This is a genomic window from Candidatus Margulisiibacteriota bacterium (assembly GCA_003242895.1).
Taxonomy (GTDB): domain Bacteria; phylum Margulisbacteria; class Riflemargulisbacteria; order GWF2-39-127; family GWF2-39-127; genus GWF2-39-127.
The window spans coordinates 1-57671 of sequence record QKMY01000053.1 but is presented as its reverse complement, the minus strand read 5'-3'; the positions used below and the strand labels follow the sequence as shown (position 1 = coordinate 57671).

57 protein-coding genes (1 of these 57 running past the window's edge) are annotated in these 57671 nt (G+C 40.3%); 2 read left to right on the top strand and 55 right to left on the bottom strand.

All coding sequences use genetic code 11. The features are described 5' to 3' along the window. The 28 genes from DKM50_08710 to nifH all read right to left on the bottom strand — a co-directional run. Positions 1–858: the 5' portion of a [FeFe] hydrogenase H-cluster radical SAM maturase HydE gene (locus tag DKM50_08710; GenBank protein ID PZM79530.1), read on the bottom strand. It extends 186 nt beyond the left edge of the window; only the first 858 of its 1044 coding nucleotides appear in the window; its start codon is at positions 856–858; its stop codon lies beyond the left edge, outside the window. Positions 859–875: 17 nt separating this feature from the next. Further along, complete coding sequence (hydF, locus tag DKM50_08705) at positions 876–2123, bottom strand: [FeFe] hydrogenase H-cluster maturation GTPase HydF (protein ID PZM79529.1); 1248 nt, start codon at positions 2121–2123, stop codon at positions 876–878. 41 nt (positions 2124–2164) lie between these two features. After that, a complete protein-coding gene (locus tag DKM50_08700; protein PZM79528.1) occupies positions 2165–3544 on the bottom strand; it encodes a [FeFe] hydrogenase H-cluster radical SAM maturase HydG in 1380 nt (459 codons plus the stop codon). 30 nt (positions 3545–3574) lie between these two features. Beyond that, positions 3575–5845: a ferredoxin gene (locus DKM50_08695; GenBank protein PZM79527.1), complete on the bottom strand. Its 2271-nt coding sequence runs from the start codon at positions 5843–5845 to the stop codon at positions 3575–3577. Positions 5846–5927: 82 nt separating this feature from the next. Further along, positions 5928–7721 carry an NADH-quinone oxidoreductase subunit F gene (locus DKM50_08690; GenBank protein PZM79526.1) on the bottom strand — a complete coding sequence of 598 codons (1794 nt, stop codon included), beginning with the start codon at positions 7719–7721 and terminating at the stop codon, positions 5928–5930. Next, entirely contained in the window at positions 7718–8071 is a 354-nt protein-coding gene (locus tag DKM50_08685) for a (2Fe-2S) ferredoxin domain-containing protein (GenBank protein ID PZM79525.1), read from the bottom strand. The genes DKM50_08690 and DKM50_08685 overlap by 4 nt, the downstream gene beginning before the upstream one ends. A 53-nt stretch (positions 8072–8124) precedes the next feature. Beyond that, complete coding sequence (locus DKM50_08680) at positions 8125–8742, bottom strand: redox-sensing transcriptional repressor Rex (protein ID PZM79524.1); 618 nt, start codon at positions 8740–8742, stop codon at positions 8125–8127. Between the two features lie 62 nt (positions 8743–8804). Beyond that, positions 8805–9260 carry a hypothetical protein gene (locus tag DKM50_08675; protein PZM79523.1) on the bottom strand — a complete coding sequence of 152 codons (456 nt, stop codon included), beginning with the start codon at positions 9258–9260 and terminating at the stop codon, positions 8805–8807. A gap of 15 nt (positions 9261–9275) precedes the next feature. Continuing rightward, entirely contained in the window at positions 9276–9857 is a 582-nt protein-coding gene (locus DKM50_08670) for a hypothetical protein (protein ID PZM79522.1), read from the bottom strand. 47 nt (positions 9858–9904) lie between these two features. After that, complete coding sequence (locus DKM50_08665; GenBank protein PZM79521.1) at positions 9905–11593, bottom strand: hypothetical protein; 1689 nt, start codon at positions 11591–11593, stop codon at positions 9905–9907. Beyond that, on the bottom strand, positions 11568–12713 hold the full coding sequence (locus tag DKM50_08660) for a hypothetical protein (protein ID PZM79520.1): 1146 nt from the start codon (positions 12711–12713) through the stop codon (positions 11568–11570). The genes DKM50_08665 and DKM50_08660 overlap by 26 nt, the downstream gene beginning before the upstream one ends. Further along, entirely contained in the window at positions 12706–13938 is a 1233-nt protein-coding gene (locus DKM50_08655) for a two-component system response regulator (GenBank protein PZM79519.1), read from the bottom strand. The genes DKM50_08660 and DKM50_08655 overlap by 8 nt, the downstream gene beginning before the upstream one ends. Further along, positions 13938–15080, bottom strand: coding sequence for a hypothetical protein (locus tag DKM50_08650; protein PZM79518.1), 1143 nt, complete (start codon positions 15078–15080; stop codon positions 13938–13940). The genes DKM50_08655 and DKM50_08650 overlap by 1 nt, the downstream gene beginning before the upstream one ends. Before the next feature lie 198 nt (positions 15081–15278). Continuing rightward, entirely contained in the window at positions 15279–16796 is a 1518-nt protein-coding gene (locus tag DKM50_08645; protein ID PZM79517.1) for a sigma-54-dependent Fis family transcriptional regulator, read from the bottom strand. A gap of 62 nt (positions 16797–16858) precedes the next feature. Further along, positions 16859–17323 (bottom strand): GNAT family N-acetyltransferase, encoded by a 465-nt coding sequence (locus DKM50_08640; GenBank protein PZM79516.1) that lies wholly within the window; start codon positions 17321–17323, stop codon positions 16859–16861. Positions 17324–17356: 33 nt separating this feature from the next. After that, on the bottom strand, positions 17357–18097 hold the full coding sequence (locus DKM50_08635) for an ABC transporter ATP-binding protein (GenBank protein PZM79515.1): 741 nt from the start codon (positions 18095–18097) through the stop codon (positions 17357–17359). A gap of 50 nt (positions 18098–18147) precedes the next feature. After that, positions 18148–18804 (bottom strand): molybdate ABC transporter permease subunit, encoded by a 657-nt coding sequence (gene modB, locus DKM50_08630; GenBank protein PZM79514.1) that lies wholly within the window; start codon positions 18802–18804, stop codon positions 18148–18150. Next, a complete protein-coding gene (gene modA, locus DKM50_08625) occupies positions 18797–19516 on the bottom strand; it encodes a molybdate ABC transporter substrate-binding protein (GenBank protein PZM79513.1) in 720 nt (239 codons plus the stop codon). Before modA ends, modB begins: the two co-directional genes overlap by 8 nt. A 36-nt stretch (positions 19517–19552) precedes the next feature. Beyond that, positions 19553–20674 (bottom strand): hypothetical protein, encoded by a 1122-nt coding sequence (locus tag DKM50_08620; GenBank protein PZM79512.1) that lies wholly within the window; start codon positions 20672–20674, stop codon positions 19553–19555. A 117-nt stretch (positions 20675–20791) separates the two neighbouring features. Then, positions 20792–21094: a (2Fe-2S) ferredoxin domain-containing protein gene (locus DKM50_08615; GenBank protein ID PZM79511.1), complete on the bottom strand. Its 303-nt coding sequence runs from the start codon at positions 21092–21094 to the stop codon at positions 20792–20794. A gap of 69 nt (positions 21095–21163) precedes the next feature. Beyond that, positions 21164–22423, bottom strand: coding sequence for a nitrogen fixation protein NifB (locus DKM50_08610; protein PZM79510.1), 1260 nt, complete (start codon positions 22421–22423; stop codon positions 21164–21166). Between the two features lie 13 nt (positions 22424–22436). Further along, positions 22437–23732 carry a nitrogenase gene (locus DKM50_08605; GenBank protein PZM79509.1) on the bottom strand — a complete coding sequence of 432 codons (1296 nt, stop codon included), beginning with the start codon at positions 23730–23732 and terminating at the stop codon, positions 22437–22439. Continuing rightward, positions 23733–25091 carry a nitrogenase iron-molybdenum cofactor biosynthesis protein NifE gene (gene nifE / locus DKM50_08600; GenBank protein ID PZM79578.1) on the bottom strand — a complete coding sequence of 453 codons (1359 nt, stop codon included), beginning with the start codon at positions 25089–25091 and terminating at the stop codon, positions 23733–23735. A gap of 20 nt (positions 25092–25111) precedes the next feature. Continuing rightward, entirely contained in the window at positions 25112–26488 is a 1377-nt protein-coding gene (gene nifK / locus DKM50_08595; protein ID PZM79508.1) for a nitrogenase molybdenum-iron protein subunit beta, read from the bottom strand. 60 nt (positions 26489–26548) lie between these two features. Continuing rightward, complete coding sequence (gene nifD / locus DKM50_08590; protein PZM79577.1) at positions 26549–28165, bottom strand: nitrogenase molybdenum-iron protein alpha chain; 1617 nt, start codon at positions 28163–28165, stop codon at positions 26549–26551. Between the two features lie 16 nt (positions 28166–28181). Then, entirely contained in the window at positions 28182–28562 is a 381-nt protein-coding gene (locus DKM50_08585) for a P-II family nitrogen regulator (GenBank protein ID PZM79507.1), read from the bottom strand. 134 nt (positions 28563–28696) lie between these two features. Beyond that, entirely contained in the window at positions 28697–29023 is a 327-nt protein-coding gene (locus DKM50_08580; protein ID PZM79506.1) for a P-II family nitrogen regulator, read from the bottom strand. Between the two features lie 88 nt (positions 29024–29111). Then, positions 29112–29936 (bottom strand): nitrogenase iron protein, encoded by an 825-nt coding sequence (nifH, locus tag DKM50_08575; GenBank protein ID PZM79505.1) that lies wholly within the window; start codon positions 29934–29936, stop codon positions 29112–29114. 126 nt (positions 29937–30062) lie between these two features. Between nifH and DKM50_08570 the strand changes: the two genes are divergently transcribed. Further along, complete coding sequence (locus DKM50_08570) at positions 30063–30470, top strand: hypothetical protein (GenBank protein ID PZM79504.1); 408 nt, start codon at positions 30063–30065, stop codon at positions 30468–30470. Here DKM50_08570 and DKM50_08565 read toward each other — a convergent pair. The 26 genes from DKM50_08565 to DKM50_08440 all read right to left on the bottom strand — a co-directional run bounded on the left by DKM50_08565 (position 30424) and on the right by DKM50_08440 (position 55438). Next, a complete protein-coding gene (locus DKM50_08565) occupies positions 30424–31290 on the bottom strand; it encodes a hypothetical protein (protein ID PZM79503.1) in 867 nt (288 codons plus the stop codon). The genes DKM50_08570 and DKM50_08565 overlap by 47 nt on opposite strands. Before the next feature lie 133 nt (positions 31291–31423). Next, on the bottom strand, positions 31424–32731 hold the full coding sequence (locus DKM50_08560) for a hypothetical protein (GenBank protein PZM79502.1): 1308 nt from the start codon (positions 32729–32731) through the stop codon (positions 31424–31426). A gap of 3 nt (positions 32732–32734) precedes the next feature. Continuing rightward, the gene (locus DKM50_08555; protein ID PZM79501.1) at positions 32735–33544 is read right to left on the bottom strand and encodes a hypothetical protein; all 810 of its coding nucleotides are present in this window, start codon (positions 33542–33544) and stop codon (positions 32735–32737) included. Positions 33545–33670: 126 nt separating this feature from the next. After that, the gene (locus DKM50_08550; GenBank protein ID PZM79500.1) at positions 33671–33883 is read right to left on the bottom strand and encodes a hypothetical protein; all 213 of its coding nucleotides are present in this window, start codon (positions 33881–33883) and stop codon (positions 33671–33673) included. Positions 33884–33991: 108 nt separating this feature from the next. Next, positions 33992–35857 (bottom strand): hypothetical protein, encoded by a 1866-nt coding sequence (locus DKM50_08545; protein PZM79499.1) that lies wholly within the window; start codon positions 35855–35857, stop codon positions 33992–33994. Between the two features lie 45 nt (positions 35858–35902). Continuing rightward, positions 35903–37189 (bottom strand): hypothetical protein, encoded by a 1287-nt coding sequence (locus tag DKM50_08540; protein ID PZM79498.1) that lies wholly within the window; start codon positions 37187–37189, stop codon positions 35903–35905. Positions 37190–37544: 355 nt separating this feature from the next. Continuing rightward, complete coding sequence (locus DKM50_08535; protein PZM79497.1) at positions 37545–38366, bottom strand: glycosyltransferase family 2 protein; 822 nt, start codon at positions 38364–38366, stop codon at positions 37545–37547. Next, the gene (locus tag DKM50_08530; GenBank protein PZM79496.1) at positions 38363–38917 is read right to left on the bottom strand and encodes a putative colanic acid biosynthesis acetyltransferase; all 555 of its coding nucleotides are present in this window, start codon (positions 38915–38917) and stop codon (positions 38363–38365) included. The genes DKM50_08535 and DKM50_08530 overlap by 4 nt, the downstream gene beginning before the upstream one ends. A gap of 11 nt (positions 38918–38928) precedes the next feature. Continuing rightward, positions 38929–40071, bottom strand: a complete 1143-nt coding sequence (locus DKM50_08525; protein ID PZM79495.1) for a transferase — start codon at positions 40069–40071, stop codon at positions 38929–38931. 103 nt (positions 40072–40174) lie between these two features. Further along, entirely contained in the window at positions 40175–40966 is a 792-nt protein-coding gene (locus DKM50_08520; GenBank protein PZM79494.1) for a glycosyltransferase, read from the bottom strand. Next, a complete protein-coding gene (locus tag DKM50_08515) occupies positions 40963–42282 on the bottom strand; it encodes a hypothetical protein (GenBank protein PZM79493.1) in 1320 nt (439 codons plus the stop codon). The genes DKM50_08520 and DKM50_08515 overlap by 4 nt, the downstream gene beginning before the upstream one ends. Beyond that, on the bottom strand, positions 42279–43736 hold the full coding sequence (locus DKM50_08510) for a hypothetical protein (protein ID PZM79492.1): 1458 nt from the start codon (positions 43734–43736) through the stop codon (positions 42279–42281). The genes DKM50_08515 and DKM50_08510 overlap by 4 nt, the downstream gene beginning before the upstream one ends. Then, positions 43733–45022 carry a hypothetical protein gene (locus tag DKM50_08505; protein PZM79491.1) on the bottom strand — a complete coding sequence of 430 codons (1290 nt, stop codon included), beginning with the start codon at positions 45020–45022 and terminating at the stop codon, positions 43733–43735. The genes DKM50_08510 and DKM50_08505 overlap by 4 nt, the downstream gene beginning before the upstream one ends. Positions 45023–45360: 338 nt before the next feature. Further along, positions 45361–45825: a hypothetical protein gene (locus DKM50_08500; GenBank protein PZM79490.1), complete on the bottom strand. Its 465-nt coding sequence runs from the start codon at positions 45823–45825 to the stop codon at positions 45361–45363. After that, the gene (locus DKM50_08495; GenBank protein ID PZM79489.1) at positions 45812–46084 is read right to left on the bottom strand and encodes a hypothetical protein; all 273 of its coding nucleotides are present in this window, start codon (positions 46082–46084) and stop codon (positions 45812–45814) included. The genes DKM50_08500 and DKM50_08495 overlap by 14 nt, the downstream gene beginning before the upstream one ends. Positions 46085–46149: 65 nt before the next feature. Next, entirely contained in the window at positions 46150–46599 is a 450-nt protein-coding gene (locus DKM50_08490) for a hypothetical protein (protein ID PZM79488.1), read from the bottom strand. 170 nt (positions 46600–46769) lie between these two features. Next, complete coding sequence (locus tag DKM50_08485; GenBank protein ID PZM79487.1) at positions 46770–47477, bottom strand: hypothetical protein; 708 nt, start codon at positions 47475–47477, stop codon at positions 46770–46772. A gap of 50 nt (positions 47478–47527) precedes the next feature. After that, positions 47528–48100 (bottom strand): hypothetical protein, encoded by a 573-nt coding sequence (locus DKM50_08480; protein ID PZM79486.1) that lies wholly within the window; start codon positions 48098–48100, stop codon positions 47528–47530. Positions 48101–48120: 20 nt separating this feature from the next. Next, positions 48121–48567 carry a hypothetical protein gene (locus DKM50_08475; protein ID PZM79485.1) on the bottom strand — a complete coding sequence of 149 codons (447 nt, stop codon included), beginning with the start codon at positions 48565–48567 and terminating at the stop codon, positions 48121–48123. A 109-nt stretch (positions 48568–48676) separates the two neighbouring features. After that, complete coding sequence (locus DKM50_08470; protein PZM79484.1) at positions 48677–49150, bottom strand: hypothetical protein; 474 nt, start codon at positions 49148–49150, stop codon at positions 48677–48679. Beyond that, positions 49137–49343 (bottom strand): hypothetical protein, encoded by a 207-nt coding sequence (locus tag DKM50_08465; protein ID PZM79483.1) that lies wholly within the window; start codon positions 49341–49343, stop codon positions 49137–49139. Before DKM50_08465 ends, DKM50_08470 begins: the two co-directional genes overlap by 14 nt. Before the next feature lie 131 nt (positions 49344–49474). Further along, positions 49475–49921, bottom strand: a complete 447-nt coding sequence (locus DKM50_08460) for a hypothetical protein (protein ID PZM79482.1) — start codon at positions 49919–49921, stop codon at positions 49475–49477. A 152-nt stretch (positions 49922–50073) separates the two neighbouring features. Next, on the bottom strand, positions 50074–50643 hold the full coding sequence (locus DKM50_08455) for a hypothetical protein (protein ID PZM79481.1): 570 nt from the start codon (positions 50641–50643) through the stop codon (positions 50074–50076). Continuing rightward, positions 50633–54142, bottom strand: a complete 3510-nt coding sequence (locus DKM50_08450) for a hypothetical protein (protein PZM79480.1) — start codon at positions 54140–54142, stop codon at positions 50633–50635. Before DKM50_08450 ends, DKM50_08455 begins: the two co-directional genes overlap by 11 nt. A gap of 211 nt (positions 54143–54353) precedes the next feature. Then, on the bottom strand, positions 54354–54767 hold the full coding sequence (locus DKM50_08445) for a hemerythrin (protein ID PZM79479.1): 414 nt from the start codon (positions 54765–54767) through the stop codon (positions 54354–54356). 215 nt (positions 54768–54982) lie between these two features. Next, positions 54983–55438, bottom strand: coding sequence for a YbhB/YbcL family Raf kinase inhibitor-like protein (locus DKM50_08440; protein ID PZM79478.1), 456 nt, complete (start codon positions 55436–55438; stop codon positions 54983–54985). Positions 55439–56031: 593 nt separating this feature from the next. Between DKM50_08440 and DKM50_08435 the strand changes: the two genes are divergently transcribed. Further along, positions 56032–56499, top strand: a complete 468-nt coding sequence (locus DKM50_08435) for a hypothetical protein (GenBank protein ID PZM79477.1) — start codon at positions 56032–56034, stop codon at positions 56497–56499. A gap of 171 nt (positions 56500–56670) precedes the next feature. Here the strand turns inward: DKM50_08435 and DKM50_08430 are convergent, their stop codons facing one another. Then, positions 56671–57453, bottom strand: a complete 783-nt coding sequence (locus DKM50_08430) for a hypothetical protein (GenBank protein ID PZM79476.1) — start codon at positions 57451–57453, stop codon at positions 56671–56673. Between the last annotated feature and the right edge of the window lie 218 nt (positions 57454–57671).

Below are 57671 nucleotides of genomic sequence, written 5' to 3'. Positions count from 1 at the left end.
AAGCACTAGGTCCCGGCCATGAGGATGGATTGCATCATAAGCAGTTGTCGCTGGAATATGTGCAGCTTTATTCAACAGCCGAAAGATCGCAATTACTTTAAAAAAAACTTCTTTATCAAAAGGATTAAGTTCATTCGCAAAGGGAGTATTATGATGCGGAATAAACGGACCAACCCCTATCATATCAAGGTCAAGCCCGGAACAAAAAAGGATATCCCGCGCAAGCTGTTCAATAGTCTGCCCCGGCAATCCGATGAGAACACCTGAACCGGTCTGAACTCCAAGCTTTTTAAGAGTTTTGATACATGATAACCGCTGGTCAAAATCGTCATCAGGATGGCACATTTCGAACAATGCCTTATCAGAAGTCTCAATCCTGATCAAGTATCGGTCCATTCCCATCTCTTTCCAGTATCGATAGATCTCTTCATCCCTTTCGCCTAACGACAAAGTAACGGCTAAACCGGTTTCTCTCTTAATAGCAGCAATGATTTCTCCGACTATTTCTCCGGTAAAATAATAATCTTCTCCTGACTGCAGTACTACGGTTGTCTGTCCGGCCTGCTCGATCATTTTGCAGGCCTCTATTATTTCTTGTACGGCAATCCTATACCGGTTCACTTCTAAATTATCATGACGGATACCGCAATAGTAACAATTTTTGCTACAGTAATTGGAAAATTCGATGATACCTCTCAGATAAATAGTGTCACCATGAAACTGTTTTCTTATAAAATCAGACTTCGAGTAGAGTGAATGGAGGTCCTCCCCCTGAGTATTGAGTAAGGCTACAATTTCATCGGCGTTCAGGATATTGTCGCTATTAACTTTTTCATATATCACTTCAAGCATCGACATAGCTACATCACCTTTAATTAATGCGACAAAACTGTTGGATTGTGCTTCGTTATTCGGCTCATAGGATAATCGAGCAGCCAGGACGTCCTATCCAAAATCCCATTCATCTTTGCAAAAAACACACCATAATTGGTAACAGGAATACCAGCAGACCGGGCCAATTCTATCCTGAACATGACATTCTTAGTGTTAATCATACATGACCCGCACATAATTATAAGCTTATAAGCTGACAAATCTTCTGGGAAATCAGCACCGCTATATGTAGTATAGTGGAGTGCTCCGCCAGCTTTCGCGTCGAGTAACTTCGGGATCTTATACCTGCCGATATCCTGAGGTTGCGGATGGTGCGTACATGCTTCAGCTATTAATACTTTGTCTCCAGGCACCAAGGCATCAATGGCATTAGCACCCTCGACATACTCGCCGAAGTCCCCTTTATATCGGGCAAAAAGCATTGAAAACGACGTAAGTCTGATCTGTTCAGGAACAATATCCTTAACAATATGGTAGACCTGAGAATCCGTAACGACAAGTTCAGGTCCGTTTTTTAATTGATTCAAGGCATGTTCGAGTTCATACTCTTTACATACAACAGCATGAGCATCTTCATCCAACACAGCCCTCAACACCTGGACTTCCGGGAGTATAAGACGTCCCTTGGGCATTGCGCTATCAATAGGTATTACGAGAACTACGGTATCTCCCCTTTTTACAATACCTTTAACAACTGACATATCCTCAATCTTCGATGGAGCATATTTGGACAGATTAGACCTAAGTTCATCGATACCGGTTCCGGTTTTCGAAGAAACCTTAAAAAGTGGAAAGGGGTTGATAAACTCCGTTACCTGGATATCCTTAGGGGTAACATCTATTTTATTACTGACAATAAGTAGCGGGATCTTTTTCTCGTCTATAGTCTGTATCAAGTCCTTTTCAAACTCTTCGATACCAATCATAGGATCAATAAGTACAATCGCAAGATCGGTCTTATTAAGGATTTGATGGGATTTCTCCCTGCGTAGCGCACCTAAATTGCCTTCATCATCAAGTCCGGCAGTATCGATAATAACACACGGTCCTGGTTCAGGAAGTATTTCTATGGTCTTATATACCGGGTCTGTTGTTGTTCCGGGAACATCAGAAACAATGGCGATATATTGATTAGTGAGCGCATTAATAAATGAAGATTTCCCCACGTTCCTACGCCCGAATATACCGATATGCAATCGATTCGCGATAGGTGTCTGATTAAGTGACATAGTGCCGCCTTTCAGGGATACGCCGAATTATAGAAATATTTTCATACAAAAATATCCCTGGCTCCTTCATCAATTTGTGCAAACGTTTTTTTAAGGAATTCATTGATACTCTGATCCTCAATGTCCTCTGTCCATTCCAACAGTTTCATTTCCCCCAACGCTTTGACTTGCGGAGTAGCAAAATCAGTCAAATACTCCTTAAGTGTCATTAAGCCGTTCGGACCGCACTTCTTTTTAATATCGCCTGGTTTGGCGTATTCCATAAAATCCAACCCGGTCCTGCCTAAACGGTAACATGCTGTGCAAAACGATGGCAAATAATCCATCTTCAGCAGGTCATAAATAACCTCATCAAGCGTTCGATAATCACCTAACGAGAATTGTTCTCCTTGTTTTTGGGACGTATAGCCACCTGGGTTCGTCCGTGAACCGGCACTTACCTGAGACACTCCCAGCTTTAATGCTTCCCGGCGAAGCTGAGCCGCTTCTCTCGTCGACAAAATAATTCCCGTATAAGGCACCGCAAGTCGCAGTATAGCAATAAGCTTTCTAAAATCAGCATCACTTACTTTAGCCGGTGGTGCCATTGCCAGATCAGCTCCCTCAGCCGGCTCTAATCTCGGTACCGAAATAGTATGAGGACCAACCCCGAACCGTTTCTCCAGAGACTCGACATGCTGAAGCAAAGCCATAACCTCAAAGCGCCAATCAAATAACCCGAATAATACTCCGAGACCGACATCTTCGAAGCCGGCTTTCATAGCCCGGTCGATACCTTCCAGTCTATAATCGTAATCGGATTTCGGTCCTGTCGGATGGACCTGCGTATATGTTTTGCGATGATAGGTCTCTTGAAAAAGCTGGTATGTGCCAATTGGCTTCAGACGTAACCGTTCAAATTCATTGCCGTCAAGCGGAGCAATATTAACATTAATCCGTCTGATCTTATTTTCTTTATACTTTACGGAATAGATCGCATCAATAAGCTCGAATACATAATCCAGACCTTTCGGCGCAGGATACGATTCACCTGAAACCAGAAGAATCCGTTTATGCCCCTGCATCAGCAGCATTTTCGTTTCCGACTTAACTTCTCCGATACTGAGCATCGAGCGTACAATCTTGTTGGAAGCACGAAACCCGCAATACCGGCAGTCATTGATACAATGATTTGAAATATAAAGCGGTGCAAAAAACACGATTCTATTTCCATAGATAGCATTCTTTACCTGATGTGCAGCTTGAAAAATATTCTCAATAGAAACCGGGTCCGTCGTCTTTAACAGAACAGCTACATCAGAGAGGTCCAGCCGCTCCAAATTGGCTGACTTATGCAGTACCCTCTGCACCTCTGCAAATGAAGGCTCACCGGTATCATTTAAAAATGTCAAAATGGCATCTTCGTTAATAATGTGGGACATATGCCCTATCCTTTGTTAATTCACGACAATCTAGCGATATTCTTTGATAATTCCCTTAATTTGTTTAGGGGTAACTTTACTATAAACTTTATCATTTACCAATACTACAGGAGCTAGTCCGCAGGCACCGATACAACGGGTACACTCTAAAGAAAATTTACCGTCTTTCGTCGTATCCCCCATCTTAATACCCAGTTCCCGTTCAGTTTCCCTGACAACATCGCCAGCACCCTTGACATAACAGGCAGTTCCGAGACACACGTTAACCTTGACTTCACCTTTCGGCTTCAAGCTGAAAAAGTGGTAAAAGGTAGCTACACCATAGATTCGGGAAGTTGGAATCTGCATCTTAAGCGAAACAAAATTCATTACCTCATCAGACAAATATCCAAACAGCTCTTGTGCCCGGTGTAAAACCGGTATTAAATAGCTCTTCTGATACTTCTCATTCTGAACACCTTCCATTAACACAGCGAGTTCCTGAAACCGTGGATCTTCCGGTACAATACAGGACCGTTGCTGCTCTGATTTGCCTTCCCGGCAGATACCCTGCGGCAACTTAGCCGAATAATGCGTATGCAGCCATTCATGTGCGACATGTGAACCATATTTTTCAAGTGCGCTTTCATATAAATTTTTAATATCTTCATTTTCATGTGATCGGCGCTTCTCATTACGTTCATCGCTGCTATAGAGAGCTTGTGCACGTTTCTTAAGCAGTTCTTTATCTAAAGGAATCATATCAGTCCCTGCATATGGCTGACCACCGCCACCGATACATCCGCCAAGACATCCCATTATCTCGATAAAATGATATTCTTCACCTGCCCGTACTTTTTCGAGCAATGTCTGAGCATGCCCTAAGCTGGAAGCTACCGCAACTTTAATCGTTTTATCTGCAATTTGCACTTCCGCTTCTTTGATTCCATCAATAGCCCCCCGAACAGCTTTGAGCTCGATTCCCGGAAGCTCTTGTCCGGTAATAAAATAATGAGCTGTACGTACAGCCGCTTCCATCACACCACCGGTAGCACCGAATATTGTTGCAGCTCCGGTTGATTCACCTAAAGGAGAATCGAATTCTCCTTCTTCCAGACTGTTAAAATCAATGCCAGCCGACTTGATCATCCAGATCAACTCTCTGGTAGTAATTACCGCATCAACGTAACGATGCCCATCTTCAGTTTGCATCTCATCACGCATAGACTCATCCTTCTTCGCAGTACAGCACATTGCGGCGACAGAATATACCTGAGCAGGATCTTTATCGAGCTTTTGCGGCAGGTAACGTTTGAGAATACTTCCCAGCATAGACATAGGAGACATACAACTCGATAAGTTATCTAATAATTCCGGATAGAATTGTTCGCAGAACTTGATCCAGGCAGCAGAACATGAAGTGATCATAGGAAGCTTTCCGCCATTACTGATCCTATCGATAAGCTCTGTAGCTTCTTCCACAATGGTAAGGTCCGCAGCAAATTGAGTGTCAAAAACCATATCGAACCCTAACCGTCGTAGTGCCGTAATCGTTTTTTTCTCCATATTTTGTCCTACCGGCAACCCGAATCCCTCGCCAATTGCCGCTCGTACTGACGGAGCAAATTGAACTACTTTTAATTTGTTCGGATCATTAAGCGCTTCCCAGACTTGATTGGTATAGTCTTTTTCAAGAAAGGCAGCAGTCGGACACACGTTTATGCACTGACCGCACGATGAACAGACAGATTCTCCAAATGGTTTCTCGTATGCCGGAACAACTGTGGATTTGAATCCTCTGTGTGCCATATCAATTGCGCAGGTACCTTGTATTTCTTGACATACCCGAACACAACGGCCACAAAGAATGCACTTTTCCGGATCTCTTACGACCGCATTTGAAGAAAAGTCTTTTTCGTACTTCTTTTTCTCGCCTTTAAAGTGTTTATGCCTTAGACCCATTGAGTAAGCTAATCTTTGAAGTTCACAATTATGGTCACGTTCACATGTATGGCATTCGTCAGGATGATTATCAAGTAATAATTCAACAATATCTCTTCTGGCTTGGCGGATATCAGGCGTATGAGTAACGACTTCCATCCCTTCAGCTACCGGATAAGCACACGAAGCCACGAAATCTTTCATTCCTTTGATTTCTACAATGCACACCCGACATGCACCTTCGATTGATAAATATGGATGGTAACATAACGATGGGACCTTAACGCCAATTTTCTTAGCTGCTTCCATGAGCGTCGTACCAGCCGGAACTTCTATATCGATCCCGTCCATTTTCAGCTTAACCATTTTTGTTTCTTCCATTTCTGATCCCCTTTTATAATCTGTAGATATTTATTTCTTTAGATCATAATTATTGTAGTATTTTCATAATTAAACGACCCAATTATCCTCTCGTTATTGCTGCAAACTTGCAGGTATCATAACACTGCCCGCAGTGGATACATTTCGTTTCATCAATCACATGAGGATGTTTCATTTCACCGTTAATACAGTTAACCGGACAATTACGTTTGCAAGCGCCGCAGCCGATGCATTTCTGAGTATCAACACTGTAATGCATAAGCTCGCGACAAACGCCAGCCAGACATTTCTTGTCTTTTATATGAGATTCATATTCTTCCCGGAAATTCTTAATTGTACTGAGTACCGGATTAGGAGCTGCTTTGCCAAGTCCGCACAGAGAAGCACGTTTAATCATTAATCCTAATCGCTCCAGCTTCTCGATATCTCCATCTACACCTTTCCCCTGCGTTATCCTCGTCAGTATCTCAAGCATTCGCTTAGTACCTTCACGACAGGGAGTGCATTTTCCACATGATTCATTTTGAGTAAAATCAAGAAAATATTTGGCGACATCAACCATACAGGTGCTATCGTCCATAACGATCATTCCACCGGACCCCATAATCGAACCGGCTTTAGCCAGTGAATCATAGTCTATAGGCGTATCAAGATATTGTGACGGTAAACATCCACCCGAAGGACCTCCGGTTTGTACAGCCTTGAACTTACGTCCACCGAGAATTCCACCACCGATATCGAAGATTATCTCACGTAAAGTTGTTCCCATTTGAACTTCAACCAGCCCGGTGTTTTCAACCGCTCCGGCAAGAGCGAATACTTTCGTACCTTTACTTTTTTCAGTACCCAGAGATGCGAATTTGACCGCACCGTCAAGAACGATATCAGGAACATTAGCCCAGGTCTCAACGTTATTAATAACTGTGGATTTCCCGAATAGCCCACGCTCTGACGGGTAAGGCGGTCGAGGAACAGGCATTCCCCTTTTACCTTCAATCGAATTGATCAACGCAGTCTCTTCGCCGCAGACAAAGGCTCCTGCACCAAGTCTTAACTGGATATCAAAATCAAACCCGGAACCAAGGATATCATTCCCTAAGAGATTTTTTTCTTTCGCCTGCGCAATAGCAATCTCTAATCGTTTTATGGCCAGAGGGTACTCTGCCCGGATATAAACTATTCCGCTATGGCTTCCAACTGCATACCCGCAGATAATCATGCCTTCCAGTATCGTATGCGGATCGCCTTCAATAGCACTTCTATCCATGAATGCCCCGGGATCACCTTCATCGGCATTACATATAACATACTTTTCATCATCGACAATATTTCTGGTTAATTGCCATTTCTTACCGGTCAGGAATCCCCCGCCTCCACGACCCCGAAGCCCAGATGCAGATATCTCATCAATAACACCTTGCGGAGTGTATTCAGTTAGTACCTTTGCAAGTGCTTCATAGCCACGAAACGAAAGATAGTCAGAAATGGATTCAGGATCGATAACGCCACAATTACGCAATGTAATTCGATACTGTTTCCCAAAAAATGCCACATCTCCGAATGTCGGAAAAAAGTTATTAGCTACTTGTTTACGATGAAGGATCAATCTGGTAACCCATCGTTTATTCTTTAAGTGTTCTTGAACTATCTCGCGAATATCTTCCTTCTGCACATGGGTATACATTATATTGTCAGGATGTATAAACATTACAGGACCATCTTCACAATACCCGAGACAGCCGCATTCCAGCACTTGTACTTTATCAGCTATATCTGCATTATCAAGTTCTTCATTAAGAGCAACGATTAATTCCTTATTTTTATTTATGCATTTCGCTCCAGCACAGATCGAGACCGCATATTTTGGGTTTATCATAGCGCCCACTCCCTAATTATTTTTTTATTTTCTATATGTTGTTCAAATACTTTGCGAATTTTCTGAGGATTCATTTCACAGTATTTTATAGGTATACTCGATTCCATCATAACCTGGACAATAGGCTCTTTATCACAGCGTCCCGAACATCCGGTCTGCCCTATATATATATGCTCATAGTTTTTTTCCTGTTTCAACTTCACTAATTCATTGTAAACTTCACGGGCTCCTGCTGCATTCTCACAGGTAGCCGATCCGACATAAATACGAATTGGACATTTGTATTTTTCTTCACGGACTTTCTGCCGGGCATCTTCTTGTAATTGTTTCAATTTTTCCAATGGGTTCATGGATCATCCCTCACTTTTGTTTTGCATTTTTTCAACATAACCTATGACCAAGATTATGACTGTCCGTCTTTACCGAACATTAAGTATTCAAGTTCAAACACTATATTCACGTTATTGACATTTACGGTGTCCGGAAGTGCCAATACTACCGGAGCAAGATTAAGTATCTTGATAATTCCTGCTTCGGCCAGTTTACGTGCGATCGACTGAGCAGCTTCACCGGGAACAGAAAGAATTGCCAATTTCACTTCGTTTTTCCTAATAAAATCAGGCATTTCAGATACGTGAATAATTGGTATCGCAACATCTTTTCTAGGAGTAACATCGACATCAAAGGCGGCAATAATATCAAAACCATAAGCCTTAAACCCAGGATATTTCAGAAGGGCTGTCCCCAAAAACCCGGCACCGACAACAATTATCGGCTCGGTTTTTTGTCGTTGAACTGATGTCCTTAATGCATCAAGCAGATAACTGACATCATATCCGACTTTCTGCTTGCCGCTTACCGGAAAATCCATAAGGTCCTTCCTGAGTTGCGAAGCAGTAACATCGCACAAGGATGCCAGATTATGAGAGGAAACTATAGAGATATCCTGCGCATTAAGCATCCTAAGCACATTAATATAGTTCAAATATCGATAGACTCTTTTTTTTGTTGAATAATTCATGGATATATTGTTACATGCGGAACGATTACTGTCAAGAAAGCTTGTTTACATCATTGCGATGCTCAATCTCTGATCAACCTATTATGTCCGAGACCATTATCGCCAATTTTCTTAAGCAGCAAATGGAGTTCGCGTTCGGACATGATCAACTCGTGTTGCCTAAAAGCGGCGAGAATAGATTTTTCGAGCAGCTCACTATCGCAAGGTTTTGTTAAAAACCGGAAAATATTGCCTTCGTTAACTGCATCAATGGCCATGTTAAGATCTGCTTGTCCGGTCAGCATAATTCGTATCGTATCCGGAAAGAGGTCCTTAATTTCCGCTAGAAATTGTATTCCGTTCATTCCCGGCATCTTGTAATCGCAGATAACAACAGAAAAAGGACCACGAGTATTCAAAACAGCAAGCGCCGCAGCTCCTCCGGCTGCTGTTTCAATAATATATTTATTTTTCAGCATCCGTTTATAAGATGAAAGAATATTATCTTCGTCATCAACCAACAGTATTTTATTGCCCATAGATTTCTCCTTAAGTTATAATTCTTCTTTTATCTCTTCATATATATCAGGATATAAGCTCTTTACACAGTCAGGACAATAGGAATGACTCACTTGTGCGGTAGAATGTGTTTCGATATATGATTCGATGGTATGCCACTCGCCTTTCCCATCCCGAATTTTTTTACAATTACAGCACATCGCCAAGAAACCTTTAAGTTGGGCCAATTCTTTATCTGCCATAATAAGCTCATACTGCTTAATTCCATCCAGAATGACCTTTTCAAAAACCTTGCTATCACAAGGCTTAGTTAAAAAGCGAAATACATTTCCCTCATTTAAAGCGTCCATTGCAACTGTAAAGTCGGCGTGCCCCGTGAGCATAATGCATACGGTATCAGGAGATAATTCTTTGACCTTAGCGAGGAACTCTATCCCTTTCACTTTCCCCATTTCGTAATCCGATATCACTACGGAAAACTTTGATTTAAACTGAATAGCTTCAAGCGCTTCGTCAACACCTAACGCAGTTTCCATATTGAATTTATTTCTAAAAATTCTTGAATATGCAGAAAGAATTGTTACTTCATCATCCACCAACAATATTTTATGCTCCATAGGAACCAACCTCTTTCATAAATATACTCTGAAGTGTGCCTCTACTATTAAGACTGTAAAGACAATTGAATAACAAAAGTCGTACCGATTCCCAATTCGGTTTCTACCTTTATCGAACCTTTATGCTTATCAACAATAACCGACCGCGCAATTGATAATCCCTGCCCGGTACCCTTCCCCACACCCTTTGTTGTAAAAAAAGGATCAAAGATCCTATCGACGATTTCTCCCGGGATACCCATTCCTGTATCGCTTATCCTGATTTCGACATATGTTTCTTTCCCTTTCGTGCTAATAGATATCGCGCCCTTACCCCGGTCTCCGTCACCGACCTTATCGCCAATAGCATGTGCGGCATTAATAATAATATTCAGCACAGCCTGATTAAATTCTCCAGGGAAACAATTAACTAAAGGTAAGGTATTGTCAAAATCGGTAACCAGATCAGAAACATACTTCCATTCGTTCCTTGATACGGTTATCGTACTTTCAATAGCCCTATTAATGTCGACCAGCACCATCTCAGTTGATCCGGGATGAGAAAACTCTTTCATTGCACGTACAATAGTAGATACTCGATTAATACCTTCCAGGGTCTGATCTATAGCCCTAGGCACTTCATCCATTAAATAATCAATATCCAATTTTTGGGTCAACGCTTCGATTTCTTGCACGAACGAATCAGGCACAGCACCTTTTTTCATTTCATTCATCAGCTCTTGATATTTATTGATCAACGTTTTCATATCGTTAAAAGAGTCTCGTAAAAAAAGAGTATTATCACCGACATATTGAGTAGGAGTGTTAATCTCATGCGCAATACCGGCCGCCAGTTGACCAATTGCCTCTAACTTTTGAGCTTGTACCAATTGCCCTTGTAATTCCCTAAGTTCCGTCACATCATCTGCCAGTATGAGCAACTCTTTAAACAAGCCATTTTCACCTTGCACCGGATAAAGCATAATTCGCAAATATCTTTCCCTGTCTCCATGTGCGATATACATAACATTATCAAGTCTTTTTGATTGGTTACTCTGTTTGCACACATAGATAGCTTCTTCGACCACTTCCCAATCCCATAGGATACCGCTTCCTCTCAGTAACTTTTGGCCAAGCATTGTCTGCACATCATACCCAAGGGCTGATTCTGCTTGCTTGTTCCAACGAACGATCGTTTCATTTGTATCGATACCAATCAAAATTGCCGAGATCGACATCAACAACTGTTCAATTTCTTTATGCGCACCGACTAACTGTTCTTCTATAATTTTAAATTCTGTAATATCAACACCTATATATATTACATGGCTCACACTGCCCTCGCCATTATAAACGATGTTATTTTTCCAGGAAATCCTTAAGCAATTGCCATCCTTTGTAAGGAAACAATTTTCTTGGGAGCTTGCAAAATCGTCATACAAATAGCCCTCAACTATTTTTTTCTCAAAATCAACCTGGTCTTTCGGGAAAAAAACATCGCAAAAATCTTTACCGGTTAACTCCTCATAGGTATAGCCGGTTAGTTTCTCGCTATACCTGTTAAACCCGATAATCTTCCCAATAGAATCAATAATAATAATAATAACCCCTGCCACATCGGCAACGGAGGCAATAAAATCCTCTGCTTTCGTAACATCTCCAGAAGGGACTAACGATGGTTCTTTTTTAGATTTATGCATATTCGATACTCCTCTGCTCATAACAAAACTCTTATCGATTCGTAGGAATAATAACATTCACTTGCTGATCAATTTTTCCGGTATTACCATAATATCGTAAGCGTTCCATAATTGAACGGCTTATTTCCTGACCTCTGGCAATTAACAGCATATTATTACGGGTATATATATTTTCCGCTACAATCATGTGCTCAATAAGTTCATTTACACTAACATTCTTAGTAATGAACTTGGACTCTATACCCAGTATCTTTTCCAAACTCTCAATTATTTTAATATCATATAGATGCCGCCGGTCCTTAAGAATATTGACTGCATTTTTTTCTGATTTCCCTGAGCTTATCAACCGATCGTAATCAATTGCGACCTTAAGTAGTCTTGCCCCTAAAGGTATATCTTCGCCTTTCCGTGAATCAACCGGAATACCCGTACCGTCATAATGCTTCGACTGGTATTCAATTATCTCAGCAATATCCTGCATTCTGGGAATCGAGACCAGCAGTTCAGCTGCTAAGGCAGGATGCCGATCAATAATTTCCTGTTCTCTAGCAATCAAAGGAACTCCGCTCGCATATTTTTTGATAAGGTCCTCTGCAACAACTACACAGCCTATCTGAGACAGCATCGCAGCTGTTTCTATCTTCCAAATATCCGGGATACCAAGTTGTTTTGAGATCTCAAGCACATATCGCCGTATTCTGGATGCCATCCCAAAAGCTTCGGGATTGATGATTGCCAGTATATCGGATAGTACCTTTATGCTCCCTCGCAACGTCTTCTCAAGCAACTCCCTCTCTGCGATTATTAATCGATACTGCTGTAACCCCGCCAGCAATACCTTCAGAAGTAATTCATGCCCACAGGGTTTATTTAAAAAACGAAAAATATTTCCTTCGTTAACAGCATCAATTGCGATCTGCTGATCGGCATTGCCCGTAAGCATGATCCTTACACTATCAGGGCTTAGCTCTTTGGCCTGGGAAAGGAATTGTATCCCGTTCATTTCGGGCATAGCATAATCCGACACGATTACTGCATAAGGGCCGCGTTTATTGATTAGTTCAAGCGCAGTAGTTCCTCCTAATGCGATATCGATAACAAGATTTTTTCTAAGCGACCTGCAATAGGAGTCGAGCAGATTCTGGTCATCATCGACAAACAGTATTTTTTCAATCATTTACAAGTTGCTCCTCTGTTCCTTTTTGGCATAACTCTTTCCATTTCGGTATGCTGTCCATAATAGTAAGCTGCTCCAAAAAATCCTTATCAAGTCCCTGGACTGCTTCTCCGTTTTCGGGTTCGTGGTTTAATATCGCATCTACCACGTGTACCATTGCCAATGGGCTGATACATTTATGAGGGCACCTCGAAGGAAAATGATGATAGGCAATGGCTTCGACAATCGGATCAGACAATCCCCAAATACCCATAAGATATGCTCCTATTTCCGCATGGGTCGTACCGAATATGACCGATTCAGATTCCCAACAGGAAATATCAGGAACTTTAGCCGCCTGAACAACTTCCTTATATTCTTTTGGAAAATTCACGAGTAGTACCAGCTTTCCAATGTCATGCAGGAGCCCAGCCATGAAAACATCATCGACAAATTGTTTATTATTCAACTCAGCCATAGCAATATATCTCGAACACTGTCCGGTCCGTAAAGAATGCATCCATAGCACCTCAAGGTAGTGTTGAGATATTGCTTTCTCCTTGAATTGAGAAAATATCTGAACAGTCATAACCAATGCTTTTATCGTATCAAGACCAAGAAGATTAACCGCTTGTATAGGATTGGAAATATGGTTATACATTCCAAAAAATGCAGAATTCACCAATTGAAGCATCTTTGCCGTCATGCCCACATCTTTTGATATTATCTCTCCGACCTTTCGTAACGAAGGATCATCCGATGACAATTCTTCCATAATCTGTTTATACAATGCCGGCATACTGGGCAAAGCATCGATTTTTGAGACGATATGTTTGAGATCTTTGTTACCTAAAAGATCTCTAAGCGCAAAAGCCCGGGTAATTGTTGACTTCAAGTTCTCAGCATCACAAGGTTTTGAAAGATATTGATGAGCCGGCCGAACGGATTTAAGAATAGTTTCACGATCAGACTGTCCTGACAGAACGATGCGGATCACCGAAGGATATAATTCTTTGACCCTGGTTAACAACTGTGCCCCATCCATTCCAGGCATTCTCATATCGGTCACTAACACATCAAATTGTTCTTGAGACATCAGGTCTAAAGCAGCCTGACCACTTTCAACGAATTTCATTTCCCATTCGCTGATCATGCACCGCAACATTCGCTGAAGTCCTTGTAACACCCGTGGTTCGTCATCAACAAATAAGATCTTCTTAACCATAAGATTCTCCTTTAGTATCATTAAGATGATGGAACAATTACAGTACAGCCAGAGTCTATTTGCTTTGAAAAAGTAAGTTGCTTTAACTTCAGGATCACAGGAATGCTAAGCTCCGTACCTTTGGATAAAACCACATTTTTATTTCTTGTTAAGATATCTGCGCCTAAAATCATGTGTTCTTTAAGTTGGATTATATTCAACTTTTTAATTTCGTAACGAGCTTCTATCCCTGCCACCGCTTCTAAAAAGCCTACAATATCGTGATCATAGCGGTTCGGGCTCGTTTTCAAGCATGTCAGGGCATCACGCTCTGACTTGCCGGCACTCAAATGTTTCGCATAATCAATAGCTACCTTCAGAATCCTTGATCCCAAGGGGATTTCGTTTCCTTTCAGGGAATCGGCAGGCACTCCGGAACCATCGTAATTCTTCCCCTGATACTCTATCATCTCAGCAATTTCCTGCATTCGGGGGATAGATACCAATAACTCAGCAGCCAGGGAAGGATGCCGGGAAAGAAGATCCATCTCCTTTTCAGAAACGGAAGCGCCGCTAATGTATCTTTTAAAAAACTCTTCGGGAATAATAAAACAGCCAATCTGTGATAACATCGCGGCAGTCTCGAACTTCCAGACATCAGGAAGATTCATCTTTTGGGCTATTTCAACCACATACCGCCTTATTCGCGATGCCATTCCAAAGGCTTCCGAGTTGGTCATAGCAAGAATATCAGAAAGTATCTTAAGACTCCCGCGCAGGGTCTTCTCTAAAAGTTCCCGTTCAGACATAACCAGTCGATATTGCTCTAGTCCAGATAGCAATACCTTATTTAAAACTTCTTGATCGCAAGGTTTATTGAGGAATCGGAATATATTGCCTTCATTAACAGCGTCAATGGCAATCCGCTGATCCGCATGTCCGGTAAGCATGATACGGACGCTATCCGGATTCAATACCATTACTTGCGACAAAAACTCTATCCCATTGAGCTCCGGCATAGAATAGTCCGAAACAATAACTGCATAAGGGCCGCGAGTCTTGACATACTCTATGCCGACTCTAGGTCCTAATGCAATTTCAAGGTCATGAGTTTTACGAAGCGAGCGATAATATGAATCCAGCAAATTCTGGTCATCATCAACAAATAATATCTTTCCAGCCACGAAATATTTGCCCCCCTTAATTATTGAATTAATGTTTCATCAGGCACAAAATAATTCCATTTTAGCTCGATCTATTTCTAATTATAATATTATTTATTTCTATTATACAATTTTATTATCTGCGTTGCTGATTATTTATGGAAAAATCGAGATTTAGAGATTTTTTAACCGAACAGCGCGGGCAAGATATAATTTGATCTATATAAGCTTCGGATCAATAGCATACTTTTTTAATCGCAAACCCATAATCCGCTCGGTAATCCCTAGTAGCCTGGCTGCTTTGGCAATGCATCCCTTACTTTGTTTAAGGGCATCGATGATCAGATCTTTTTCCACAAACCCGAGAGTGTTATCGAGCTTGGAATAAGCGGTTTCTTTTTCTTTTTTTATTGTTGGCGGTAATTGATAAGAATGGATTGAGTCGTCCTTACTCAGAACAACAGCCCGTTCAATACAGTTTTCAAGTTCCCTTATATTGCCAGGCCAGTTATAATTAAGCAGCATATTCATTGCACTCTCGCATATACTCGTAATTTTTTTGCAATTTTCTTTACTGAATTTATCAATAAAATAATTGACCAGTATGGGAATATCTTCTAGCCGTTCCCTGAGTGGCGGTACTTGTATTGGGAATACGTTCAGCCGATAATAAAGGTCAGAACGAAAGACGCCTTCTTCTACCATTTTTTCCAGGTCTCTATTAGTTGCTGTAAGCAACCTCACATCGACTTTGATGGTGTTTGTTCCACCCACGCGCTCAAGCTCTTTTTCTTGTAAAACCCTTAGCAGCATTACCTGGGTAGCGAGAGGTAAATCCCCGATCTCATCGAGAAATAATGTTCCGCCGTTTGCTAGCTCGAACCGACCTTTTTTTGTATTGATTGCTCCGGTAAACGAGCCTTTTTCATGACCAAAAAGCTCACTTTCTATCAGGTTTTCGGGCAGAGCTGCGCAGTTTACCTTAATGAATGGCTGGGCTGCACGGTTACTGTTATAGTGAATAGCATGAGCAATAAGTTCTTTACCAACACCACTTTCCCCCCTGATATGAATTGTGGTAGAGCTGTTCGCCACTATCTGGATCAAGTCAAATACAGCTTGAATCTTTTTGGAATTACCGATCATATTTGCTGGTCTGAACTTATCCTTCAACTCTTCCAGGAGCCTGCTGTTTTCTTCCTGCAAGCGTTCCATATTCTTTAAAGCCTCCTGCCTGATCTTGACTGACTGGGCTACCATGGCAGCAATAATCGAGAGAAGATGAAGATCTTCTTCAAGCATTATTCCGTTGTCATATAACCGGTCAGCGCTCAGTGCACCTAATATTTCATCACCGTTTTTAATCGGCACGCAAATAAATGAAATATCTTTTTTCCCGGGAGCATTCCTGGCACCAGTACGGTTCAGGAATAACGGGTCCTCTGATATCCTGGGGATCAGAGCCGCTTTGCCGGTCTGGACAACTTTGCCGGTAATCCCCTCACCCAGCTTGTACCTGCCCCGTTTCTGTTCCAGATCAGAAAGTCCGATAGCATCTTCGATAAAAATCTGTCCCCGGTCTTTGTCCAGAATGGTAAGGGTACCTCTAAGCATACCCATTTTGTTAGACATGATCGAAAGCACCGGTTTTACGATCTCCTTGATATCCATGCTGACGTTAAGCACCTGGCTTATATCGAATAGTAATGATAATTTTTTTACTTCATTTTCAGGCATATTATCCACCACTGCATTTTTGTATTTTTATTATTTATTTTCCACGAAATAGTAGTTATTTTTTATGCATTTAGTTTGCTATGCATGGATATCATATTAGTTAATATCCAGCCCTGTCTGGAATAAAAGCTCAAAGCCTTGGAATTTCTAATATCCAACAATAAGGTCATACGTTTAGCTGATTTAGACAGAGCCCATTCCTTGATACAAGCAAGTAGTTTTCTGCCTATGCCGTGGTTCCGGTAATCTTCGTTGATGATCAGGTCCTCTATAAGCACTGATATTCCGCCTTCTGACGTAGAAATATTGATCTGTGCCGAACACATACCGATAACCGTTCCATCTATCTTTGCAACAAGCACCTGCCTGCCTGGACCATTAGAAAGCATGAGGTTAAGCCCGGATTTCTGTTTATTCTCATCCACTTCAAAGTCATCTTCAATGGTAAAAAGTTTGCCAAGCAGCGTAGACATCGCAGGAATATCTTCTTCTTTGGCCGGCACAATAAGGATTTCTTCTGTTAACATAAGTTGCTCCGTTTATTAGAGACGAGTTCTTACTTAATTAGATATCAATTTTTGTGCCAATGGGTTGTGACATCGATAATCGCGATTACCGACAAGTTCTGCGATCTCTTCGCAGGTCGGCTTGTAATAAATTGAGCTGGGACTGCCCTGTTGTATTATCCGGCCATTTGAGAATACCAATATCCTGTCTGCCAGTTTGCAGGCTTCGAATATATCGTGAGTTATCATTATAACCGGAATATTGTATGTTTTTCTGGTTTTTTGCAGTAAGGAATGCATCTGGTCTTTGTAATGCTGGTCCAAATTGGAAAAAGGCTCGTCAAGTAGCAGTAATCCGGGTTCCGAGGCAAGCGCCCTGGCAAAGGCTGTTCGCTGTTTTTCTCCGCCGGATAACTGCATAGGATAAGTATTCGAAAGATAGTGCAGGTTAAAGTTGTCGAGGAGATCATTGACTGAAATGCTGTTCTTTTTTAGGCCATATTCAATATTTTCCTTAACTGTCATGTGCGGAAACAAAGCAAGGCCCTGGAACACATAACCGATATTTCGTTGTTGTACCGGAAGATTTATCTTTTTGTAACTATTGTAATAATTTTTGCCATTAAAGGTTATTATTCCCTTATCAGGCGATAATAATCCGGCAAGCATATTAAGGGTGATTGATTTCCCTGCACCGGAATAACCGAAGATTACAATAAACTCGTTATCCAGCTCAAAATCCACATCCAAGTCAAAGTTGTTTATATGTTTTTTAATTTTTACTATGAGGGCCATATAATTTCCTTATTTTAAAGTCCCCTTCAGGAGGGTATTTAGGGGCCTGGTCACTTTATTCTCCCCATGAAATAAAGCAAGGAACCTGCAAACACCGTGTATATAATTACCAATATGTTTGCTTTATCCCACTCGCCATTTCCTACAAAATTGTATATTGCTAACGGCGTCGTTGTAGTTTTACCTTCTATATTGCCGGCTACCATCAGCGATGCGCCGAATTCGCCGAGGCATCTGGCAAAAGAAAGCACGAACCCTGTAATTATGCCTTTTTTTGCCAACGGCAGAGTGATCTTAAAAAAAGTCGCTGGTTTGCTGTGTCCGAGTGTGTATGAGGCATTTATGAATTCAGCATCAACAGATTCGAAGGCTGTGCGGGCTGACTTGACCATAATGGGCAGTGCGATAATAAATGCTGCCAGTATAGAGCCATAAAGATTGAACATAAAGGTAAACCCTGTCAGTTGATAGAGGTATTTGCCTACGATCCCATTTCGTCCGAGTAGGACTATCAAATAATAGCCGACAACTGTTGGAGGAAGGACCATGGGAAGCGTGATTAGAATATCTATCAATTCTTTTCCCCGGAATTTTTTACATAATATAAGTGCAATATAGCCCCCAAAAACCAGTGCCAGCAAGGAGGCCGAGAAACTTGCAATCAGCGATAATTTTAGTGGGACCAGTATTTCGCTTAGTTCAGTCATTGATGGCTCCAAATCCGAATCTCCGGAAGACACTCCTTGCTTTTTCGCTTTTTAAATAATGAAGGAATTTTTCTGCTTCTCTGTTATCTGCGCCAACTTTCGTTACCCCGGCAGCGTAGATAATGGGTGCGTGGATTTTAGCGTCAATGTCAGTTACCTTTATGAGGTTATCTTTAACTTTGTCGAAATCTGTTTTATATACAAATGCCCCATCAACTTCTCCTCTGGTCAGGTAACTGATAACTTGTGCTGCATTTGTGCAGTAAATGATTTTCTTTTTGAGACTATCATACAGCTTATAATGTTTCAAAACCTGTTCTCCGTACTCTCCCAGAGGAACGGTAGCCGGATTACCGACTGAGAATAAGCTGACTTTGTTTAATTCTTCAATAGAAGTTATCCTGATCGGACTTTTTTTGGACAAGGCTAAAACCAGGGTGTTAGTAGCAATGTAAACAGGTTTGAGTTGTAGCTCCCTATATTTTTTGTCATAGAGGGCAGCTAGCATATCGATGGGGGCACCGGCATTGATCTGCTTGATAATATCCCCCGTCGCGCCCCAGACAAAGCTGATTTCCCCGGGATAAGTCCTGGCTATCTCTTTGAGCGGGTTCTGCAGACTGATTGCCGCACCGACCGTTAGTGCAAAGCAATTGGTTGAAATAGTTAATATAAAAAGCAATAGAATTAATAGGTTTTTATATAGTTTCATAATTTTTAAATCTCTTTCCGGGGATTTAGAGCCATTTCATCCCCTTAACTCCTGATAAAGAGTAAGCAACTCCCTCTCCGATATCGAGCGTTTTTGCACTGAAGAAATAAACTTGATCTTTTTCAGTAGAAGATAAGCTTGATCTTTGGGGATATTGATCCCATTCTGCTCTAAGTAATATTTGAGAGAACTGATACCTGAATGCTTGCCGATCACTGGCGGGGCCGGTTTTTTACCAATCAGTTCGGATGAATACAGCTCATATGAGTTGCGGTCTTTCAACAAGCTATTCCAGTGAATGCCTGACTCATGAAGAAAAATGTTCTCGCCGGTGACAGGTTTGTTACCCGGAACAATAGTCCTGGATGCCTTGCTTACCATCCGGCCTACTTCTGCAAGACGGGTTATATCGATGCCGGATTCTTTATGCAGCGTTAAGCCTGCTGCCAGGATAACTTCGTCGAGCGATGCATTACCTGCCCGTTCTCCTATACCGTTTACTGTGACACTGACACTTTCCACTCCGGCGGCTATAGCTGCTATGGTATTAGCAGCGGCCATACCCAGATCATTATGCCCATGAAACTCCAGCACCATATTATTTGTTGCTTCTTTGACCGTCCTGATCAAGTTATAGGTCTGGATTGGATTAAGTGCCCCTACGGTATCAGCTATCCTGACCCGTTTGACCGGGTATTTGCCGACTAGATTTATAAACCTGGTAAGCTGTCTTATTTCTGTTCTGGTAGCGTCCTGTGCGCCAACCGAGACAAACTCAAACTTGTCACATGCATAAGGGAGCAATTTTGATACTGTATCTTTTATCCAGCTTCGGTGTTTACCCATGGAAGACAACAATATGTCCGAGACAGGAAAAGATATGTGTATCCTGGTAAAGCCATTCACATAGGCAAGGTTGACATCATTCAATACTGCCCGGCTCCAGCAAAGCAATTCGCTTTGGAGTTTGAGCGAAACAATATATTTGATCGCCTCCAGTTCAAGCTGGCTCAAAGCAGGGGTTCCGATCTCAAGCTCAGGCACTCCGATATCACTCAGCAGCTTGGCGATCTTAACCTTTTCTTCAAAGCTGAAGACAACGCCTGGTGCTTGTTCCCCGTCCCGCAGTGTAGTATCAATTATTCTGAGTTGGCTCATTATATTGTCCTTGATTTTTAGCTTTTTCCAGTCCTTTTTCTCCCTCTCAAACCTAGTAGATTTATCTACCGTATTCTTCCTCTACCTCGGGGAGAGGATTGAGGTGAGGGCATACCACTATATTGAATAGGTTTCGTTCTTCTCACCTTTTTCGATAGAATCGAGTATTTCATCGATCGCGTCTTCATCCACATTACCGTACCAATGGGCCTGTGGGTACACCACCATTACCGGGCCATGATCGCACATTTTCAGACATCCGCAGCTGGATACCATCACATCATCCATTCCCCGGTCAGACAATTCTTGCATCAGGTACTGGGTTAGCGGAACAGCGTTTTTCTTGTGACAGATCCCTTGAGGTGCCCCACTAAGCCTGAAACTGGTACATACAAAAATATGAGTATTCGGTTTTTCCATTTTTTTCTCCTCGTTTTTATGTTTTTATACGTAGACACGCCATGCCATGGCGTCTTTACGGACGCGATGTCAGCAACAGCCAAGTCCATTACCTGCACAGCTCTCCCCGCATTTTGCCGGTTTGATCTTTGGCATGAGCCTGCCGCTCTGATTGCCGAAGAGGTATTCCAGGGAAGTGTTAATAAACCCTTCGGTTTCAATAACTGTTATTCCACTATCTCCAATCACTTTTGAGGGATTGGCACCGATGCCACTGACCAGCAGATAAGAACAGTCATTGATAGCTGCTGCCACTTGCTGCCAGCGCTGCATACCTCCGCCCAGGCCGGGCAGCTTTCTTTTCTCCAAAAGGTTAATACTTGCATCAATCTTCCCGTAGATCCACAGCTCTCTGGCTTCTCCCAGATGCTGGTTGATCAAATGGCCTTCCATCGATGCTACAGCAACATAAGGCTTTTTTTTACTTGTACTGAGCACCGGGTTATTCATCTCATGCAGGATTGAAAGTATTTCCTGGTCATCCTGTCCGAGAATCCCAACAGCATCTGCCCTGCATCTGGTACAGTGGTGCATTTGTTTGATGAAACGCCCGGCAGATTTTCTGATTTTTTTTACTGTTTTTTCATCCGGTTCGGGAATAGGCTCAAATACAGTATCTTCAGTCGGGTATAGCGGGATAGCATTAAGGATAGTTGCGCCGCCCAGTGCAGCCCGCCTGGCTACATCTTTTATATGAGTATCATTAATCCCGGGTACAATTATGGAATTAATCTTAACGGTTATGCCTTTTTCACATAAAATTTTGATTGCTTTGAGCTGGTTTTTGATAAGTATCTTTGCGCCAAGTTTGCCGCGATAGATTAAGTTGCCGTTCCTTACCCAGCTATAGATCAAGGACCCTATCGTAGGGCTGACAGTATTGATCGTGATGGTAACATGTGACACCATGAGATTGGCTAACTGTTCTGCGTATCCGGCCACATTAAGCCCATTGGTCGCTACGCACAGCAACATTTCCGGATAGGTTTGCCTGACGAGCCTGAGCGTTTCTAACGTCTCATCCGGAGTTGCGAACGGGTCACCCGGGCCAGCTATCCCGACTACCTTTATATTCGGGTTTTTAATCATGGCTTTATTAAGATATTCCAGGGCCTGAATTGGGCTCAGAAGTGTACTGGTAACTCCTGGCCTGCTTTCGTTCAGGCAATCATACTTACGATTGCAATAATTACACTGGATATTGCATTTTGGCGCAACAGGCAGGTGAATACGTGCGAATTTATGTCTGGCGCTGTCATTGAAACATGGGTGTTTTGATATATCTAACATATAGTTCACATCCTTACATGTAACTGTATCCTACAGGAGACAACTCCTGGTTCTTCTCTAAGATCGCATTTACGATCCGGTCAAAGAGTGCCTGTGTGCCGCGGTATCCGAGATGCAAGGTCCGCTGGCCCCCGATCCGGTCATGGATTGGGAACCCTACCCTGATTAGCGGGACCTGTAATTCTCTGGCTATATGGTAGCCTTTACTGCTCCCGATCAGCAGGTCAGGTTTAAACTGTTCTGCAAGTCTGGTAAGCTGATCAAAATCTATGCCTTCCTTAACCATTACCTGATCCTGACCGAAACTAATGACACTCTTAATCTGTTCTTCCAGGTTGCCGCTTTTGCTGCCACTGGCCACTACTACCGGGATAATCCCAATCTCACTGAGAAATGAGGCAAGCCCAATGACCAGTTCCTGGTCGCCGTAAAGGATCGCTTTTTTCTCAAATATGTATTTATGGTTATCCATGTAGGCATCGACCAGCCGGCCTCTTTCCGAAAGGTATTTTTCAGGTACCGGTCTTTTCAGGGTATTGAAAAAAGCATCGGTCAGGTTGATCCCGATCGGTAATGCCATCCTCATATTAGTCACTTCACAAGCACTGGAGAGTGCATTCCCAGGGGTATCCTGCCATACTGTGCAGAATTCCACCGAAAGCTCACTGCTTCCTGATCCGCGTATTTCCTCTACAGTCGTACCGCCTTTGGGCAGTTTTTGATGACTGCTCCAGCTCTCGCCATCGAGACGTTCGCTATAATCAGGGAAAAGTACGGCCTTGATCCCCATCTCGAAAAAAATCTCTTTGAGGTATCTTATATCTTCAGTTGATACCATACCTGGAAATAAGTTGATCTGTTCTATAGTGGTATTTTTTTGTGCAAATTTTTCCAGCACTTTAGCCCCTGTTTTCCAGAAGGCAGGTTCGTGCCCGCCCTGGTAACTTGGGGTCGAAACATTAACTGTGGGTACTTCATCAAAGCCGTTTAAGTAACCTGCAACATCATCGCCAATTGTTTCGCTGAGGCAAGTGCTGGCTATGCCTATCAGTTCCGGATTATATTGACGCTTAAGGTTTGCAAGTGCAGTGAGAAGATTGCTTTGACCGCCGAATACTGCTGTGGATTCGGAGAAGTTGGAAGAGGCTATATCCACCGGTTCCCGAAAATGGCTGATCAGGTATCTGCGGATGTATGTCGCACAGCCTTGCGAACCATGGAGCAGAGGAATTGTTCCTTCCATACCCAGATAAGCCAGACTGGCTCCAAGGGGAGCACATAATTTACAGGAATTAATAGTCGCTTCCATTTATATATCCTCTGTCCCTTCCCGGGAAACCCTGAACTGCCAGACAGGGCTCATGATGGTCGAATATACCTCTTTAGCAAAATTGAGCATTCCTTCGTATCCGGCCAAAGCAATTTTCCGTTCGTGATTATGGTCACAAAATCCCAGTCCTAATTTGTAAGCGATCGGTCTTTCTTTGACACCGCCGATCAGGATGTCCACTTTTTTTTCCTGGATAAATTTGGATAGTTCCAGTGGATTAGTATCATCGACAATGATCGTTCCTTCATCGCTCAGGTCTTTGAGAAGTGTGTAATCATCGTTGTTCCCGGTCTGTGATCCGGCGACAACAACGTTCATTCCAAGATGCCGCAGAGATTTAATAAGCGAGAAGGCTTTAAATGCGCCGCCGACATAAACGGCAGCGTTCTTGCCTGATAGTTTCCTGCGATAATCCGCAATAGTGGGCATGATCCGTTCGATCTCTGAACTGACGAGTTTTGTTGTTTTTTCCATAATTTCCCGGTTGTCAAAATGACGGACAACCGAATAAAGAGCTTCTGACATATCTTCAATACCGAAATAAGAAACTTTAATAAAAGGGATCTGGAATTTTTCCTGCATCAGTTTTGCCAGGGTGGTCATAGACCCGGAGCACTGCACAACGTTCAGCTCCGCCCGGTTAGCCCCGCGGATGTCGTCTATACGACCATCCCCAGTCATTGTGGCAACCACATTGATCCCGATCCTGGCATAGTACTCCTTGATAATCCAGGTTTCACCAGCCAGGTTGAAATCTCCCAGGATATTAATACTGAAAGGTACCTTCTGTTCATTTCCTGAAGTGCCGATCAGAGAAAATAACGCATGACAGGCTGCAGCATACCCGTCCTTTTTGGTGCCTTTAAATCCTTCGGACTGTACAGGTATTACCGGTATACGGGTAAGCCCTGCCACTTTTTTGCAGATCGAGCTGACATCATCACCAATAAGACCGGCTATGCAAGTGGCGTAAACAAAAGCGGCTTTTGGCTGGTAACGCTCGATAAGCTCGATCAAGGTAGATAGCAGCTTTTTCTCCCCGCCATAGATGACATCAATTTCATTCAGGTCAGTTGAAAAACTATTGCGGTGAAGCTCCGGACCGCTGGAGAGTGCTCCCCTGATGTCCCAGGTATAAACAGCACAGCCGATAGGGCCGTGCACCAGGTGCAGCGCGTCTGCTATAGGGTAGAGCACTACACGGGAACCGCAGAACACGCACGCCCGTTGGCTGACTGATCCGGCAAGGCTGGTCGTTTCGCATTTCATATCAAAATGCTTCTCACCTTTTTTATATATTTGTTTTTTACGCTGTTCCAATATATTAATCATAAGAATCCCTTTCCCCGTCACCGCATCTACAGCACCAGCTCAAAACTTTCTTCGGCAGAGTCCCTATCCTTGCGGTCAAGGATCGCTCCCAGTATTTTTTCCACCAGGTGCATTCCGCCTTTGTATCCGACCGATGGAAAATAAGAATGTCCGATCCTATCAAGGATCGGGAACCCGAACCTTATAAAAGGTATGTCTTCATCCCTGGCAATATATTTGCCGTAGGTGTTGCCTATAAGCAGATCTACAGGTTCGTTCTTGATCCACTGATGCAGCAGGTACATGTCTCCGGCTGCTCTGACATTTACCTCGGGCACGCCCTCTTTGAGGATTTCCTTGATGCTGGTTTCGAACTTTTTACCAGGAGTTCCTGTAACGATGTGCACAGGCTTCATATCCAGGTCTTTCAAAAATTCGGCGAGTGATATCAACTGGTCAGGATCACCGAATAACGCAACTTTTTTTCCGTAAAAATATTGTTGCATGTCAGTGATAATATCAATGAGCCGGCCGCGTTCTTCGGTTATTGCATCAGGTACAATTTTACCGGCTATGCCGGCAAGCTTTTCTATAAACCGGTCCGTTGCTCTGATCCCAATTGGCAGGTCAAGTATTTCACAAGGCACTTTGCACTTGGCATTAAGGACTTCGGCAGCTGGAGCTGACGCAACTGGCCCCAGAGCTATTGTCGCAACACTGTTGCCGGTGCTTTTGAGCTGTTCAATGCTCACCCCGCCTTTCGGATAAAAAACATGCCTTCCGGTTTGCGGTGCGTCCAGAACATCACTGGTGTCTGGAAACATCACGATTTTAACGCCCATTTTGTGGGCCAGGCATTTAATCTCGCGCATATCAGACGGTTCAGTCCAGCCTGGGATAATGTTGATCTGGTCCAGTTTCGTGCCGGTGTTCTCTGCCAGGCAATTGACCATGCCTTTTACCATATTGGCAAACCCGGTAACATGGGAGCCAACATAACTTGGAGTACTGGCATTGATCACGTACTTGCCTTCAGGTATTTTGCCATCTGTCCTGGCCTTTTCTACGATCTGGGGTACATCATCACCGATCGTCTCGCTAAGGCAGGTAGTATGAACAGCAATTATATCAGGCTTATATACTGTAAAAATATTGTTGATAGCCTCAACAAGGTTGGATTGCCCCCCGAAGACTGCACTCCCTTCGGTAAAAGAACTGGTAGCGGCCATTACAGGTTCTTTATAATGGCGGGTCAAAGTACTTCGGTGATAAGAGCAGCAGCCCTGAGAACCATGGCTGTGGGGCAGGCATTTGTGAATACCCAGCGCAGCATACATGGCGCCTATGGGCTGGCATGTCTTAGCCGGATTAACCACAAGCGCTTCGCGCTCCTTAACTTCTTTTGTTGTATGTCGTAATAACACGGTTAATCTCCTTCTTGGTTATTTGATGAACAAGTCACGGGCGAACATGGGGGTTCGTCCCTACTTTGCATAATTTGCAACAATCTGGGGGGTTTTCTGCCAAGGTGCTTTGATCATTTTCCAGACTTTGCTATTTACCATTCGATCTATATCGCGATAAAAATTAATTGCTCCGGAAAATCCTGCATACGGGCCGCTGTAATCGTAGCTATGCAGTTGTTTACAAGGAACTCCCATTTTTTCTATGGCAAATTTTTCCTTGATCCCGGCACAGAAAACATCCGGTTTGTATATTTCGATAAGCTTTTCGCTTTCGTAATGGCTGATGTCATCGATGACCAGTGTGTTCTTGTCCATCTCCTTCATCATCCCCTGGTAATCTTTGAACGGCATGCCTTCAGCCGTAAGTTCGGCTAGCTCTTTCTCAGTTTTGCGAGGTTTATAAAGCTGCGGGTCTTGTTCGACTTTCAGCTCCTCGATATTCCTGCTGTCAGCATCAACCTTGATGGAAGGCAATACCTGTCTGCCTTCATAGTCGTCCCTGTGAGCAAATTCGTACCCGGCTGCCAGCACTTTCATGCCGATCTCCCGGAACAAGTCCTGGTAATGGTGCGCCCTTGACCCACCGACGAATAGCATAGCAGTTTTGTCTTTGCAGCGGCTGGTAATATCCGCTGCTACAGTTTCGACTTTAGACATTTCTTCCGCAATCACTTGCTCCACTTTATCTTTTAGTTTCTGGTCCCCAAAATAGGCAGCGATCTTTCGCAGGGATTTGGAGGTACCACCCGCACCTATGAAGTTGACCTTGATCCATGGGATACCGTATTTCTTTTCCATCATTTCTGCTACGTAATTGATGGAACGATGACACATGACCATGTTCAGGTCAGCTGTATGGGAATTGGCAAAATTGCCGTATGTGGAATTGCCGCTAAAGGTCGCTATCAGCTTGATCCCGCAGCGTTTAAAAAGGTCTTCAAGTACGAATGCATCGCCGCCTATATTGTATTCTCCAAGAAGGTTAACCTTATACTTTTCTGTATGCTCTGTGCCATCCAGCCCGATAACGTGTTTAAATAACTGGTTATTGGCTATATGGTGTCCGGCTGACTGGCTTACACCTTTGTACCCCTCGCAACTGAACCCGAACACGTTGATGCCCAGTTTTTCTTTCATTTCCCTGGCAACAGCATGCACATCGTCACCGATCAGGCCTACCGGACAGGTTGAGAAGATACCGATAGCCTTGGGTTTGAACAGGTTATAAGCTTCCTCGATTGCTTTTTTGAGTTTCTTTTCTCCTCCAAAAACGATGTTCTCGTCCTGCATGTCGGTTGAGAAACAATAGGTCATGTAGTTTTCCTGAGTATCGTTCTCAGGACGAGTCTGGTTACGTCTGGTCAGCCAACTGTAGAACCCGCAGCCGATCGGTCCATGAGTTATATTCAGGATATCTCTTGTAGGTCCGAGCACAACACCTTTACATCCGGCGTAGGTACAGCCGCGTTGGCTTATAATCCCCGGAATTGTACGGACGTTAGAGCCCATTTCCTGCTCTATCTCAGGATCATTAATAACGATCTGCTTAGAACGTTTCTTCATTACTTTTGTTGGATATTTACTTATCAGGTCTTCTTTAACTTTTTCAGGATCAGGGTTAAATTTTTGTCCCATTTTGATCATGTCCTTTCTATTCATCAAGAATTGAATCTCCGGCCTGGCTAGTCCTTACCCGGATAGCATCATTCACCGGCAAGACAAATATCTTCCCGTCACCGGGATTTCCTGTCCGGTTGGTTTCGATAATCGTGCTTACAACCTTGTCCACTAGATGGTCCGGCACAACTACACTGATCAGTCTTTTAGGGATAAGTCGCGGGCCTTGTCCCAGTTGGGAGACAGCTTCTTCATACCCATCTTTGGCCCCGTTAAGTATCCTGTAATCTACCTGTCCTTTACCTCTGCCCAGCACTTTGCCGGTAGCTGTAAAAGAGGAGATATCCGCATCAGCCAGGGCGACTTTGGTCTTATTCATCATGTTCATCCTGATAATTGCCATTACTTCTTTCACTGGATTTCCCTCCTTTTATATCTAATCTTTACCCACAAGTTTCGCGCCTCTTTCCGCGGAAACTTAGTTGGAGTTTTTCATCAGGTTTAATCCCCCTCGTGTTTTCTCCATATCGATGGAGAAAACAATCAGGGTTAGGATTCCTTCACTCCCGAACTAACCGTATAAACCTCATCGACCGGAACAACAAATATCTTGCCATCCCCGAAATTGCCTCTGTCCCCGGTCTTTGCTGTCTCGATAATGGACTTAATCACAAAATCCTTGTCCTTATCAGGCACTACCATGAGCAGCATTTCCTTGGGCAGTTCGTCATAATGGACCTCGCCCACCTTAAGACCTCTTTGCTTCCCTCTACCGAAAACAGATATTTTGGTCACGGACGGATAGCCTGCTTCCATTAGTGCTGCCATTGCAGCGTCTGTCTTTTCCGGTCGTATAATCGCCTTTATCATTAACATTAGAACTTTCCTCCTTTGATTTCTTTTTATCCCCGTAATAACGGGTATTCATATTCTGTAGGGGCAAAGCGCGCTGTGCCCCCCTACCCTAATTTGCAATTCCATGTTTGATCAATAACGCTTCCAACTCATCAGTTGTAAGAGGTTTTGGAATAACAAACATCTTGTTCTGATCAATTGCCTTGGCTAAATTACGATAGTGATCCGCCTGCAGATGCGTCGGTTCAAATTCGATAACGGTTTTACGATTAATCTCTGCTCTCTGTACCATATTGTCGCGCGGAACAAAGTAGATCATCTGCGTACCTAACTGGTCAGCAAGGGCTTGGATCATAGTCTCTTCGTTATCAACATTTCTGCTATTACAGATAAGACCGCCAAGCCTAACCCCGCCTGCATCGGCAAACTTAACAATGCCTTTGCAAATGTTATTGGCAGCATACATAGCCATCATTTCACCAGATACAACAATGTATATTTCCTTCGCCTTCCCTTCCCGGATAGGCATTGCAAACCCGCCGCAGACAACGTCACCCAGGACGTCATAGAAAGAATAATCAAGACATTTATCATCTCCATAGGCGCCGAGCTGTTCCAGAAGATTGATAGAAGTTATTATTCCCCTGCCGGCGCACCCTACACCCGGTTCCGGCCCGCCTGACTCTACACACATCGTTCCGCTGAAACCTGGTTTCAAAACATCATCCAGATCAACGTCTTCACCTTCTTCACGAAGTGTATCCAGTACAGACTTTTGTGCCAGACCTCCCAGCAGTAATCTGGTGGAATCAGCCTTTGGATCACAACCGACTACCATTACCTTCTTGCCCATTTCAGCAAGCCCGGCAACAGTATTCTGCGTTGTAGTTGATTTACCTATTCCGCCTTTTCCGTATATTGCTATTTTTCTCATTATTAGCTCCCTTCCTTTCACAAATCTTTGTTATTCAGCTTCATCTGTCTTAATAACATTTTTCGTGCCATCAAAATATTTGTTTTAGCCATAACGTTTTTTTGATATAAGCACTACAAACGATACATGGAGGTAGGACATGCCCTGCTGAGGGGTTACAGGGATGTAGGAAAGCCAACTCAACTTTTTCCGGGAGAGAAATATGAATATATTTCTAACGGAACAGTGAGTGCGACAGAATATGTTGGCAATGGGAGCAAACTCGTATCCGTTAATGCAGCAAGTTTAAATGGTAAAAACGAATCTTCATTATCGGTAACAACAGCTGATTATTCAAGCACCGCAGTAATGCTGAATTTTATGGACGGACTTAAGTCCCAGGATTATAAAGGAGCGGAAGCATCCTTTATTACAATAACCAAACCGCAAAAAAATCATTACGCCAAGCCGGTATCTTTGTTTATCTATCAAACAAGCAGCAACCCTATTAAATCCGAAATTTCATCGCAATATCGAACCCATATTGATGAGTAACACTTGACGGCTCATAAGCCTGATATTCATAAACATCCGTATACTTAACCTCAAACACAGTGCTCTCTCTAATTGCAGAATACTCATACCAAGGCACAAAATCCATCGAAACACCTTCGAACCAGGCATAATTCAAAGCACTCTGAATTCGCCAGCCCGGCTTATTTCCTAAAATGCCTTCAGGCTCATTGAAATAAGGGTTTGAATACTTGATTTTAATATTTCCACCAAACATTATTTTCAGCGTAACATCCGTTATCAAAGTAAATTTTTCGTTTATATTATACTCAGTGAGAATCCCCAGAGGGACATATTTCCATGAATACACTTCCGTGAACCCCGGCAAAGCTCTCTGCCATTGGCGAAAACCGATACCACCATACACTTTCACATCGAAATCATCAGAGGTAATAATGCTCTTTCCCAGCACTCCGTCAAATGTCAGGAATTCATTAGCCGTTTCTCCTAACGCCGGGACACCGGATTGAGTCGATCCGTCATACTTGGTATTGGCATTAGTAAATTCGAAATTAAATCGCCAATAAATAAGATCATGAGTTTCCGGATTATTAAGACTATTCCATTCTTCATTATATTCCGGTAATCCAAAATAATTACTCACAACTAATCTCATTCCCGGAAGCCACCCTGATTCGGTACTTTTATATGGAAGAACAAGATCTTCTTTATAATCGTAATAATAATTCATGAACGCGACTTCCATATTACCGGGCATTCTTTCTGCCAATACGACAGGAGCACCCAGGATAATAAACGCTAGAATTATTACAAAAGATTTTATATTGCCTTTTGTTGCCATAAATTATATTCCTTTTGCCATACTGATCACTAATTCAAACCAGACTAAAGTTCGTTACAACCCTGGCTCGCAAGCAGTATACTAGACAGGTAGCAAGCACTGTCAATAGACCTTTTAGCTAACAAAATGACACCTATGGAATACTCTCTGCCTTACGACAACTAAACTCACTCATCGTCTCAGAGACTCTCCGTTTTATCCAATGCCCGTCAATTTCAGTGGGGTAAATGAACCGAAGCTCATTCTTATAATTCCAGTCTTCATAACAATTAATTCCCTTGATACGTTCAAATATCGGTGAGCCTGGCAAAGGCAACGGGACATTGAATGATATCTCCTCAAAGGGAAAAGCAAGCGAAAAATCAAAAGTCTTTTCAATCGATTCGATGCTTTCTCCTGGGTAACCGACAATAAAAAAAGCCGAAGTCTTTATCCCTGATTTCTGAAAAAGCCGAATAGCCCGCGTCCCATCTTCTACGGTTACTCCCTTGTTCATTACCTGAAGTGTCTCGTTACTCCCGGATTCCAATCCTAAGTAGACCTTCAGACAACCAGCCTGCCGCATTAGATTAACGATTGTGCTCGTTAAGCCATTTACTCGGGTAAGGCAGGTCCAGGTAATATCAAGTTTTCTGCTAATCAGCGCACTGCAGAATGCCTGCAGGTACTGCAGGTCAAGGGTGAATGAATCGTCTGCAATCCACAACTGGTTGTATCCCCACCTCTTAATATCAATAATTTCATCAAGAACATTCGCTATAGCGCGCTTCCTGAAAACATTTCCAAATATCGGTTTTGAACAAAAATCACAATGATAAGGACAGCCTTTCGTGATCATAATCGACGCTGGTTTATATCCGGTTTTTTTCTCGGAAATATCCTGGTATAGCTTATGGTCGAACCCAGACCTGTCAGGCAAAGGCAATCTATCGATCATTTCAGCATTATAATGGGTCACCGGATTAGAAATGATTAATCCCTTATTGAGAAAAAACAACCCGGGATAATGCACACATTTTGTTCCCAGAAAATTGCGGCTACTCTTAAAGTATTCAGAACAAAACCGGGCAAAAGTGTAATCACACTCACCTCGGAATACAACATCAAACACGCTCAGAAATCGTTCAGGATATATGGTAGGCAACGGCCCCCCGGCAACCAGAAGTGATTCAGGCAGGTGTTTTTTTAGTTCCCTCGCTAATCGGAAAGCGTCATTACTAAGAGTTACCATAACATAAATACCGACAATCCCAGGACGATATGAAATGATTTCCTGAAGGCTCAGTCCAAAATCCTTGAAGGTACAATCACAAATATGGACAGCGAGGCCTTTTTCCTGAATCTGGCTTGAAATAGCAGCAATCCCGAGTGGAAAAAACAAATGGCTATCGTGCGTTTTGTCATAAAAATATGGATATACAAGTACAACAGGTTCACTCATATCCTAGTCTCCGACATAGAGCTTATATTTGACTGAAAGATCCTTCACATTGCTGTTTTTGCAGTTAAGCTCTATTCCGTAACCAGCCCAGCAATGTTCTTTCGTAACTTCTCTCCCCCAAAAAATATTTGCCGGGATCCCGGCCTGAACGTCAAGGGATTTTATAAAAAACTTAATATTATGCTTGCTGCAATAGAAAACAAACGAAGAAAAATAATCGGATATCTTCTGCCAGCCTGAAGGAGGATCACTCACGACCTCATTAATATAAGATTTATCAAAATGCCTGGCACCCAACTCATTAAGTATATAAACTTTTTCCAGGTCCCCACATAACGAGCTAACAGCACATTCTATTGACAGTTCAGAAGTTCCTTTTAAGTCATAGTAAAAGGAAACCTGTGCCATAGGCGTACTCTCTTCAAAAACCGGTTCTATGGTAAGTGCTTTACGAAGATGATACCCAAATCTCAAACATAACTGCTGCAACTTTTTGTTTTTTACCAGCATGTAAAAATCTGTCATTTTTCTCATAAAATAAGCGATAAAAGGAGACCGGTAGCCAGAGATACTCCACGCCATACGAGTATCGAGTAAAAAAACTTTGATAATCCGGTTATTATCGACGACAATTGATTGACAAGACCGTGAAAAAAAAGTTTTCCCGCCTATCGTCATCACCAGCGTTCCAAGTCCCATACCTTCCTGAGTAATATTCATATCATCAAATGAAGCCAGAAGACCTCGTACCAGTCCAAAAGACAAGCCTTCTCCCCGGTATTTGTCATCCGAATAAAAATGGAGTTCCTGCACAGACTTCTCCTCAGATTCTATCGATACTGCAAATTTTTGTTTGATGGAATATTATTGTTATTTTAAAGATAAAAAAAGGAACTAAAAGTAAAACCCCGGAGTTTCCGGGGTTTTACGAAGAAATTATTACTTAAACACTCCGCTCTGAACATGCATAACAATTTCTTTTTGAAGCATGTCGACGGCCTGAGTATCAAGTTCTTTCATCTTTTGCCATAATTCGACGCAATGTTGACAGTTATTCGTACTCTTGGCGTCATTAAGATACTGGTCTAATCTCCAAACACTCGAGGCTTTCTTTGCAAGTTCTTCAACCAAGTCGAAATTTGGGTTATCCATAACTATCCCCCCCTTTGTTTTTTGCAGCATTATAGCATGTCCACAACCGCAAACAAGCCAATAATATTGCCCACCGCATAGGGATTTTATGGATAATAAAGGATATGCCTAATACGAGTATTTATACTTATAGCTACAATAGGCGTATCCTGCATTTTCTACACTTAATTTGTTGAACACCATCCCCAGGATCGGCAGATGTTTATCCTTCAATAATTCCTGCATTCCCTGAATAGCTCGAAGAGAGGTGTTTTTCATATCAACGGTGATAATAATACCATCAACAGTTCTTGCAAAGTCTAAGGTCTCGGAAACCAGGGTGATCGGCGGCGAATCGAGCATGACTATATCAAATTTCTCCCGTAACCGGGTAATCAACTCCTGGATCTTTTTCCCAGCCAGAAGCTCGGCAGGATTGGGAGGGATTACACCGGCAGTAACTATATATACTCCACTTACCGGGTCAATAACAACGATATCCTCAATTTCAACATCTCCAATAAGATAGTCGGTTACTCCCTTGTTACCTGGCATATTAAATACTTTATTGAGCCTTGATCGTCGCAGATCTATATCTACCATCACCACTTTTTTACCCATATTTGTCAGGGATATCGCCAGATTTGAGGAAAGCGTTGTTTTCCCTTCACCGGCAAGCGCACTCGTTACAAGCATCGTGATACAGCGCTTACCCATAATTTCTTTGAACTTGAGATTGGTATAAATCAATCGGACAGCTTCTGCTAAGGGTGACCTGGGATCATTTATCATAAAAAGAGGATTAATATTGCTCTGATTTGGAAGCATCCCAAGCGTATTATAGGGGAGTATATTCTTAACTACTTCTACAGAACCCGGCACGTCATCAATGTATTCGATCAGGTAAGCAACCGAAATCCCGGCTATTAATCCAAGGAGCAGCGTAAGCAATATTACTTTTTTCAGGTTCGGGCTTACAGGCTCATCAGGAGTAATAGCCGGCTCGATAATTTTCACATTGGCAACTTTTCCGGCTTCGTTAATTCGAGCTTCTTCGTAACGGCCAAGCAAACGGGTATATACTTCCGAAGCTAGTTTCTCGTCACGGACTATGCGCGCAAGTTCAATTTCCTTCGGAGGGAGTTTGTTGAGATCAACTGTTATTCTTGCTATTTCTGAGGTTATATTAGCAAGCTGCGCAGTCAAATTAGTTATCTCGTTATTAGTATCTTCAAGAGATTTCATCCATAAAGAATAAAATGGACTTGACTGCGCTATTTTACCGTTGATCTTCGATTCAAGTTGCTGCTTTTGAGCATAAGAGCCTTTAAGTTTTGTCTCAAGGTCCATTTTTGTTGCCTCCACTAGAGACAAACCCTCCAGTTGCGTTGTCGTTTCCTGCTCCAGTGCAACCGTCTGAAGCTTCCTCTTGAAATCAAGAACACTATTCTCCGCTCCTATAACTTTTTCTTTTTGAGTCCGTAGCTGGTTCTCGATGAATACCCTGGCAGAGCTGATCTCTTCCTTATTGAGTTTCTGGTTTTGCTCGGCAAAAGTCAGCGCGACAGTATTAACAACCTCTCTCGCAACAATCGGGTCATGATCTCGATATGATATCGAAATAAGATTGGTATTATTAATGGCCTGCACATTAATAGCCTCGCGAAGAGCTCTAATTTTTAAGGGATTTCCTCTTCCGTCTACAAGTTTGGTATCACGAATTACCTTAGACAGAATAGGCCGCCGCTTTACAAGTTCCAATTGCGTATCAATAGGATCAGACTTACCAATAGTCTCTGACAAAAGGGCACCGACCTCTAAATCACCGAGGAGTCCGGGACCCTTTGTCTCAGTTACGAGAAGCGCGCAATCTGCTTCATAAACAGGCTTAGCCATCGATAAATAAAGAATACCCATAATCACAACCAGCAAGAAGATTGATATGATAACGGTTTTCCTCCGCAAGAAAAACCCCCAGTATTCTAATAACTCCATAAACAAATACTCCTTTCAACCGATATAAGATCGCATTCTTTAGAACTAATTATCTCTCGATATCCTCAAAAGACCCGGATTCTTATTCTCTGCAGGTAGAATGTCTGCTCCATTAGTTTTGTTAATGACCGCATTTATATTCTGTATCCATTTGTTGTTTAATTCTGCCTCGCTCATTTTGTTAACATAAGCATCAACATGAGTAATAGTAAATATCAACTCATCTTCGGAAACTCCAACATAATGGTTATTAATCATCTTCGGAGTCAGAGGACCAAGCTTATTTTGGAGTATCAGCTTTTCGATCCTATCGGCAATAACATGCGCTCGATCAGACGGATTGGCATAGAAAAGAGAATTCTTCCCTTCGTTAAAAGAATCAATAACAGCAGCAAGCTTGATTACCGGAATATTATTTATCATAACAGCCGCACTTTTCTTCTCAGACCGATTAGCAGGAGCGAAAGACACGCTCACCTTATTAGCCTGACCTTCAAGCGGCACATCTACGAATTCACTTTGATTCATTGTTTTGACAACTTCCATAGCACTCGCAGGACTTTGCCCGGCACTAGCAACTGCACTATCCTTGAACGTATCGATCAACACTGCTTTGTTGACAAAAAGCTCACCCAAGTCGAACCCGACAACAAGGCGCGGCTTACTTGTCACTTTACTTCTTCCGATACTTGCACTCTCAATTTCACAAACTGCCAGATTCAAATTAATATTGTTTCCAATATTAATTTTTGAACCGATGTTAATGTCCGTACCGCTTAATTCAGTGAAAAACGAATGCTGCCCGAAATCCCACTTCAACCCAGCCAGCAAACCTTTGAACCAACGCATATTGCCGTCCCCGAAAGAATACACTCCATTCCCTACCCCCATACTCAGGGTACAGTCATTCCCTATCCTTCTGGTAGAAATCAAATAGAATGATTGCAAATCCTCAATTCCCATATTCGAACCACCGATAGCAACTGCCGGTGCATTGGTACTCTCCGCCAAAATCTGGTATTTAAGAGAGACTCCTGCATGTGTGTGTTGATAACGATCAACAACACTAGCAATTCCCATCTGCAAATTCTGGTAAGGATTATAATGAAAAGAGACATTCCCCTGGCTATTCAAATGATACTTTGACCACTTGTTGGTATCTTCCACAATCGCAGCAGAATTATACGCTACGGAAAATTGCCCCTGAGGTTTAAGATATGCCTGAGGCATCTGTATCATTCCGGACGGATCATCAAATGGCTCAGAAGCGTATGAAATCTGGTAGGACAGCATTAAAATAAAACATACTAGAAATAAATATTTTTTTTTCATGAATTTCCCCCCCGCAACATATTTAACTATTCACAACGATCAAACTTCCCTCGTAATTCCTCCTTACATTAATAAGGCCGCACAATCGGCCTGCCTTCAAATTAAAAAAAACATTAAAGACTCCCACTATTCAAGCCTGGATATTACCATTATTTAATATAATGTCAAGATATGTCCATATCTACAATTAATACCTCAAATTACACCGTAAAAACGGTACCTTTGTTCCAACAAAAAAGCTTCTTTCATTTCCCAGGTTTATTCTGTATCTATTAACATTTTTATATATGCTGCACATCCTGCCTTGTATGATAAAAATAATAAGCACTATGTTTAACATAACCCGACAGCTTCATCAGTCACCTGCTTTATCCATTGTTTTCAAGACAATCATATATTCATAGAATGTCCGTAATACCGCATAATGAAATCCGGACCGGCCATCAAGGAACCCTCCTTTAACAATATAGAGCAGGAAAAACATAAGGAACGGACGAAAAGGAAGTGAATAATAAAGCGCTTTACGATGCATGCTCCGAATATGGTAATCTTTTGAGAATAAAGCTTTTACTAAAGAAACGTTTATTTTTTTCTTTTTATCTTCATTTATCTGCCTGGCTTCCAGCATACTATAAGAATTATGCTTCTCAATCCAGTGTGTTACTCCTTTACTGAAAGGATAATGGAGCAAATGTCCCTTTAACAATCCGATATTTCCATCAACAACCGATACCGGGTTCACGAGGCGTTCATACCGCATATGATCTCGTAAAAAAAATCGGATATATAACCGGGAAGCCTGAACATGTTTAATATTCCTGCCCATAAAATAATCACACCGTTCAATAAGAAAAGCCTTGTTTTCACCAGGATTGTTAACAGCAGTTTCGATCGCCTGAACAAGTTCTTCAGACACGCGTTCATCTGCGTTAATATAGAGTATCCACCGGTACTTAAATGGGAGGTTTCTAAGGCCCCAATTAAGATGAGACGACCAGTTATCCAGGACCCGTCGCCTGACCTCTGCTCCATTGTCGCGTGCGATGACGGCTGTACTATCATCAGACCAGGAATCAAAGACATGGATATCGTCAGACCAGTTCACCGAGTTCAGGCAAGCAGGCAGGTTTTTTTCTTCGTTTTTGGTTAAGATCATGACCGATACAGGGATTTTCATTTAAACTCCCTTTTTTTGAGCGGCCTGCACGGATTGCCGGCACAGACCATCCAGGCAGGAATATCTCGTGTAACTACCGACCGGGCACCGACAACTGCGCCTTCACCGACCGTTACACCGGGAGCTATAAAACTTTCAGCACACACCCAGGCATTCCGGCCAATAACAATAGGTTCAGCATAAAGTTGAAATAAAGGATCACTATAATTATGTGTTCCGCAGCAGAGATGTGTGCCTTGCGACACAATAGCTCTTTCGGAGATATGTATCTTGGCCATCGAATAACAGGTGACATCATTTGCAAGACAAGCATAATCGTCCATGACCAGATGCCATGGCGCCCATATTCTGGTCCCGGGATAGACACGGCAGTGGCTTCCGATTTTTGCCCCGAATAATCGCAGGAGCGCACAGCGCCACCTATGAAAAACTCTCGGCGTATATCTGAACAAACAAAAACAGGCAGAATTCCATACCACTCTCCGTGCCCGGTTCCTAAGACTGAAACTTGGCCCGGTATACGAATCAATGCCATGCAATATCTCTTCCATGCCAATCCCCTTTATTCTATAGACTCCAGCAGACTTTCTATGGCTTTATGGATTTCAAAACGCCGATGAAAGCTGTCGACCGCATTCCTACCCATGATTAGTTTTTTCCATCCGGGAATAGTAAGCCACCGCTGAAGAAGCGCGATGGTCCCATCAAGATCATCGCTTTCGATTAATCCGGCATCATCCTGCTTGATCTCCCGCCATATGTTTACCTTATTAGAAATAAGGACCGGTAATCCGCATGCCATGGCTTCAGCAACAACGATACCAAAGTTCTCCTGGTGCGAAGGCAATACAAAAACCTCAGAGGCATAATAGGCGCCCCATTTCAGATCACCGGTTAGCAAGCCTGTCCAGGTAATACGGTTTTCTACTCCGAGCTGGCGTGCGCGTGTAGCGAGTTCTTTTTTCCATCCAACTTGATCCGGCCCTGCTATAACCAATTGAACAGAAGGTTCATTCTGAAAAACCAGAGAGAAAGCATCAATGAGGAGATCGCAGCCCTTCTTCGGATGTATCCTTCCAAGGAACAAAAGTATCTTTTTGCCATGGAGCTCCGGATAATCAGCAAAGAACTTCTTTTTCAAGGTTTCTTTATCTCCCGGGGGGGCTGAAGTACCATAGCTGACCGCCTTTTCATTGCACGAATAAGATCGGAACGACCGTCTTGCCAGCAGGAGTTCTTCTTCACAGGTAAACAGAACAGCCTTGGCATCCTTCAGGACACGTGATTCGGCAAAATGCCAGTAAACCATTTTCTTTAAATGTTTGAGCGGATAATGTTCTTTAAACCACGGGTCCAGCATCCCATGCGTAAATAAATAATAAGGCTTCCCTGAAGCCCGGCATGCTTTCCATACTCCATAGCTGTGATACTGCCAAATACCATGGACAATAATACAATCATAGTTTTTCCCATTATTGATAACCCAAGGAACAAAACGGTTAGAGTACCCATACGTCAGAGTTCCGGGACCAAGCGGATACAGCCGGTAGGGGAAATCTTTTACCCACGAAGCTTGCGGATCGTCAACCGTAGCAACCTCCGTGTTATGTCCGCTGTCCGCCATTATCTTAGCACCCTGAACCAGCGTTTCTACCGGTCCGCCTCCCGCAGGGTTAACTGAAGGTATCACTTGCAAAATATTCATAGAACTCCCTTCTTTCTAAGTTACAAGGAACAGCATTCTTACAATAATTAAGTAATCTTCACATTAACACAATAAAACAACATGGCACTCCCCTGACAGATAATTAACTCGTTACAAGCCGGGATATTCTTCTGCAATAATAGATCAGATTATATTTATAGGTATTTAATAAACGCTTTTTATATCCGGCTACTTCAAATTTTGAAAGAACTCGATTCTTTTCCTCCATATAAACCTGGCTCTGATGGTACTTATTCGAAATTGACTGTCGATGTATACGGAACCGGGCGAGCTCTTTAGGGATATTTCTCAAGGTAGCTCCATAGATAAGCGCATCAGAAAAAAACTCACCATCCCAACAGGTTTTGTTTGTCTCATTGAACATCCCTACGTCAAAAAATACTGCACGTCTCCAAAAAGAGGACTGCTGAGGGATAATACCGATTCCGGATGCCATCATATTGAAATCAACCTTTATAGATTTGTACACTTTTGATCGGGGATTTCTTGTATCATTTCCATATTCATCTATGAATTTAATATCGCCATAGAATATATCAATCTCAGGATGACGCAGGAACAGTTCCGACGCTGTCTCAAACGCACCGGAATTATAAAGATCATCCGAATTAAGATAGGCTAGTATCTCTCCGGTTGATCTCTTAAATCCTTTATTGATAGCATGTGCCGGCCCATTATCAGGCGTCGATTCCCAATAAGCCAGGTGTTTTTCGTATTTTTTTATAATTTCGAGGCTGTTGTCTGTTGACCCTCCGTCGATAATTATATATTCGAGATTAGGGTACTTTTGCCCTATAACCGAATTAATAGTGGCTTCAAGATATTTTCCCTGGTTATAAGATGGCGTTACAATCGATATTTTTGGATAACTCATGAGTATATCACACCTCCTTTCAATGTCTCATTTCGTATAGTTTTTTCAAGCAAAAACACATTTTGTGATTGCGATGAAAAAGATTTCTTCTCCATCGTCATATAAACGGTGAGAAGAACTACGATATAATATGCATCTATTATTTGAACATTCGCGCCAAACGGAGAAAAAAGTATATCCCATAAAAAAGAGAATGATATAAATGCCGCCAAAGGACTGAGCGGTTCGTTCGTAAAATACATTCCGAACAAAACCTTGATAATAAGCACAATAACCGTAAACCAGAATAATGCCCCTAAGAAACCGGCTTCGACCCAAGCCCCGGTAATATGCGAATGGGAAGGGATAAGATTATCTTTATAAATACCGTAATCGTTGATATCATAGCCTTGCCGCCTTAAGTTCACCCACAATTTACGGTACTTCATTCCTTTGTCTTTTGCCCATGAACCATGTCCGATAATCGGCGAATCCTTAATCGCCATCATCGCAGGATATATCTCTTTCCTTCCGCCCAGAATCATAGCAGCCAGTCCGCCCCTGCCCTGCTGGGCTAAGGTTTTGGCTTTCAGGTCATAATTAGTTACAGAATGATCAAGTGCATAACCATACAATACCTTAAATAGATTAAGAAAAAGGAGAACGATAACAACAACCATCCCGGCTTTCTTCCAGCTGAAAGTAGAGATACCACGGTTATGGACAACTATCTGGATGAACAAATATAGTCCAGTAAAGAAAACTATCAGACCTAAAGAACGATACCCTTCAATCAAATGAACAAAAGAAAGAGCTAAAAGAATCAGCGGCCCGGACCATCTTACTTTCTTTACATAAGAATGCTGGCAGAGAGTGACACAGAGCAGTGTAACCGGCAACCCGAACCCGAACTTCCAGACTTGAAAGCGGTTATACTCAGTTGGAAAAAGAAAGAACTCAAGAATTAATCCTGCAACCAGAACTATCGCAAATAGAGTCAGCTGCTTTCTTCTATCGTAAAGAAGAAGATAGAGCGCGCATAAACTTGAAAAGAACATGCTAACTTTAGCCCACCCTCGGGCATAATCCCCGAAAGGAGTTTCTCTAGCAATGTCAGTCACCACCAAAGACAAAAGCCACAGGATACAGAGCATAAGAAGCTGGAAGGGAAATTTCTTAAACGAAAGCCTGTTTCTCTTCGGAAACATATATATAAGATATAAAGACAGAAATAATCCTGAGATATAAAGTTCCCCGACCAGAGAGACTCGAAAGCCTATGAGTAACGGAATAATATATATGATTACAGGAAATTTATTTTCCGGAGCGGTATTCATAATTTACTCTCCTGCACAGGAGCGAGCTTAGCACCCGGATTAACGTTCTTCTTTAAAGAAAAAAGTACAAGCAACCCGGTTTGCTTTACTTTGCTAACGATAATAGCTATCGGCGGCTTATTAACACATTTCGCAAACTCATATAACGTATCTTGTGTAAGTAAAAGCGACTCCTTCATCACAAAGACAGTCATCACTATATCAGCTGACAGAATAGCAAAAGCTACCCCATGAAGGCCCATAAACTTCATAAGCACAATTGCCGCACAAATTGATGAGACCGAGGTAAACAAATACCGTAGAGCAACTCGCTGATGTTTGTTAATTGACAACTGAACCGAAGAACTTACATACCACAAAGCGTTAACCAAAATGGCAAGAAGCATAAGGAGAATAAACGAGTGGTCAGCAGATACCCGACCTCTTGTCCAGAACTGTATAAGGTACTGCCCGGAAAACGAGAGCACAGAGACCATAAAAGCGACCCCCCAGAAAGAAGCTTGAAAAATACGACGGTGAAGATAACGTACCAGCGGTATATTTCCATTTCCGAACGCCATGGAAATCTCAGGGCTAATAGAATTAACCAATATGTTCATCGTCTGAAAAGCCAACCGGGTAACAGTACGTATAGTAGAAAAGATAACTGCCGCGACCGGTCCGAGAACAATATTTATGGCGATAACCATACCCTGAAGCGTAATAATCTGCCCAGCTGGAAAAGCCATGAACCAGAAAGCCGGTTTAACAAATTCTTTGACAATAGATAATCTTGCAGCGCCAAATCCGAAGCTTACCCACGAATACGACCTGCGAAGATTGAGGTACATCCCGACAGCGCCAATAGCCATAACCGAAAAGAAAATCAGGGCAGCATATGGAGGTTGAGCACCATTGATAACAGCAAGGGTTAAAGCGAAAAAGGCAGAAAACCTTATAGTATTGAGAATAAAGATTCCTTTGGCGTATTTTTTTTCAGCCCGGTAAGCGGCAGCCATAAGAACGATTTGCAAACTCACAAGAATTTGAAGCATCAGAAAAAACAGGACAAATTGAATATCATATGCCGACATGATTTTTATATGAAAAACCGGTCCTAGCGGGAACAACTTCATAACCAGCACTGAACACAGTATGATAATCATAGAGATACCCGAAATGAGCACCCAGGAAGATTGGAATACGGACAGAGCTTTTTTCCTCTCGCCACGAGCAACAAGCATAATCATTTCGTTCCCCGCAACACTACCGAACCCGATATCGCTCAAAGATAAATACGAAGGGATAGCACTGAGGACCAACCATTCTCCATAAAGATTAATACCCCAAAAACCAAGAAAAACCGGAACACTGACAATCTGAATTATAATTGTGATAATCTGTCCGAAAGCATTAGCCCCGACCCCGTACATGAGTCGCCGGACGAGTGATTGCTGCTCCGGCACACCGGTCATGTTGCCTTACCATATACAGGAATATTAGCGGAAACCCGGGGTTCTTCAATGTGATCAGTATCTGGTCTATCCAGCAGCTGATTAATAATCAATTCGAACCGGAGAGAGATCTTCTGCCTGTCAAAAGTTTTTTCGGCATATAATCTTCCATTTCTAGCCATGGTATCCCTTAAGGAATTATCCAGTCTTAACCGCTGAGCTGCCGCAAGAAAAGAATCGATATCTTCAGGATAGACAACAATACCTGCCTGGTTCTGTGAAACAATTTTTGCAACAAGGTTCTCTTTGGAAACAGCCAGAAGCAAGGGACGAGCTGCACATAAATAACTCAAGACTTTTGAAGGGACGCAGAATTCACTGGCATCCTTATTAAGGATGGAAATAAGCACATCAGCCGTTGCAAGTACCTCAGGGAAACTATCAAACGGCTGGAAATTAAATATTATAAGGTTATCTAATTGATAATCTACCTTCTTTATTTTTAGCCATTCGGCTCCCATTTTTTCTGAGACAACTATGATACGGACATCTCTATCATTCTTGAAATGTAAGGCGAGCTTAAGAAGCAGCTCGGGATTATGTTTCATACCAAGCGTCCCGGAATAAAGGAAACAGAACTTATTACTGAGCCCATGCTTGCACGCCCATGGATTCGTCTTATCTTTAACAGGAAGTTTTTTTATAACAGCCCAGTTAGGAATTGTAACCACTTTACCCTCGGCTACGTTCCACTTTCTCAATACTTCATTAAAATCTTCAGAAATGGTAACAACAGCTTTTGAACGATGGACGACTTTCATCTCCATTCGCTCCATCCAAAGTGCGATCCATTTGCCCATCATCCCAATCCGCAATGGCAATATCCTTTTTGCAGCTATACTGATAATGTCCTGGAACCAAAAAATCGATTGCACATCACTTTTCTTAGCCCATTTCGAAATTTTTCGTTGGGCAAAAAGCGGCGTAGTCGATGAAATTATCAAATCAGGCTTCCATTTTCTCAACAAAGATACGACTTTATCTCCATAGGTACTCTCTTGGAAAAAACGAAGCAGAAATAATTCTTTTTTCACTTCCTGGCACACTATGTTTTTGACTTTGAATAACGAATGGCGTTTCTTCATCTGTGCATTAGGGCTTTTACAGGATGAAGTATAAATGTAGAGAACTTTGTACCCCTTCTCGCTTAAGCATTCACTCAGATCAAAAGAAAAAGGATGTCCGCCGTAATCATGGACCGCAACACGCAGCTTGTCTGTTTTATTATTTTTTAAGTTATTATTCATACAACCTTTTCCCAAAGCAGTCAGTAGTTCATTTATACATTATATTATAATATTCTACTATTGAATGCGGAATGCATTTTAGCAGAAATATATATTTAAGCAACTACTTTTTTGCAAGTGGAGAAAAAGGCATTTCAGATGTGGTGTCCATGGGATTCAGATTCATGCTGTCCAGGTAATTCAGATTGAAACTGTCCAGTTTTTTGGGGTTGATCTTGCTCCGGCAATCAGCACCCTTCCATCTTGTAATAATGTCGCAGTATTTATTTTCATATCTGCTTTATTCTGCTCACATTAATTTCCCATTTCGGCGTGTCCAGTTTTTCGGGGTAAGATCATTATTTCTTTAATTTAAAGCATTTTTTTATGCAAAAAGCCAGAAAGATAATAATATTTACTGTAATAAAAGAAACCGCAAACAATGGCATTATAATTAAAAAAGAAAACGGCCCGAGTAAATATATAATTACAGTAATTACCAATAAAACTAATAATATTTTTAGTAATAAATAATTATTGCAATCTAATTTCTCTTCTATAAGAAATATTTTTTTCAATTGAATAAAATATCCTTCTATAACAGCTAATGAAATGATTATCGGATTAATAAAATACCACAACAAAGAATATCGATTAAAATGCAACTTAAAATCTCTAAACAAGGTGGTTATATATTCTTTTAGATCTAGGGGTTTGATTGAGTCATAATTGGACCAACCAAATAATAGTAATTGATATAGTAAGAAAATAAATACTAATATGAATAAAATTTTTAGCCATATCACCTTTCTAGATATTATCATTTAAATATATCTCCTTTATTTTTCGTAAAACCGTAGGCTCATAAAACATCCCGCCATGGAAGGTATTAATAATATAGTTATTTATTAACGGATAATTTATTGCTTCTCCTTGAGCAATATTTACAATATCAATCCAACTCCAGATATTGTTCCAATGATCTACATTTATTGGAACTGCAGCTTCCTCATACCGGGCTTTTATATAAGCCAGATTTGTAGCTCCTTTATTTTTTTTTGGAATATTATCATCGGACAACATTCCAGTATATTAATGTCGAGCCTTCGTTTGTTTATGCGAAAACAATTGGCCCCCCAACAATACAATTAACCATTTTTCATCCCGACTTTATTACTCAAATGCTTAAGGAATAAACCTATTGAAAACATAGCAGCTAAAATAATAATAGGAATACCTATAAGACAAAATACTATTGGCCCACTCAGATAAATAAATACTAATCCTCCAATAAAAAATATAAGTTTTACGACCTTTTTTTTAATCGATCTTTTTTTTATATCATCATAAGCTCTTTTAATAATTATTCTTTGAAAAACTACCAGAGCTATCATTAAAGGAAGCATAATATTTGAAAAAATAAAAGCTATTGAAAAATTCTTTAAATCTCCCCAAAAAATACGAGCATACACAGCCAATTCTAATGGCTTAATCGAATCTTCATAATTTGACCATAAATACATTATGAAATGGTAAATAATCAGAGTTATAAAGAAAATTTTCATAAAAAGCATAATTTTTTTTCTGTATCTATGCATTAATATATCTCCTTAATTCTATTTAATATTTGGGTATCACAAAACATACCGCTGCGTGGCACATTTATCTGATAATTTTTGATCAATCAATATCATAGGCGTCATATCAGGCGCCAGGAGTAGGTAATCATTGGCCATTTACGGATATCTCCTTTATTTTTTTGAGGATATCAGTGTAAACTGTAAACATAGCTACATCTAAATATCATGTTAATGGTATTGTTATAGGATTGATTTAATCGATACCATACGATATGTTCTCCGAACAAAATAATAATTATTATCATGATAAAAAATATTTTCGTAGTTACCTGGCAATTCAAAATGTCATCTTTGACTCTATGAAATAGCAAGGAATATTTGTTGTATTTTCGCCAAACGATTTCATTAATTTTTATTAATGACGAAATTACTAAATACATATCTAACATTAAATTAGTCCAAAACAGCAAAGATAAAATAATAACAAATAGCCAAACCGGTTCGAACGCAGATATCAAAAAAATAGAGAGAAAATAAAGAACTATTCTAAACCCTAACTTCTTAGCTCTATCTTTTTTTATTAATTCCAAAGGCTTTCCTTCTAAGCTACTCCATTTTTTAATCTTCTTTATAATCACTATTTTTACCAGAATAACTGACATCATAGCTGGCAAAATAATATCTTGATCAATTAAATCAAAAAAAATTCTCTGATGAAAATATAATTTATATTCATTGATCCTGCTGCTAATATGGTCTACGATACTTACCGATGAAGATAAAAAAACAATAAAATGATAAGTGATAAATGTGAATAATGTCAGTGTAACCATTATAAAGAATAGCTCTCTGATAAATAATTCAATATTTGAATAATTATTTTTTCTAATTATCATGATTATATATTTCCTTTATTTTCTCCAAGATATTATTTTGTAAACAACATTTAGATTTGCACTCTTCCCCAAGTCAGATATTCGCCACAAATAACATATATCAAGAATAAACATGCTATAGCTATTGGCTTTATTCCCTTATAAGGCACAAAAAGGTCATCATATATCTGTTTAATAAGCCTGTGATGGCTTGCCAGGATAACCAAAAACACAATATCAGTAATTATTGCCGGCTTTATAATTACTATTAACGCCAAAAAGCTGATCACAATAGGATCGAGCATAAACAGCAAAAACACCAATACCAATAAAACAACCTGCATCAGTATTTTAAGTGTAGAACTTCTTTCTTTTTTATTATATTCAGGAATAATCAATAAAAACATAGTATATATCTTGATAAAAAAATATGAAAAGATAAAAGGAATAATAAAATCCATCTCAATTGTGTAAAAAAAACCATCAAAATTTTTGTAATCATTAATATGTGAACTGATATATAGCGAAAACCCATCAGTAACTATGCGTGTGATATTAAATGCTAAAACTACTATAATAGTGTTAATTACAATAGACTTTGTATACCTTACAAAAAAAACATTATTAATAGTTTTATTGACCATTTACGTATATCTCCTAGCCATTATTCAGGAATCTTTTTTAAGCTTTTTGAGGCAAGAGGAATCGCCAACAATACAGTAACAGCAACAATAAACGGCAGCACCACAACAAAAAAAACTATAGGTCCACAGAAATAAATTAATAAGAATCCCAGAGTAGCCAGCAATACTTTTAAAGTTAACCGGGCATGATGGTTCGTTAGTTTGTTGCTATCTAGGAAATATCTATTTCCTGTTAGTATAATCTCAAAAATAAACATCGAAATAATTAAGGGAAACAACAGTGATTCCAAAAAAATTTTAAAAAAATGTTGTTTTAAATCGCCAAAAAACACATTAATATATTCCACTATATCAAGAGATTTCGCATCATCATAATTTGACCATAAAAATAACATAATATTAAACAATATAAAATTTATAAAAAATATTTTTACAAAAAATATAACTTCTTTTTTATATCTAGTCATGATTATATATCTCCTTTATTTTTCGTAAAACCGTAGGTTCATAAAACATCCCGCCATGAAGTATCTTTATTCACCGGCATATCTACTATTTACTTTAATATCTGATAAGTTATTTATGATTCAGGCTCTTCGCTTTTCGGTAACAAAAGAAAATGCCTAAACCAATATTAGCTATAGCAAAAAATTTAAAAAAGTCCTGGATAAAAAAGTAAAAAACAATCGGTCCACAAAAATATATAAATATAATAAATATTAATATAAACAAAATAAGTTTGAAAGTAATCCTGTTTTTATTCTTCTTTGAAAGCCCATCTTTGTTCTTTTTAAAAAAATAATTATTTAACAAATCTATTTCTATTATAAATAAAGATATTACCAAAGGAGATAAAAAATCTACTTTTATCTTAATAAAATTAAAAGATGATTTATAATCGCTAATAATAGTTTTTATATAATTAATTAAATCCAATGACGCAGCGCCATCATAGTCAGACCAACTAAAAAGTATTAAATGATATGCAATAAATGTAAATAAAACAAAAAGGAAACCCTTTAACCAAATACGATTTTTAGTTATTTTCATTTAAATACAACTCCTTAACTTTTTTTAGGATCTTAGGATCATAAAACATTCCTGAATGAGACACATTGACTACGTAATTATCGATCAAAGGGTATTTTATTTCTTCTCCTTGAGCGATATTGAGAGTATCAATTCTACTCCAAATATTGTTCCAATGATCTACATTTATTGGAACACGCTGCAGCTTCCTCATACCGGGCTTTTATATAAGCCAGATTTGTAGCTCCTTTATTTTTTTTTGGAATATTATCATCGGACAACATTCCAGTATATTAATGTCTAGCCTTCGTTTGTTTATACGAAAACAATTAGTCCCAACAATAATTAACTATTTTTCGTCCCGGCTTTATTGCTCAAATGCTTAAGGAATAAAGCGATTGAAAACATTGCAGCTAAAATAATAATAGGAATACCTATAAGATAGAATACGATTGGGCCGCAGAAATAAATAAATATATAGCTACAAATAAAAATTAATATCTTTATGATACTACTTTTTTTTGAAGTATTAGAAATATTATTAGAATCTATCTTGATAAATTCTCGGACAAAAAATATTACAGCAATCATCATAGGAAGCAAAATGTTAAAGAATAGTATTATTCCTGAAAATCGTTTAAAATCCCCCCAAAGAATTCGAATATATTCAGCAATATCAAGGGGCTTAATGGAATCATAATTTGACCATAAATACATCATAAAATGATAAATAATCAGCGTTATAAAAAAAAATTTCACAAAAAGTATAATTTCTTTTCTGTATTTATTCATTGATACAACTCCTTAACTTTTTTTAATATTTGGGTATCATAAAACATACCGCTATGTGGCATATTTATCTGATAATTTCCGATCAATGCCATAGATGCCCTGTCAGTCGCCATAAGCAGGCAATCAATGTCTAAATAGCAGTATGTTATTAATTATCGCGACCTCATTAATAATGCTAAAGTGAAAGCTGTAGAAACGAAAAACACTATGTGAATAAGATAAAAACCTTTAACAAACATCCAGATTAATATCATAACTGAAGCCAGATAAATTGGTATCCCCCAAATTATGACAAGTATTCCGATAACTGGAATAGAAATCCCTAAAATAATTGCAAAAAAACCCCTGATAGATTTCTTTGAAATTCTTACAAATAGCGCTTTGTCGTTATTAGCTGTAGGATTATTTGTCTTAAACTTTTTTAAAATAAATGCAAAGGAAATGACAATCAAATATAATTCAGCGAACATAATGCCGTGATTAATGGAATACTTTATACCATCAATGTTTATCAATGATAGGTTTTCTTTAAAAGCTCCGATAAAAGAGGGGTTATTATCTGAGATGCCTAAAGTAAAAAATACAATTCCTAAATAGTATGCAATAGGTACTGCCAGAATCACAGTCATTATATTCCTTATTAAATAAATTATTATTTTTTTTTTAATTAATATAAGTTTAATTATGGAAGATATGTTTAAATTGTCTTTTTCATTGGCCATTTACGTATATCTCCTTTATTTTTTTGAGGATATCAGGATTATATAACATACCTGAATGATAAACATTTATTTGACTATTCATAGCTTCATCGATAGATCCTCCTATAAAATAAGGGCCTACATAAGGATCAATCGTACTATAAATATTATTCCATTTTGTTACATTAGATGGATAAAAATCCTTGTACTTATCTAAATCTGTAAATTTCTTAAAGCCGCTGATTGGAGAACCAAGAGTTACAAAATTATAAATATTTATTTCGTGATGTTCCATCGAGAGTTCATGCAAAACCTCGAATATTATCTGACTCCCTAAGCTATGTGCTATAATATTTAGTTTTTTATCAGGGTCTTTAATATAATGATCATAGGCATCAATTATTTGATTTTTAACGAGATATTTTATTTTTATATACTGGGAACCTGTACTTCTATTCCAGATATTATAATAATCAAGTAATGACCCATATTCAGTATCATCTATTCCGTCATTAACTATTGAATTTTTGTAATTCCATACAATAGGAACCAATGTTTCATTATTATTAGGGAATATCATATCATAAAATTTTTCATTATAATCACCATTTGCTGACGTATCCCTTGCCCCTATGCCATGAACAATTAATGTTACATTTGATTCTCCATAATATTTCAGAGAGTTTATTTCATCATTATAAGATGCTGTAAAAATATTATAATTAGGGACCAAGCTGTCACTTGTTCGTAAGACCCCGGCTGCCAGACTATCGCCTTTTAAGATATCGATTCCCTGATTAGCGGCTTCTGTCCTTAGCTCTATGGCAGGTTTGATAATATTGATCAATCTGGCGGCTTTGTTGTCCGAATAGCTCGTTGCCTCAACAGCATTGGGGTTGACCGTATTAAGATAAAACATGGCTGTCCTAAAATCGCTTTCGTCTATATCTTTTAAGGTCGAATATAGATCTTGATTCCCCAGCAATCCCACAAAATCCCTGATTAGCGATTGACCGGAATCATCCGGTCCATATTTCGCGGCGTCAAAGATATACCCGATATACCGATCTATTTCGTATTTGAAATTGAAATCACTTTTACACATTTCTACGATCAAGCTTCTTAATTTTTCCATATTTCTGCTATAAATTTCCGGTGCATATTTGTATTCATAGTCATTCTCATAATATTTTTTCAGGACCGCCTGTGCCATTATCCCCCATAACTCAGGCTCGAACCCGGAACTCTGGGAGAAATCTTCAAATGCATAGAAGTTTCCGCAGTGATCTAAGACCGTACCTGTTCTTTCGAGCAGCCCCTGCCCGTTCTTCTCCATTACGTCCCAGTCAAAAATCGCGTTCAAAGTATCGCTGCCATCTAACATCGGACTACCTGACAGGCTCAGGGTATTTGTTCCCGCCCCTGTTTTAAACATGGACTTGTTGACAATATCAGTGATTTTTATGGTGCCCATATATGATTGATAAATAGTGACAGGGTCTACATAATTAGTGCTTTTGGTAGTAACCGAACTTGAATTTACCGAATAGTCTTTCAGCAAATCCCCTGTCTGATAACCTTTTTTATTTATATCGGTCAAAAAATCTCCAAACCCGAATTTAGTGTTGTTAAAAACAATCTCCGTACTGATAAGGTTGCCCTGTCTAGGCTGCACCGAAGACACAGCCAGGGTATCCGTACCAACCACGATTGATATTGTTACTTTATCGCCATCTTTTAGATTATTATAATATTTTTTTGCATCAATATAAACATTATTTTCTCCCAGATCAATATCAATGTTATCAACTATTTCAGTCACACCATTGCAAACAAGCAATACCTTGCAGGTAAACGGGCTATTGCTTTTGCATGTAATATTGGCAATGCTCCCTTCGGTTTTGGTTACCAGCGAAGATGCTTTGCAGTCAGTGAATTTATAGACATCACCAATAGCTTTTCCGGCAGTCACATATTTCCTCATAACGCCATCAGTAAGATATCCTTGTTTCTGCAGTCTGCATAAATCGGCATAACTCATATTTATCCCTGGCAGCTTATCGAGGTTGCAGGACAGCTTATCTATGACCGCTACATTATCGGGAAAAATAAGCTTGGACCAACTTATGGTTACGTCTTTGTACCCACTCCTTATCAGAACATCTGCTTTTGAGAATATATTCTTTTCTGCTGTAAAAAAATCAGGCGCAGACAACTTGCTTAACTTGTATATCTGATACAATTCATATAGCGGCACATTAACGATACCAATCCCAGCTTTAACATTCCAGATACTATCCCCTGCGGGAATCTTCATCACTGCATAAAAAAAGCTTTCGTCACCATTAAAAAGATCGCTATCAACAGAAAAGCTATCAGATATCAATCCTCTTGATACCATCGTATCTTTATAAAGATGAGACATATCTTCATAATGCTTCTGAGTCAGAATAGCAAGCACTTCGTCCGTAAGACATCCGGATTTTTCCATCTTTTCCAATTGAAAAAAAGCTAGATATATATTCCTGACTTGGTTCTGGATGTTATATAGTTTATCAATTACTGCTTTGTTGCTCGGACTATAATAGTCAGGGTATGCTATATCCCGATATCCACACTGCTGCAATCTGATCATTTTGTTGGCATATTCAAAATAGGTATAATCAAATTTGTCCTGGTTGTACAGATCAACATAATACGAGAATGGCTTGGTCATTATATGCTTAAATCGTGAAGAATACCCATGCAACAACATATTTATCACATTTTGTTCTGCCATTGTTGTATAATAATCTGTCTCAGCAAAACCTTTATAACCTTTTGCTTTTGTCAACATATCCACCGCTGTCAATATATCGAGATAATCCTTATCCAACTTACCTTGACTCTGAACGTATGTCATTTTGCTAAAAGATTCACTAATTCCTAAAACATATTCGCCATATCCAAACAGCGCATCGATCACAGCAGCCTCATCGGTATTGTACATTTCCTGAACCGTGATACCTTTGTATCCGTTAACTTCTATTTGGTTGATCTTAGTGAGGAGGTCGGCTCTTGTCACAGTAGATGAAATTATCGTTTCTTTATCTATAGTAGGAACTGGAATTGGCGTTGGCACTATTGTCCTCATATCCACTATCTTATTCAGTTCTTCGACATCTTCATCCATTTTTTCCCGATAAAGGGCATTGGACAAGGCCAGTGCTGCCTGGGCACACATATTGACCGTTACGCCTTTCAGCCTGTCATTCATGGGACTATTGCCGCTCAGAAAAACAAGCCTCAGGGTGATGTTGTGTCCTTTGCACACCTTGAAAATATGCTGGTCTCCATAAGGGAAATACCGTTCGTCTTTATGCTCGTAGGTCATAGCCATGACGAAGTCGGTCTGTTTCTCATAATAAGCTGGAAGTTCGATGTCGAAGGTGCTGAGATCGAGCCGAAATATTCCGTCTTTATCCACTGTCAAATAGACGGCGAGTTTCTCATATCCCAGCAGTAGAAGATAGTCTCTCATCTTCTCGCTGATTTCTACCCGGTTGGTACTATATGAAATCGACTTAATGAAACTGCTTAGTATTTCGGTATAGTCAATCTCGGTGGTCAGCCAATTGCGTAAAAGGTGAAAAGTGATCGTATCGGTGGCATAAAAGTACCTGGGAAAAAGTACATAAATTAAGCATAAATACCATAAATGCTAACAACATCGTATAAGCTTGTACCTGTTATTAGCCGGGAATCATGTCATTCTCTTGAAAATACGTAGAATACTGTTTGTCCATAATAAATATATGGCTTATCAGCCAATTCTTGATGAACTTTAGCAGTTCTATTGTCGGCTGAATATCATCATTATTAAAAGCTTTCTGAAAATCTACTATTTCCATAATAAATTTGTCATGTACCAACTTATGTTCTTCGTAGTATGGATAATCATGTTTATGGAGAAAAGTTTCTTCAGTAGAGAAATGATATTTGGTATAGTTCAAAAATTCCGCCAGGACTTTCGACAATGTCTTTTTATTGATCGATTTGTCTACTCCCCGATAAAAATTATTTATTAGTTCAAAAAGCTCTTTGTGTTGTTCATTAATGTTAGCGACGTTCAAGCTATAGGTATCATTCCACACAATAAAATCCATACAAAATACTCCTTTAAAAGCATAAGTATCTTATACCGAAACCAATCAGGCTTTCGTTCTATCTGCCTTAACCCGGATTTTGCAAAGAATTAAGGCTATAAATATTCAGAATAAAAATTAGTTTGAGTATAGATTTAGTTTTATTATCGGTAATTTTTCAAATCATTTAAAACATTTATCTTTAGCACCCTCAATTTGGAGAAAAAAAGGAAGTATCAGTACAAACCGACAAGCTGTCCCTGGTCTAAGATATGACCTTTCATTTCCTTTAACAGAAGATCTTTGGTTGCAGTGTATTCTTCCATACTTAATTCAGCATCAAGGGCATAAAGTGTGAACTGGTACCGATGAACGGTTTTGGAGGAACAAGGGCCGGTATAGCCGACTCTATGGAAATCATTAACTCCCTGACTTACCCCATCTTCAAGAAACTGCTGTTGCGGTATTCCATCTCTCAAACCTCTCAGGCTCACAGGAAGATCAAAAATAATCCAGTGAGTTTTCGGCCCGTCAGGATCATCGATATCCTCACACAGGATAGCAAGCTTTCTCGTACTCTCCGGGAGTGCGGACCATACAAGAGGAGGAGAAGCGTCATCTCCGTCACAGGTATACTTGCGAGGGATTAATTCGCCATTCTCAAAAGCAGTACTGATAAATTCAATATCCATAGTCCCTCCCTGCCATCAATGTTGCGGGGATTATAATACCAGGACCGGGGGATGTCACGCCCGAAGTTACAGGCAAAGTTTGCGTCGATTGTTAGATCTTGTTATTCCTTGTTATAAATTGCGTTGTGGCTTCCAGACAATTTTTCCTGGTTCGACTTCAGCAACAGGTTCTTGGTTGCTATTTGCTTCACTAACCGAGCAATTATTTCGCTGTCTGACATATCCTCTTCTCCATTTTTAGTCTGTGATACCACCTAACGCACCTCCTCTTTCATGATCTAACTATTATCCTAAAGTTGATATATTAACAAAACAATTTATTATATTGTTGAATTATCGCAAATACAGAACAAACTCTTGCATCGATAATTTACATTATTTGAATTATTAATATACATCAAGGAATTGAAAGAGGCCTAATTAATTAATATGTTAATGGCATAGTGTTTAATAGATTAAGCTTTGTGATATACTTATAATTAAATCAATGTACTTTTCGAAAAGTATACATTACTACCCCGCGCTACGCGCGGGGTAGTAATGTTAAAAACCCGAAAACCTTATTGGTTTGGATATAAATTGGAGGTATCTATATGAACTTTGGAGAAATGATTAAGCATTACAGGACAAAAGAGTATTCCAGGGTTAAGGCCTTCGCCCCGCTCAAGTCAAATGAGCTGGCAAAACTGCTCGGCGTAACTCCAGCATTTATTACGAACGTGGAAACAAAAGGACTTAAGTTTTCTGAAGATATTCTTAGAAAATTCGCAGATTTATACAAGATGGATGAGTTGGAATTCGCACAAATACTACTTCAGCGGGAAATAGAGCAATACTCTGATTCACGGTGCAAAAAAACGCTCAAAAATTTCATAAAAATGATCCCTTTATATAAGAAATGCCTCAGCGGTGAGATTAAAATGGAATTAGAAAAGCCAGATAAAATTGACGATATCCACGAGACCCTTAAAGCAATCAACAGGATAGAGGACAAAAATATCCGTGATTTTCTCAAAGCTGATGTGGAATATATCGTGCGTAAACAGAATCTATTCAAGTAGAACATCGCCGAGTGGGCAAGCTTTCTTTTGCATATAGCTTCTTTAATCGTAGTATATTTGTATGCTGCTACCGGGACCTAAATGGTCCGCATTAACAATCTCCGGCGGATCTACATAGAAGAGGTTCCCTGCCTGCGGCAGAAAGGATATGGAGGGATTGTAGAATATTGGTTAAACATCTACTGTGTCATAGGAAAAACTGTCATATACATTTGCGGGTATCAACATCGCAGGTTTTTTTAGTTTTACCATCAAGATATTTTCTCGGAGGATTATCTCAAAGTCGTCACACAACTCTGGGCAATAAACAGATCCTATGATGCCAGTATTACCTGATCGAGAATCACCATAGTAAGTGGATAGTTTATAAAACTTTTCTTCATAACCGATAAATCTTTCATCAGCAACTATCTTAACATATTTTGGTTTCTCAAAAACATAATTTAAAAAAGAGAAAGCTAAAGGTTTATTTAATCTTAAGGTGAATTCAGAGCCTTCCGGCACGTTGGTGCTCCGGATTACTGGGACATGACCACTTCCAGTTATTATTGTTCCGTTAGTTGAGCCCATATCTCTAACAGTATAAATATCATCTCCATTTCTTAATATTTCACAGTGTATATTAGAAATGCCCTTATCCTTAATTTGAGTGTGGTAATCTCCTATTAGGAAATTAGTTGAATATGGGTCTCTTCCTAGCCTTATAACTTGATTCTGTTGCACTTCGAATTTTGTGGTATCTCTGTATTCGCCGTTACTACCAATAATGGTCATGATATGTTTTTCCCCCTGCAATTGAATTCTGAGAAAAACATCCGGCCTTAATTTTACAATTAAAGGATGCTGTCTATTGACTTCCAACCCTGTTATTTCTTCGAAATTAAGGAACTGCTTTATATATTTAAGGATTAGACCTGAATATCCTCCTATTATTTTGCCGCTAAATATAATCATTGAAGGCTCCTGAATCTATTACGTTCATGCATTAATTATAAGATAATTTTTGTATTGTTAGGCATTCTTCTTATTCTACTTTATCGTAAGACTAAGAAAAAGATTGCACTTTCAACGCGACGCCAATTCCTAAATAGAAAAATGGAACAGAGAAAAAGGGGAACAAAAGGTAAAGCATATCAAATTTTAAAGCTAATTACCCGAAGACATAAAGATAT

Bases quoted from the DNA above. Each gene is read 5' to 3' on its own strand.
- DKM50_08495 (PZM79489.1), bottom strand. From the start codon at position 46,084: ATGTTGTCCGATGATAATATTCCAAAAAAAAATAAAGGAGCTACAAAT.
- DKM50_08500 (PZM79490.1), bottom strand. From the start codon at position 45,825: ATGATAATATCTAGAAAGGTGATATGGCTAAAAATTTTATTCATATTA.
- modA (PZM79513.1), bottom strand. From the start codon at position 19,516: ATGAAACTATATAAAAACCTATTAATTCTATTGCTTTTTATATTAACT.
- DKM50_08485 (PZM79487.1), bottom strand. From the start codon at position 47,477: ATGATAATTAGAAAAAATAATTATTCAAATATTGAATTATTTATCAGA.
- DKM50_08530 (PZM79496.1), bottom strand. From the start codon at position 38,917: ATGGAAGAGATATTGCATGGCATTGATTCGTATACCGGGCCAAGTTTC.
- DKM50_08640 (PZM79516.1), bottom strand. From the start codon at position 17,323: ATGTTAACAGAAGAAATCCTTATTGTGCCGGCCAAAGAAGAAGATATT.
- DKM50_08540 (PZM79498.1), bottom strand. From the start codon at position 37,189: ATGAAAAAAAAATATTTATTTCTAGTATGTTTTATTTTAATGCTGTCC.
- DKM50_08515 (PZM79493.1), bottom strand. From the start codon at position 42,282: ATGAATACCGCTCCGGAAAATAAATTTCCTGTAATCATATATATTATT.
- DKM50_08570 (PZM79504.1), top strand. From the start codon at position 30,063: ATGGAGGTAGGACATGCCCTGCTGAGGGGTTACAGGGATGTAGGAAAG.
- DKM50_08465 (PZM79483.1), bottom strand. From the start codon at position 49,343: ATGAGGAAGCTGCAGCGTGTTCCAATAAATGTAGATCATTGGAACAAT.
- DKM50_08635 (PZM79515.1), bottom strand. From the start codon at position 18,097: ATGGCCCTCATAGTAAAAATTAAAAAACATATAAACAACTTTGACTTG.
- DKM50_08545 (PZM79499.1), bottom strand. From the start codon at position 35,857: ATGGAGTTATTAGAATACTGGGGGTTTTTCTTGCGGAGGAAAACCGTT.
- hydF (PZM79529.1), bottom strand. From the start codon at position 2,123: ATGTCACTTAATCAGACACCTATCGCGAATCGATTGCATATCGGTATA.
- DKM50_08550 (PZM79500.1), bottom strand. From the start codon at position 33,883: ATGGATAACCCAAATTTCGACTTGGTTGAAGAACTTGCAAAGAAAGCC.
- DKM50_08685 (PZM79525.1), bottom strand. From the start codon at position 8,071: ATGAACCCATTGGAAAAATTGAAACAATTACAAGAAGATGCCCGGCAG.
- DKM50_08620 (PZM79512.1), bottom strand. From the start codon at position 20,674: ATGAGCCAACTCAGAATAATTGATACTACACTGCGGGACGGGGAACAA.
- DKM50_08645 (PZM79517.1), bottom strand. From the start codon at position 16,796: ATGCCTGAAAATGAAGTAAAAAAATTATCATTACTATTCGATATAAGC.
- DKM50_08675 (PZM79523.1), bottom strand. From the start codon at position 9,260: ATGGGCAATAAAATACTGTTGGTTGATGACGAAGATAATATTCTTTCA.
- DKM50_08610 (PZM79510.1), bottom strand. From the start codon at position 22,423: ATGTTAGATATATCAAAACACCCATGTTTCAATGACAGCGCCAGACAT.
- DKM50_08440 (PZM79478.1), bottom strand. From the start codon at position 55,438: ATGGATATTGAATTTATCAGTACTGCTTTTGAGAATGGCGAATTAATC.
- DKM50_08665 (PZM79521.1), bottom strand. From the start codon at position 11,593: ATGTTATTATTCCTACGAATCGATAAGAGTTTTGTTATGAGCAGAGGA.
- DKM50_08435 (PZM79477.1), top strand. From the start codon at position 56,032: ATGAACTTTGGAGAAATGATTAAGCATTACAGGACAAAAGAGTATTCC.
- DKM50_08690 (PZM79526.1), bottom strand. From the start codon at position 7,721: ATGATAAACCCAAAATATGCGGTCTCGATCTGTGCTGGAGCGAAATGC.
- DKM50_08700 (PZM79528.1), bottom strand. From the start codon at position 3,544: ATGTCCCACATTATTAACGAAGATGCCATTTTGACATTTTTAAATGAT.
- DKM50_08460 (PZM79482.1), bottom strand. From the start codon at position 49,921: ATGAATAAATACAGAAAAGAAATTATACTTTTTGTGAAATTTTTTTTT.
- nifH (PZM79505.1), bottom strand. From the start codon at position 29,936: ATGAGAAAAATAGCAATATACGGAAAAGGCGGAATAGGTAAATCAACT.
- DKM50_08445 (PZM79479.1), bottom strand. From the start codon at position 54,767: ATGGATTTTATTGTGTGGAATGATACCTATAGCTTGAACGTCGCTAAC.
- DKM50_08505 (PZM79491.1), bottom strand. From the start codon at position 45,022: ATGAATAATAACTTAAAAAATAATAAAACAGACAAGCTGCGTGTTGCG.
- DKM50_08670 (PZM79522.1), bottom strand. From the start codon at position 9,857: ATGGAGCATAAAATATTGTTGGTGGATGATGAAGTAACAATTCTTTCT.
- DKM50_08605 (PZM79509.1), bottom strand. From the start codon at position 23,732: ATGGAAGCGACTATTAATTCCTGTAAATTATGTGCTCCCCTTGGAGCC.
- DKM50_08490 (PZM79488.1), bottom strand. From the start codon at position 46,599: ATGCATAGATACAGAAAAAAAATTATGCTTTTTATGAAAATTTTCTTT.
- DKM50_08520 (PZM79494.1), bottom strand. From the start codon at position 40,966: ATGAGTTATCCAAAAATATCGATTGTAACGCCATCTTATAACCAGGGA.
- DKM50_08525 (PZM79495.1), bottom strand. From the start codon at position 40,071: ATGAATATTTTGCAAGTGATACCTTCAGTTAACCCTGCGGGAGGCGGA.
- modB (PZM79514.1), bottom strand. From the start codon at position 18,804: ATGACTGAACTAAGCGAAATACTGGTCCCACTAAAATTATCGCTGATT.
- DKM50_08655 (PZM79519.1), bottom strand. From the start codon at position 13,938: ATGATACTAAAGGAGAATCTTATGGTTAAGAAGATCTTATTTGTTGAT.
- nifD (PZM79577.1), bottom strand. From the start codon at position 28,165: ATGGGACAAAAATTTAACCCTGATCCTGAAAAAGTTAAAGAAGACCTG.
- DKM50_08560 (PZM79502.1), bottom strand. From the start codon at position 32,731: ATGAGTGAACCTGTTGTACTTGTATATCCATATTTTTATGACAAAACG.
- DKM50_08615 (PZM79511.1), bottom strand. From the start codon at position 21,094: ATGGAAAAACCGAATACTCATATTTTTGTATGTACCAGTTTCAGGCTT.
- DKM50_08430 (PZM79476.1), bottom strand. From the start codon at position 57,453: ATGATTATATTTAGCGGCAAAATAATAGGAGGATATTCAGGTCTAATC.
- DKM50_08510 (PZM79492.1), bottom strand. From the start codon at position 43,736: ATGACCGGTGTGCCGGAGCAGCAATCACTCGTCCGGCGACTCATGTAC.
- DKM50_08695 (PZM79527.1), bottom strand. From the start codon at position 5,845: ATGGAAGAAACAAAAATGGTTAAGCTGAAAATGGACGGGATCGATATA.
- DKM50_08680 (PZM79524.1), bottom strand. From the start codon at position 8,742: ATGAATTATTCAACAAAAAAAAGAGTCTATCGATATTTGAACTATATT.
- DKM50_08450 (PZM79480.1), bottom strand. From the start codon at position 54,142: ATGAGAGACTATCTTCTACTGCTGGGATATGAGAAACTCGCCGTCTAT.
- DKM50_08455 (PZM79481.1), bottom strand. From the start codon at position 50,643: ATGGCCAATGAAAAAGACAATTTAAACATATCTTCCATAATTAAACTT.
- DKM50_08580 (PZM79506.1), bottom strand. From the start codon at position 29,023: ATGTTAATGATAAAGGCGATTATACGACCGGAAAAGACAGACGCTGCA.
- DKM50_08475 (PZM79485.1), bottom strand. From the start codon at position 48,567: ATGACTAGATATAAAAAAGAAGTTATATTTTTTGTAAAAATATTTTTT.
- DKM50_08565 (PZM79503.1), bottom strand. From the start codon at position 31,290: ATGGCAACAAAAGGCAATATAAAATCTTTTGTAATAATTCTAGCGTTT.
- DKM50_08470 (PZM79484.1), bottom strand. From the start codon at position 49,150: ATGAAAATAACTAAAAATCGTATTTGGTTAAAGGGTTTCCTTTTTGTT.
- DKM50_08660 (PZM79520.1), bottom strand. From the start codon at position 12,713: ATGATTGAAAAAATACTGTTTGTCGATGATGACCAGAATCTGCTCGAC.
- DKM50_08480 (PZM79486.1), bottom strand. From the start codon at position 48,100: ATGGTCAATAAAACTATTAATAATGTTTTTTTTGTAAGGTATACAAAG.
- DKM50_08535 (PZM79497.1), bottom strand. From the start codon at position 38,366: ATGAAAATCCCTGTATCGGTCATGATCTTAACCAAAAACGAAGAAAAA.